This window comes from Herpetosiphon llansteffanensis, from assembly GCF_003205875.1.
GTDB classification, from domain to species: Bacteria; Chloroflexota; Chloroflexia; order Chloroflexales; family Herpetosiphonaceae; genus Herpetosiphon; species Herpetosiphon llansteffanensis.
Genome location: NZ_PUBZ01000095.1, coordinates 1 through 57671 on the forward strand (window position 1 = coordinate 1; position 57671 = coordinate 57671).

The following is a 57671-nucleotide window of genomic DNA, read 5'->3' on the forward strand; positions in this document are numbered from 1 at the left end:
CTTCCCAATCGGCTAAACTAGCATGGAACGGCATAGAATTCCTCGTAGACATGGGTGCTGACACGTCCAGTATACGCGAATTCTCTGCCGTTTGTCGTTTCCTCCCCGAACTACCTACCCTTGAAAGGTTGGGGCTGGGGGGTGAGGGAACGCTCTTCATCCCTCATTAAACCTTGACATCAGCATCGCCATAATAGGTATAGGCCAAGCCCAAGGGATTGCGCTCTTCTTCGATAAAGTAGCGTCGCAAGGCTGGCAGAATATCGCCCATCGCCTCGCCTTGGCCCAAGCGTTCGATTAATTTTTGGCCGAAGGCCGCCGCAAATGGAGCTAGCATTGGGCATTCGGTGCCCAAAATGCCACGTGCGCCAAGTTGGCTGAAAAAGGGAATAAAGCCGCTGCTCAGGGTTGGCAGCACTTGGGCCGATTCGCACATATTCAAAATCACCAACGGTTTGCGTTCCAGTTTTAAGCCCCATTGGCTCAGTAAGCGCAACGTCAACATGCTTTGGTTCCATTTCAGCCAGCTATCGCTAATATTTGGGTCGCTTGGCTGATATTCTTTTTGGCTCAAGCTCAGCAGATCGCTGTATTTGCTACGCACACCCTCATCCAAACGTGCCATCTGATCGCGAAACTTGGCCAGCCAATCCGAGGTATCGTCGGGAGTTTTGGCGGTGTGACCATGGCAATACATATAGACGATATCGCTTTGGCTGAATAACGGGCCAAGGCTGGTTTTATCGCCAGCCTCACGCAGATCCAACACAACATTGCCACGGCTATCGCTCCAAGCTTGCAAGGCTGCGCGATGCTGTTGGGTTATATCAACCACACTATCGGCCAGCGGCACGCGAAAGGTATAGGTTCCGCCGCCAATCTGCAATCGCGGCTGAGCACTTGGCGCTTGCTGAGCATTTTGGGCCAGCTGCGTGGTCATAATTTCCAAGCGATAGCGACAACCCCAAAATTTGTTCAAATCAACAGCGTTTGGGTCGTTGACTGGCTCAGGGTAGAGCAAGCCCCACGGCACGCCGCTGGGCATACCGTGATGAATAATCTGCAAGGCTGGCAAACTTTGCTCAGCGCTAATTGTTTCGAGCCATGTGCGCAAGGCTGCTAACGATGCTGCTTGTTCGGCAGTAGCGCCACTTGGGGCAAATAAAGCAGCATACAGCCGATTGCCGACGACCGCCAATTGATACAAGCTTTCGCGCCGTTCGGCCAACTTGCCGCGCGTGCCTTGGCGATACGATGGTTGCCACGTAATGTCGTAGAGCGTGTTGCGGGCTTGAAGAATTTCGTTACTCAGGCTGGCCGCATTAATTGGCAACAGCACATTCAAGCCACGCTGTTCGCCGCGACGGGTACTTGGGCCTTCATCAGGCCATGCCACGTTCATACGATAAAACTCACCATCGCCAGTTAATGTGCAGCTGATTTTCTTGGGCCGAATCGCCGCCAAATCTGCAAAGCCCGCCGTGCGCGAATAGCTAATCCGAGCCAATAATGGCGCTGGCAAATCGCTCTCAACGGGGGTGATTTTGAAATGCAATTCAAGCGTTTGCAGCAGAGTCCAATTGTAATAAATATTGATCCACAGCGGCACATCATCAATTGCCTGCTGCGTAGTGAGGCTAAATTGGATGGTTTGGCTATCGCCCGTTGGCGGCAAACTCAACTGCTGCATCGGTGCTTCAAACACCAAATACTGGCCTTTGCTCGACACACTGATAAATAAGGGCAAATCCTCGCTTGTTTCGGGCGTTGGCAAGGCTTCAGCAGTGGCTATGCGCGAATCGCTGCGGCGCTGGCCAATATTAATCCGCAAATGATAGCGGCTGTCGACCGCTAAAGTGGTAGTAGCAGCGACCAAATCCGGCGGATCATCTGCATAATACAGCGCTGCATTCACCACCCGCAGTTGGATTGGAGTTACAGTACCAGTCTCATCTGAGTTGCGATAATCATCGATATGTTTGGGGACAACTGGATCGCTCTGCCAATGAGCTGTGCGATCAGGAAAGATCCGGATGATCGTGACTGTAATGCCAGCCAATGCCCCAACGACCGAAACAGCGCTTTGTTTCAGCTCAGCCACAGCAATTAACGTGGCCTGATCGCCCTCTTTGGGGTTGGGCGTAGGCGTAATCACCAGCCAATCGACGTGGCGTTGATTGACGATCATCAAAGCGGTTGCCAAGGGCATCCCAGCAGGCAAAATTAACGCAAGCGCAGAAGGAGCCACCATCAAAGTACCCTCCTAGCAGTACCAAGTGCTGACTCCATTGTACGAAGCTGCTTCATGGCTTGTCAACAGGCTAAATCGCCAAAAACCCATAGACCATTTGATATACGGCTGGCGTAAGCAAAACCTCAACTAAACCCGCTAGCACAAGCCCGGGCACAATAACCAAGCAAAATACTTTCAAATACATGCCCCAAGCCCAGAGCAAATGTCGTCCAGCGCTATAGGTTGGTGGCACAAAGGCCAAGGATGCACCCAGCCGCAAAGCCAAGGCCGCAGCAAACATGCTCAGCGGAATTTCAATCAGGCCATGAGGTAGTTCATAGGCCATCAGATAATTCAGCCCAGCTCCAAGCCCGCCACTCGCTGCCAGCGTACTCGCACGAAACGAGATGCTCATCAGATTAATCGCTGGCACCATCAAGCCAAAAAAGCCCAAGCTAAGCGCTGAGAACATGCCCGTAAAAAAGATTGCAAACAGATTGCCACTCAAAATAGTGCCTAATTGAGGCGTAACCAATGCCCCGCGATTCGTATCCAAACGCGTCATGATATTGGCCAACGATTGCTCGCGCTGGCTCTCTGGCGTAAATTGGCTGCCAAAGATAATTGCCGCCAAACAACAAATCAGCACCATAAGCAAGGCTAAGCGCGTTTCGCGCCAAACCACCACCAATTCTTGGCGATAGAAGCGTTTGAGCCATGCGCCAAGATTGCGCTGTGCACCTTGGGCCGTTTGCACATGAAACATTGGCAGATGCTTATCGGGATTGGTGCCAGCAGGGCGAATTTCGCTAAAGAAGGCATTCAAGGCACGATTAATTTGGCCAACATTAAGCGCCAAATGCTCACGCGATAGAATCGATTCGCGTTTAAAACTGCCAATGCCGGTACGGGTAAGCACAATCGTCAAAATGAGCATCACCGCCATAATTGCATTCAGCACGTCGTAGCGTTCGCCAATAATCAGCACAGCCTCAAGCTGCACCATAATTGCAACTGGCACCAAAATGAAGCTGGCTAATAAATTGGCCAAGCGCACGGTGTTGGTATGTGATGAAATCACGACTGCTGCCGAAACCATTGCCAAAGCCTGGGCAATGCTCAGCAATACCATTTGACCAAAGATCGCAAGATCAACTCGGCCAAGCAAGGCAGTTGGTGCAAAGATACTGAGGCCAACTCCAAACAGCAGCATCGCAATCAGGCTGGCCCCAATTGGCGGAACAATCGCCGCCAACAACTTGCCACGATACAATTGACCATCGCTAATTGGCATTGAGAACAGCGATTCCAGCGAGCCACGTTCACGCTCGCCAACAAACACTTCCAGTGCCACAATCAACGAAAACGACGCAGGTAGAAAGCCCACCAGCAACACAATAAAGGGAATTAAATTAACCACGCCTTCTGGGGTATCAACATTGGAGTAGGCATAAATTACGCCAAACAAGGCCCCAATTGGTACCAAAAAGGTTAACAACCCAATCGGAATCAAAATCCGCCAATCGCTCAAGGTATCGGTTGCTTCGCGGCGCAAAATCGTCATCACTGGGCCATGGGTGGTCGTTGCTTGGCTCAAGCGCTGGGTTGAGGTGCGTTTGCTGATCGTTTCGTGCTCGCGCGAGAGCAATTCCTCGCGATTGAAACTATACATACCCCAGCCAACCATCGTCAGCCCAACCACCAGCAACAAGCCATTGATCACGATAATTGGCAAAGACATGCCATTAATGATGATCAAAGATTCAATCTGCACCAAAATCGCCATTGGAATCAGAATGAAACTAGCAAGTAAGTTGGCAGCCCGAATGCTGGTGGTATGCGAAGAAACATAAACCGCTGCCGCAACCATGGTGAAGACTTTAATCAGCAAAATCGCCGTAATTCCAAGAATCCAGCCAGTGGTCAGATACTCGCTCAGAAAAACCCGATTTGGCAGCGAGGCCATACGCACAGGCCGCCCTAGTTCAATCGCCAGGCTATAAATGACCATCGCCACTGCTGATGAACCAATTGGTGGCAACAGCGCCGCAAAAAATTTAGCCAAATACAAGCCGCGATCGCTCATCGGCATCGCCAAGAGCGATTCTAAGGTTGAGCGCTCACGTTCGCCAACAAACGATTCCAGCGGGCCAATCAAGGAAAGCGAGGCAGGCAAGAAGCCAGCAATCAACAAACCAAGCGGCACTAAGCTACGACTGATAAATTCATCGTCGAGAAAACTAACTGCTTGGGCCACGCCCGACCGCAAAATCAGCGGCAACAGCACCGAAAGAATACATAGCGGAATCAAGGTGCGCCAATCGCTCAGCGTATCGCGTAAATCGCGGCGCGTAATGGTTAGGGCCTGATTGCTCATACGGCTACCTCGGCTACCGCAGCAGCGTTTGGCTGTGCAGGCTGGTTGCGAACTCGTTCGTTGTGGGTTTGGCCAACAATCGTCAGATACACATCTTCCAACGAGCGCTGCACCTCGTTGATCGAGAGCAATGGCCAGCCCCAACCACTAATCCGTTGAATCAGACTTGGATTAAGCGTATGTGGCTCGGTCGTGCGATAGCGCAACCAACTATTGCCAACTGCTTCAATCGTCAACAAATCGGCTAGGCGAGTGGCTAGCTCTGGTTGGGGTTGGGCCAAGCGTAATTCCCAAATCGGGTCGCCCATCAATTGTTGGCTCAGCTCAGCAATCGAGCCCTGCACGGCAATGCCGCCATCGTGGACAACCGCGATGCGGTCGGCCAATTCTTCGGCCTCGTTCAAATTATGCGTACACAGAATGATTGAGCGTTGAGCCGAGCGCAAGCCGGCAATCGCATCGCGCACCGTTCGCGCCGAGTGCGGGTCCATGGCCGTGGTTGGCTCGTCGAGATACAAAATATTGGGATCGTGGATCATGGCGCGAATTAAGGCCAACTTTTGTTTCATGCCCTTCGAATAGCCATCAATGCGTTTTTCGCGAGCTTCCCACAGGCCAAATTGTTGCAGCAACTCAACAGCGCGCTTGCCACAATCACGATCATTCATGCCTTGCAGCCGCCCAAAAAACAATAAATACTCAAGCGATTTCATGCGATGGTAGAGGCCTGGAAATTCGGTCAGCAAGCCAACAGCGTGGCGCACTTCACGGGCATGGGTTTCAACATTAAAGCCGCCGACAATGGCCCGCCCGCTGGTTGGCTTGAGAATTGCCGCCAACATGCGGATGCTGGTGGTTTTGCCAGCGCCATTTGGGCCAAGCAAAGCTAAAACTTCACCAGGCTTAACTTCAAGCGAAACGCCCTTGACAGCGTGAAAATCTCCAAATTGCTTGCGTAACTCTTCAGCAACAATCATTGCAGAACTCCTATCCAAACCGCCACCATCATGAAAAAAGGGCGTACCAATACCAGACCGCAAAAACGCTCGCTTGTCAAGCCTACGATAGTCCAATTGTGCTGCTAGTGCCCAGGTTGTTTTAACCAACTCTGCATTCGCCAACCAACCAAGGCACTGGCTACAATAAAATTAAGCATGTGCAACTCGAGGAATTCAAGCCGAAAACCGAAATACTCTTGTCCAAACCAAGGGGGTATTAGCGACCAAAGATCCCAATATGGCACTAAAAACCCAAAACCCAATGCCATCATTGCCGCCCCAATCGCATAGTAGAGACAAAACCAACATGTTTTATCACGCTTAATGTGACGTTTGTACAACCCGATCGTGGTGAAAACACTCACCCAAAATCCCAACACCAGCGCAATCAAGCCACCAAGCACAACATAAAACAAAAAAGAGTCTATGAGCATGCCTATTCCAGAAGTAGTCCCCATCACCAAAACCCCATTGATGAGACCCGTGCCAAGAATGATCCCTCGCCAACTACGCCAAAACCATGCTTGCCAGCGCACTATTTGAACCAATTCACTACTAGGAACCTGATAGTCCATAATAACCCCGCTTTTACTTCAATCAATCCTTAGGCTTTAATGCAACTTCTGGCGTATCAAGCTGCTGAAACTTGAACCATTCCTGCATGTTCCAGCCAACCAAAGCGCTCGCCACAATAAAATTAATCATCGGCAACTCAACACTCAGCATACGAATCTGATTATTATCAAAGCTCCAGATCCGCCACGATGCGGTTAGGAAATAAAAAATCGCCACCACTATTGCTGCTCCAGCAGCATAATGCACACTAAACCAAAAGGCGGCGTGGCGCTCAATCTGGCGCTTATATAAAACCAGCGTCGTGAAAATGCAGACCCAAAAACCTAGTACAAGGCTAATCAACAAACCAAGCACCGCAAAAAGCAGGAAGGCTTCAACATATAACAGCTGGATTCCAGTAGTCGTGATAATTAACCACCCCCAGCTCCGCCAAAACCAGCGTTGCCACGATACGCCATGATCGGGCAAAACCGGTGGCAGCTCAGGCTTACGATAGTTAGGAAACACTGGATCATGAGGATAGTGCATTCAAACCTCGCTTTTGCGTGAATCAATCAACTAGCTTTACTATAGCCAAAGCGCGGCTTGGGTAGCAGCAGATGTGCAGCAAATTAACAGCAGTTCAGCCAAAAGTCGGGTAGTGCAAATCGCGCAGTTTATGCTAAAATCAGCATACTGTATCCATCGTTATTCATTCTGCTGGAACAGTGTTGCAATGGTGCAGCACTGAAGCATTGACATTAAACGGGAGAACCCCCTCATGACCATGGTTGAAGAACAGGTACCAACCCGCGAGGAAGTAAGCGCCGAAGACACTTGGGATATTAGTAGTCTGTATGCAGACCAAGCGGCTTGGGAGGCTGATGTTGAACGGATTAGCAACGATTTGCTGCCAGCCTTGACCAGTCTGCAAGGCAGCCTAGCCAATGGTCCTGAGGCCTTATTGGCAGTCTTTCAAGCGCAAGAAGCGCTTGGCATGGTGCTCGAACAAATCTATGTCTACGCCAGCCTGCGCGCCGACGAAGACACCGCCAACCAACATCACCAAGCGCTCGAAGAACGCGCCACCGCGCTTTCGATTAAGGCCAGCGCCGCCACTTCGTGGATCGAGCCTGAGTTATTGGCACTTTCCGACGAGCAAATTTTGGGCTACATTAGCGCCTTGCCAGCCCTCGAAGTGTATCGCCGCGCCTTAGAAGAGCAAATTCGGCTGCGCGAACATACCCGCTCTGGCGAAGTTGAGGAATTATTGGCCCAAAGCGGCGAGATTAGCCGTGGCGCACAAACCACCTTCAATATGTTTAGCGATGCCGACCTCAAATTCCCACCAATTGAAGATGATCAAGGCAAGCCAGTTGAAGTTACGATGGGTCGCTATTCGGTGTTGTTGGAAAACCCCGACCAACGGATTCGCCGCGACACCTTTATGAGCATCCACAGCACCTATCGCCAGTTTCGCAATATGTTGGCAGCAAACTATGCCACCAATGTGCGCAGCAATATTTTCTATGCCAAAGCGCGTGGCTACGATTCGGCCTTGGATGCCAGCCTAAAACCCAAAGAAATTCCCATGAGCGTTTATGATAATTTGATCAGCACCGTGCACGAGCACTTGCCCAAATTACATCGCTATGGGTCGGTTCGCAAGCGCATTTTGGGCATCGACAGCCTGCATGCCTACGATTGGTTTGTGCCCTTGAATGGCGCTGCACCAACCAAAATTGATTTCGAGCAAGGGGCTTCGTTAATTTTGAGCGCCTTGGAGCCACTTGGCGCTGAGTATAGCTCTAGCCTCGGCCATGGCCTTGAATCGCGCTGGGTTGATCGCTACGAAAACAAAAACAAACGCTCAGGGGCCTATTCATGGGGTTGCTACACCTCGCAACCATTCATTTTGATGAATTACAAAAATAACTTGAATAGCCTCTTTACCTTGGCCCACGAGCTTGGCCACTCGATGCACTCGTTGCTGACCCGCAAAAATCAACCCTATACTTATGGCAGCTATACGTTGTTTGTGGCTGAAGTCGCATCGACCTTAAATGAAGCCTTGCTGGCCGAATATATGCTCAAAACCAGCGACGACCCAGCCTTGCGCTTGCAATTGGTCACCCAGCAAATCGATGATATTCGCGGGACGTTGTTGCGCCAAACCTTGTTTGCCGAATTCGAGCGCGAAACCCATCGCATGGCCGAGCAAGGCGAAGCCCTGACCGCCGATACCCTCAGCGCCTTGTATCGCCGTTTGATCGAGCAATACTATGGCCCTGAATTGGTCTTCGATGAAGAATTAGATATTGAATGGGCGCGGATTCCCCACTTCTATCGCTCGTTCTATGTCTACCAATATTCGACTGGTATTTCAGCAGCGCTGGCCTTGGCCGATAAGATTTTGACCGAAGGCCCTGGCGCTGCCGAAAATTATGTCAATTTCTTGCGTGGTGGTAATTCTAAATCATCAATTGACCTGCTCAAGGGCGCTGGAGTCGATATGACAACGCCAGACCCCATTCATCGTGCCATGAATCGCTTCGGCGATTTGGTAACCAAACTCGATGAATTAACAGCTTAATCCTGGTTCGATGCTCGCCCTTCGTTGTGAAGGGCGAGTTGTTTTGTTGTGTAAGGAGTTGACATGGCCGATCCACGGGTTGTCAAAATGGCCCATACCTTGGTCAATTATTCAATGAAGATCAAAGAAGGCGAAATGGTGGTTTTGCAAAGCGAACCAGCAGCCGCACCTTTGATCAAAGAGATGTATCGCGAAATTTTGCTGGTCGGTGGCAATCCGGTTGTGCACACCGTTATGCCTGGCATCTCGCGAATTTTGCTCAATCATGGCAACGATCAGCAGTTACAATGGATCTCACCCTACGATCGCTTGGGGATTGAAACCGCCGATGTGCGAATTCGGATTGATGCGCAAAGCAACACTCGCGAACTTTCACAAGTCGACCCAGAGCGCCAATCGGTATTCCAAAAATCGCGTAGCGAATTGATGGGCAAATTGATGTCGCGCACCCATGCTGGCGATTTTCGCTGGTGTGTGACGCTGTTTCCAACCGAGGGCTTGGCCCAAGATGCCAACATGAGCTTGCCCGATTTTGAAGATTTTGTCTATGGTGTGTGTTTCTTGAACGAAGCCGACCCGATCGCCAAGTGGCAAGAACTTCACGACAAACAAGCGCATTTAATTAATTTCTTAGAAGGCAAGCGCGAAGTGCATATCTTGGGCGAAGGCACCGATATTCGCTTGGGCATTGCTGGACGCAGTTTTGTCAATTGTGCTGGCGATTCCAACTTCCCTGATGGCGAGTTCTTTACCGGCCCCGAAGAAAATAATGTTAATGGGATTGTACGCTTCTCCTTCCCAGCGATCTATAATGGACGCGAAGTCGAAGATGTGCAATTGACCTTTGAGGATGGCAAAGTTTTTAAGGCCACTGCCAAGAGCGGCCAAGATTTCCTTGAGCAAATGTTGAACGTTGATAATGGGGCACGGGTTTTGGGCGAATTTGCCTTTGGCACCAACCCCAACATCAAAAACTACACCCGCAACATTTTATTCGATGAGAAAATGGGTGGTACAATCCACATGGCACTCGGCGCTTCCTACCCTGAAACTGGCGGCTTAAACCAATCGGCAATCCACTGGGATATGGTTTGCGATTTGCGCCAAAATAGCGAAGTCTATGTCGATGGCCAACTGTTCGAGAAAAACGGCACATTCGTGGTCTAAACCTTCCCTGTTTTCTTCCAACTTAAGCATGTTCGAGGGTATGAACAACACTGTTCATACCCTTTAGGCTATGATGCAGGCAGTGACGCAGCTGGTGGTTTGGTTGGTTTCTGGCCCAACCCCGCTTGCTGCAGCTGTCTGATTATTGAACCATTTCTGCTGTAAGGAGAGTCCGATGGTCGTATCTCGCTCACGGGCAGTGCTCAAAAACGTTGCATGGCTGACATGCGGCGCGTTGGTTGCCCTGCTGATCGTCTATCTGCGGCGTGATCCGCAGGCCACCGCCGCCCCCAACACGGTTACTGGCAAGGTCGAAATCGCCGCCCAGACCAATCGCTCAGGCTATGATCCCTTATCGTTGGCCGAAATTGAGCAAGCCCAGAAGATTGCGCTCAACGAATGGCAAGCCAAACGCGGCAAAGTTGTCGAAAACAAGGCCGTGCCTGCTGATGCGCAGTTGGAATTCGTCAAAACCGAACGCCACGAAGAAATTCAAGCGGTCTACAACAAGGGCTCATGGCAACGCCGCGCCGATGTGCTGATTTTCGATTATGCCAAAAACAGCTTGGTCGCGGTGTTGGTCAACCTGAGCACTGGCAAAGTCGATGTGCTTGATCAAGCACGAGGCAGCCAACCACACCCGACCGATCGCGAAACCACACGCGCCTTGCAATTGGTCTTGGATCACCCTACCTTTGGGCCACAATTACGCGGCGAGTATCAAGCCTTAACTGGCAAGAGCCTGACCAAGGCCAGCCAATTCCGGACGGCAGGCTTCGTCTATATTGCCGAACCACAAGTTGATAACGCCGCTGTTTTGCGCAGTTGCCAACAAAATCGCTGTGTTCAATTGCTGCTCAGCGCCGATGATGAATGGGCGATTGAGAGCACCCCGATTGTTGATCTTTCGAATGGCCTTGTGGTTAGTTTGAAACGTTAGGAGCCTGGCGATGAAGCTTTCAGCACGTTGGGGCATGCTACTTGGCATGCTATTAATTGGGGCCAGTCTGCTTAGCACAAACTCGCAGCAAGTGGCCAATGCGCAAACCCGTGACCGTTGTTCGAGCGGCAGTTTTACGATTAACAAAACCTTGGAAAACGGAGCCAACTGGACATTATGTTGGGAAGAACGCAGCAGCGAAGGGATTGTACTGCGCGGCATTCGCTACACGCCACCAGGTGGCAGCTCAATTTCAATTATCAACCAAATTAATTTGGCCCAAATTCACGTCCCATACGACGATAATACCGCCCGTTTTCACGACCTCTCAGATTATGGCTTGGGTGGCGGCCACCTGAATAACATGACGGCAGCAGATTGCCCAGAAGGAACCTTGTTGCAAAATAATGGGCGTAATGTGCTGTGTGCCACAGTTGTGCCAACCGGCTATGCCTACAAATACTATGCCCAAGTGAAGCAAGGCTCGGCCTTGGTGGTGCGCTCAGTTTCACACATTGGTGCCTATAACTATGTCAGCCAATGGATTTTCCACGATGATGCCACAATTGAGCCAGGCATCGGCGCAACTGGTAAATTGCAAAAATGTACCAATGTGGCCAAATATGGTTGGAAGATCGATGCCAGCGGGTGTCAATATGGCACATCACACGTCCACAATTACTACTGGCGCATCGACTTTGCGCTTGGCGGCAACAGCAATAACGTCGTTGAGCAGATCGAATTCGATTCAAGTGGCACAGCCCAACGTGGCTTACAAGTGCGAGCCTATACCACTGAAACCGCCACTCAAGTTAACCCTGAAAATTTCCGTTCATGGCGGGTCAAAAATAGCAGTGTCCTGAATAGCGATGGGCACGAAATCTCATATGACATCGTTGGCAACTCCGATCATGTGTTCCGTGGCCCTGCATTTGAGCCATGGACGAAGAACGATGTCTATGTGACCGAAAACAACCCCTGCGAACGCTGGGCTTCGCACAATGAAGGCAGCAGCTGTGCCGATGATGTCAGCGGTTTTGTCAATAACCAAACCTTGGCCGACCCAATCGTTTGGTATGGAATGACCTTCCATCACCTGCCCCGCGACGAAGATGATCCATTAATGTCGGCCCACTGGAGCAGCTTCCAGATGGTTCCCCGCGACTTATACGCCAGCCAACAACGCTAAAAAACAAACGCCCGCTCAAAGCTTGAGCGGGCGTTTTTGTCGCCTATTTACCAGGCGTTGGCGTAATGGTTGGGGTTGGTGGTGGTGGTGGGGTTTGTTGTTCGTCTAAGAACTTCAATGCCCAGAATAATTGCGAATCAGCACAGGCAGTTGCGCCATCTGCTGGCGTACGGTTCAAAATACATTCAACTGGATATTGGCTTGCATCATCGGAGAATGGCACCACATAATCGGGTGTAACTCCCAATGTGTGGATTGCGCGCTTGTTGGGCGTTAACCAGTGCGCGATTGTAATCCGTGCTTCCGATTTATCACTGAGCGTATGCACGCTTTGGACTGAACCTTTGCCAAAGGTTTTTTCACCAATCAAGGTTGCGCGTTTGGTATCTTGCATTGCGCCAGAAACGATCTCCGAGGCGCTAGCTGAGCCACCATTGACCAACACAACCACCGGCAGATCGAATAACTCTTCAGCATCGCCTTGTTGCAGGGTCCGATATTCTTTTTGAGTGCCATCACTATTTTCTTGATAGTGGGTTACACCATCTTTGGTAAAACGGCCAAGAATATTTTGGGCCTGATTGACATAGCCACCAGGGTTATTGCGCAAATCAAAAATAATCGCTTTGGGATTATTGGGTTTGAGTTTGGCAATTGCTTGATCCATTTCGTCGTAGGATGTTTGCTTAAACTCGCTCAATTGAATATAGCCAATATCGCCAATCATGGTTGAGCGCACGCTAATCAACGGAATCGTATCGCGCACAATTGAAATATCGAGCTGTTTTTCATCGCTGGTGCGATAAACCGTGATTACGACTTGCGAGCCTTTGGGGCCGCGAATGAGCTTAATCGCCTCAGCCAAAGCTTGATCGCGTTCGAGATTGGCGATAACTTCGCTAATTTGTTTGCCATCGACTGCCACCACAATATCCCCAGCGCGCACATTGGCTTTTTCAGCAGGCGAGCCTTCGATTGGCGAGACAATCATAATCTGGCCGTCTTTATATTCGACGTAGGCTCCAATGCCCTCGAAGTTGCCGCGCATATCTTCGCGTGAGCGTTCAGCGGCTTCTGGCTCTTGAAAACCAGTAAAATCATCGCCGAGTGATTGCAGCATGCCGCGAATTGCGCCATACATCATTTTTTTCTCGTCGATTGGCTCAGTATGATAAAACTCTTTATTGACCAGATTCCAAACTTCCCAAAAAGTCTGAAAATTTTCGTCTGCATTGGCAGGGGGAGCAGCCATTTGCGTTGCTTGCAACGAATTCGAACCATCGCTCGTTCCTGCTTGATTAGCAGTGATCAGCGCCTGTTCTTTCGATGAGCTACCCCAATAAAAACCAGCGCCAAGGGCGATGCCAACAATCAGCAAGACACCAACAATCCCACCCAACACAACCCAAAGCTTTGATGTTTGGGTTGCGGAAGCGCCCGATCTGGGCTGGAACTCGCTCATAGAAAACCTCGTTTCAAGCAATTTAACCTAGGCTAATCCAGCCTGTATGCAGTGTACAACTTAAGCAACTGCTTGTAGGTTAGGTTGGCATTAGCAATCGAAATGGGTTAGTTTACGCGGTATTAGTTCTCAGACTATGGTTCATGCTAGCACGAATTTGGGCTAAACCATTGATCGAATTGAAACATGATCGCTGCCAAAGCGGCAATTGGTGCAGTTTCGGCGCGTAAAATCCGCGTGCCCAAACTCACGCTGAGCAAGCCTGCTTGGTTGGCAGCTTCAAGCTCCGCTTCAGTCCAGCCGCCCTCAGGGCCGCTCCAAATGCCAAGTTCGTGACGTGGCTCCAAGGCTAAGGCTGCCTTGAAGGCCATAGTTTGGCCAGTTTCGGCCAACAGCAAATGCCCACGAGCTTGAGGCAAGGCTTGGGCCACGGTTTGCGCTTCGTGCAAGATCGGCAAGCGCCCACGGCCAGCTTGCTCGGCGGCCTCGCGAATAATCCGCTGCCAACGTTCGCGTTTGGTTAGTGTAACATCAGCTTGCGAGCGCTCGCAGAGCAACGGTACAAACGCGGTTGCGCCCAATTCAGTGCATTTTTGCAAGGCGATTTCGAAGCGTTCGCCGCGCGTCAGGGCAAGATAAAGCGTGACGTTGATACTTGGCTCGCCATTGGCTGCATAGCGTTGCAATATTCGGCCTTGAGCTTCGCGCTTATTCAAGCTGACCAATTCGGCAATATAGCCCGTGCCAAGGCCATCGAGCAGCGCAATATGCTGACCAACGCGCAAACGCAGCACATTATTCCATTGGTGCAGCAACTCGCGCTCAGTCACATGCAAGGCTTCGCCCTGAATGGCCTCGGCTGGCACAAAAAAACGATAGGTATTTTTCATTAGGCTGGCTTGCGATGGGTAAAAGCAACCCAATCGCCTTGGGTGCGTCGTTCAACTTGCTCTAAACCTACCGCCTCAAATGCTGCCACCACATCGGCTTCGCGCTCGTTGATAATGCCTGAGGTAATCAGCACGCCGCCTGGTTTGAGCGCCGCAAGGTAATCATTACCCAAAACAACATGCACTTTGGCCAAAATATTGGCCAAAATCACATCGAACTCGTTATGATGGCGATAGCTTTGCGGCGTGCCAAGTTGTGCACCTTCCCAGCCAAGCCAATGTTCCAACGGCGCATCGCCCAAACTACCTTCCAAGGCCGTTACCAAGGTTTCAGCGTGATTGATGCGGGCATTTTCGGCAGTTGCTTCAACCGCAATTGGGTCGGTATCCAAGGCCAAAACTCGTTGCGAGCCAAGCTTGGCCGCGCCAACCGCCAAAATCCCCGAGCCACAGCCAAGATCAAGCACCGTGGTGTTGTTAAATTCGATCAATTCCATCAATTCAAGGCAGAGTTGGGTGGTAGGGTGCAAGCCAGTGCCAAAGGCCATGCCTGGGTCGAGATTGAGCACCACATCGTTTTCAGTAGCTTCGTGTTCTAGCCACGAAGGCACAATTACAAAACGCTGGCCGATGCGGCGGGTGCGATAGTGCTCTTTCCAAGCGTTGGCCCAATCTTCTTCGGCGATGGTTTTAACCTGCAAATCGCCAACCGGACGCATCATGCCAAGCACCCACAAGCTGCGTTCGATGTTGGTTTGGGCATCGGCTGCTTGCTCGTTGGCCAGTAAGTAGGTGCGCACAATCACTGGTTTATTGGTATCAATTTGATATTCTGGTGAGTCGAGCGATGGGATGATGGCCTCTTCGACGGCCACGCCACCGTTATAGCCATATTGGGCAAATAATTCCGACACACTTTCGACCGCTTCGGTATCGACGGTCACGCTCAGTTCGAGCCACTGCATAAAAACCCCTATTTGGAAGGATGAATTATGAGGGATAAAGGATGAACCTCATTTCTCATAATTCAGGCCTTTTTAGAAAGCAAAAATAATTTAAAGCCGTAAAATCCCTCATCCCTCATCCCTCATCCCTCATCCCTCATCCCTCATCCCTCATCCCTCATCCCTCATCCCTCATCCCTCATCCCTCATCCCTCATCCCTCATCCTTTCACTGTCCACGTTGTGCCAGTTGGGCCGTCTTCGAGCTGCACATCAAGCTCGCTCAGGCGGTTGCGCACCAAATCGGAGAGTGCCCATTGCTTGGCTTTGCGCAATTCGGCGCGTAGCTCAATCAACAATTCGATGAATGGCGCTGCATCGGTTTTGCCAGCACTGCTTGCTTCCAAGCGCAGGCCGAGCACCGCTGCCAATTCGCGCAAGCGGGCTTGAGCAGCCTCGAATGGCTCGCCACCAACGCCAGCATCACGCGCTGCGTTGATCGAACGCACCAAATCAAACAGCACCGCCAAAGCCGCTGCGCTGTTGAAATCGCTATCCATCGCGCTGCGGAAATCGGCTGGAGCTTTAGCAACGATAGTATTGAGCGTATCAACCACCGCGCCGCTGGTCGTTGTGCCGTGGGCTGGCTTCAAAGCAGACATGATGCGCTCGAGTTTGCGTTCGGTATCAGCCAAAACCTCTTCATTATAAACCAATGGCGCACGATACGAGCCAGAAAGCACCAGCAAGCGCATAATATCGGCGGAGTGTTCGCTTAAAAATTGATCAATCGTGATCAAATTGCCCAGCGATTTGCTCATTTTCTCGCCAGCCAATTGCAGCATGCCATTATGCATCCAGACTTGGGCAAAATTTTTGCCCGTCAATGATTCGGTTTGGGCAATTTCATTTTCGTGGTGGGGGAAAATGAGGTCGTTGCCGCCGCCGTGAATATCAATTTGCTCAGCTAATTCGTGCAAACTCATGGCCGAGCATTCGATATGCCAACCAGGTCGGCCTTGGCCCCATGGGCTTTCCCAGGCTGGCTCGCCGGGCTTGGCCGATTTCCACAAGGCAAAATCTAAAGGATCGTCTTTGGCTTCGTCGGGAGCGATCCGTGCGCCAGAACGCATATCGTCGACGGCGCGCCGCGAAAGCTTGCCATAATCTTCATCGCCACGCACCCGAAAATAGACATCGCCATTGCTGGCATGATAGGCAGCATCTTTGGCAATCAGGCCTTCAATAAACTGAATAATTTGCGGAATTGTGGTTGAAACCCGTGGGTAGGCGGTGGCAGGAAGCACATTCAACTGGCCCAATTGCTCAAGAAAGGCCAAGGTATAGCTTTCGGCCAATTCCATCGGGTCGCGACCTTGTTCGTTGGCGCGGCGAATAATTTTATCGTCAACATCGGTAAAATTCATCACATGGCGCACCGTATAGCCCGACCACTCCAAATAGCGCCGCACAACATCGAACACGACAGCTGACATGGCATGGCCAATATGGGCATCAGAATACACCGTCGGCCCACAGACATACATCGACACATGGTCAGCAACCAACGGTGTAAACGGCTCGGTCTGGCGGGTAAGGGTGTTGTAAATTGCTAATGCCATAAATCTGGCTCCTCAACACAATAATAAAGAGCTAAATACCGTCAGCGTATTGCATCTCGTAACTTTGCAAATCTTCAAGGCAATCGAAGGGATCGTCGCCAGGGGTACGTTGGGCGCTGAGTACGGCAATATGGTAGGCTTGGCTGCCCATGGCGCTTTCTAGCTCGATCACCCGTTGATTGAGCGTTTGGACCGATTCGTGGAGTGAGCGCAACATTGCGCCCTCAGGGTCGGGCAACATTTCAACGCGATTGGTTTGGCCAGTTTGGGGGTCGCGGGTTGCCACCACCCGCGCAGGTACGCCAATTGCGGTTGAATAGGCAGGCACTGGCTTGACCACAACCGCACCACCGCCGATGCGCGCGCCTTCGCCAATCGTAATTGCCCCAAGCACTTTGGCTCCAACCCCGATCACCACGTGGTTGCCGATAGTTGGGTGACGTTTGCCGATTTCCTTGCCAGTTCCGCCGAGCGTTACGCCTTGATACATCACCACATCATCGCCGATAATCGCCGTTTCGCCAACCACAATGCCCATCCCATGGTCGATAAACAAGCGCTGGCCAATCGTCGCGCCGGGGTGAATTTCAATGCCGGTAAAAAAGCGCGTGAGTTGCGAAAGCAAGCGCGGAATAAAAGGCAACTTTTGCTTCCAAAGCCAGTGAGTTAGGCGATGGATTTGGACAGCCTGAAACCCAGGGTAGAGCAGCACCTCAAAAATCGAGCGCGCAGCTGGGTCATTGTGTAAAATTGTCTGAATATCTTCGCGAACCGAACGCCACCAATGCCTCATATCGATCCATTCCTTTCGCAGACAAAAAGAAAGCCCAAGGCCATTAGCCTTAAGCCAAGTACCTTGGGTTCTTGAATGTCGCTTTAGGCCGCAGCCGAAGACTCTGATTTGCTGGTTTCGGCTTTGGGAGCTTCAGGCTTGCTTTCGCTGGTTGCAGCGGCAGGCGCAGCAGCACTACTGGCATCGCTATTTGTTGATGCAGGTGTGCTTGATTTGCTGCTACTGGTGCTGTTATTGCCTGAACGACTATCATTAATATACCATCCACTACCCTTGAATACCACCCCAACCGGCTGAAATACACGTTTGATCGTGCCTTGACAGCGCGGACAGATTGTCAGCGGCTCGTCAGAGAAGCGTTGAAATTGCTCGAATTGTGCGCCACATGCTTGGCACGCATACACATAGGTTGGCACGTTACCATACCTCCGACAGGATGAAAGTTTAACGCAACAAAGCCCCAAAAGGCACATTGCTTCATTCTACCGTAATTATGGTCGCTGATCAACCAAGCAAAGAACATAGAGCAAAGAACATAGAGCATAGATGGGAGTTCGTTTTGATCCACGAAGGACACGAAGAGCACGAAGCACGGAACCGCGAAGAGCGCGAAGGACGCGAAGTTAAGTTTTTTAGCCACAAATCACCCAGATTTTTTGATTATATTCCAATAGCCTATAGCCACACTGTCTCTGCGCCTCTGCGTTAAAAATCCGATCCCCAATCCCCAATCCCCACTAAACAATCATCTTTGACATAAGCAATTCTTGGTGCTACCATAGGCGCTGCGGGGAATTTTGGAAACGCATATCCCGACGTTGGAGGGTGCTCATGCAGCAGCAGCTAGAACAGTTTTTAGCCTATTTAACGGTTGAGCGCGGTTTAACCAGTAACACTATTGCCGCATATCGAACCGATCTCGACCAATTTGTTACCTTTATTGTCGAACGCAATGCAGGCAGCTGGAGCAGCGTCTCCCGCGATGACCTGTTGGCGTTCTTGCTCTTTCTCAAAGAAAAGCGCTACGCAACCTCCACGATCGCACGTCGTACTGCTGCAATTAAATCGTTTTTTGAATACCTGCAAGGCCAACATATTATTGCCACGAATCCAACCGAAAACTTGGATTCGCCCAAGGTTGATCGTTTCTTGCCCAAAGCGATTACGGTCGCGCAAGTTGACGAACTGCTTGAATTGCCCCTCACGACTAGCGGCCCCGAAGGCCTGCGCGATAAAGCCATGCTCGAAGTGTTGTATGCCACTGGCATGCGCGTCAGCGAGTTGGTTGCGCTTGATGTTCAAGATGTCGATCTGAATACCCATCAGATTCGCTGCTTGGGCAAGGCCAATAAGGAGCGTAGCTTGCCGATTGCTGGCAGCCCAAGCACCGCCTTGGAAGAATATCACGATATGGCACGTGGCCAGATTAGCCGTAACGGCGGCGACCCAGCCTTGTTTCTCAATCATCGGGGCAAGCGGCTCACCCGCCAAGGCTTTTGGTTGATCTTGAAGGGCTATGCTGAACGCTTAGGCCTGAGCGATTTAACCCCTCATACCTTGCGCCACTCGTTCGCAACCCATATGCTCAATCGGGGCCGGGATTTGCGCGAAGTGCAAGAGTTACTTGGCCATGCAAGTATTTCAACAACGCAAATTTATACCCAAGTAAGTAACGACCGCAACGTTAAATACGATCAAGCAGCGCAGCGCCCAAAAATCGCTGATGCCGCCGAAGTCGAATTTAGCGCCTAAGCAAATCAGTCGTTGGGCTGAATAGACTTGCTAGCAGCTATGCTAGAGTTAACCCCAACAACATGATGCCTATTGGCGACGAACCGTAGAAGTAGGCTGGAACGTAGCGTGCAGCGATGTGGGGATAGTGCAAGCCCACACGCCGAAACCAGCAGAATGGCGACGGGGAGCCAATTACAATAGATCTCAAAGGTGCCTTGGTGTTGAACTAAGGAACTGGGGTGGAACCGCGAAGCGTTTTTTCTTCGTCCCCAGGCAGTGCTAGCAATAGCGTTGCCTGGGGATGACCGTTTTTAGCAAGGATGAAGGATGAAGAATAAAGGATGAAATAGGCTGAACGTTTCCACAATTGTGATCAATCGATCAGTGATTTGGAATATTTTCATCCCTCATCCCTCATCCTTCATCCTTTTCATGGAGGTTTTTATGCCAGCAACAACGATGGATGAATTGGTTTCATTATGCAAGCGGCGGGGCTTTATTTTTCCTGGCTCGGATATTTATGGCGGTTTGCAGGGAACCTATGATTACGGCCCGTTGGGGGTTGAGCTCAAAAATAATCTCAAAGCCGCGTGGTGGCGAGCCATGGTCTATGAACGCGACGATGTGGAAGGCCTCGATGCTTCGATTTTGACCCATCGCTTGGTGCTGCGCCACTCTGGCCACGAAGCAACCTTTACCGATCCAATGGTCGATTGTCGCAATTGTAAAAGCCGTTGGCGTGCCGACCAACTCAAAGACAACAAATGTGAAAAATGTGGCTCAACCGATCTGACCGAGCCACGTCCATTCAATTTGATGTTCAAAACCGCCGTCGGGCCAGTTGCCGAAGAAGGCTCGTTTGCCTATTTGCGGCCTGAAACTGCCCAAGGCATCTTTACCAACTTCAAAAACGTGGTCGATTCAACCGCGCGCCGTTTGCCATTTGGGATTGCCCAAATTGGTAAGGCTTTTCGCAACGAAATTACGCCACGCAACTTTATCTTCCGCGTGCGTGAATTTGAGCAAATGGAGCTTGAATTCTTTGTGCAGCCTGGTACCGACGATCAATGGCATAGCCAATGGGTCGATGCCCGTTTGCAATGGTGGCGCGATCAAGGCTTGCTCAGCGAAAATCTGCAGGCCTATCATCAAGCAGGCGATGAACTAGCCCACTATGCCAAAGCCTGCGTCGATATTCTGTATAAATTCCCGCATGGTTTGGAAGAATTAGAGGGGATTGCCAATCGTACCGATTTCGACCTTGGCTCGCATACCCGCAGCCAAGCAGATTTTGGCTTATCGGCAAACGTCGATCCCAACGAAGATAGCACCGCCAAGCTGACGATTCCGCACCCAGAAACCCAAAAACCGCTGGTGCCATTCGTCATCGAGCCATCAGCAGGGGTTGATCGTGGGGTTTTGGCGGTTTTGACCGAAGCCTACACCAAGGAAACTTTGGAAAACGGCTCAGAACGCATTGTGTTGAAGCTCAAGCCACACTTAGCGCCAATCAAGGTTGCGGTGTTGCCATTGGCCCGCAACAAGCCAGAGATCGTCGAAAAAGCCAAAGCTGTTAAAAACTTGTTGATGGCAACCGGCATTGGCCGCATTTTCTACGAAGATACCGGCAACATCGGCAAGGGTTATCGCCGTCACGACGAAGTTGGTACGCCGTTCTGCATCACCGTCGACTTTGATACCTTGGGCCGTGGCGATGATCCCAGTTTGACCGACACCGTGACCGTGCGCGACCGCGACACCATGAGCCAAGTGCGGATTCCAATCAACGAATTGGCCGCCTATATTCGCGAACGCTTAGTCTAAACTGCTCACTCAAAGCCGCTATTCAGCCAAGCTCAGTTTATGGGCTTGGCTTTTTTTGATGGTAGCAAGCTGTAACCTAAAGTTGAACAAGCGGGTAAACGAAGGTGGTACAATAGCGCTAGAACTCATACCTACAATCCCACACCCTGAGGAGCCACCCGTGAAACGTTTTTTTCAGCAATGGCTTCATTCGCTTACGTATTCCGACCCCATTCAATTGCAACAGGCCCAAATTATGCAGGGCATTCTCTTAGGTTCGTTTTTGGCCAGCACTGGCGCTTTAGTTGTTCCGTTCATTGCTCCAGTCACCACAACTCAATCGATTGGCATTGCGATCGCAATTGGCGCAGCGATTATGATTTTTCTAGGAGCGTTGTTACTCCTGCGGCGCAATTATTTTAAGCTGGCGCTCTTTGGCAGTGTTTTTGGCTTATCGTTCTTTTTATTAATTATGTTGCTTGGTACGGGCTTGGCCGATAGCGGCGCGATTATTTTTGGCTTGGCTGTGCCCATGGCCTTGGCAAGCTTGCTGAGTGGCCGCAAATTGACCTTTGTGATGATCGGCGTTGGCATGTTTGGCTTGATTGCAACTGCCTTGGCCGAAGCATTTGTGCCCCAAATCACTGGTTTTGCCAAACCGATGGATAAAAACTATGGCGGGATTATTGGTGGCTACATGGCAGTTGCTTTGGTGCTAGGCATGGTTTTATCGAGCTATAGCAGCGCCTTATCAACCGCGCTAAGCAGCGCCCACACCCGCCAAACCGAGCTAGAACAGCTGCAAGCAAGCCTTGAAAAAACCGTGGCCGAGCGCACTGCAACCTTGCAAAATACCTTGGCTGAATTGAAGCAGCGTGCCACAGAACAAGCTCAATTGCTGGAAGCCAACCAGCAACAAGCGGCGGTTATTCGTGAGTTGGGTGTGCCAATTATTCCGCTGGGTGGGCGACGCTTGGTCGTGCCATTAGTTGGACAACTTGATAGCGATCGCTTGGCCACGATTCGCGAACGGGTGATTACGGCGGTGGTGCAGCAACGCGCCCGCCAAGTGCTGCTTGATGTGACTGGTGTGCCGTTGGTTGATGTCTATATGGCTGGCGAATTGGCGGCGGTGATTGCCGCTACCAGCTTGGTTGGAGCCGAAACCGCCTTAGTTGGCATCAATCCTGATGTTGCCCAAGGCTTGGTTGGTTCTGGCATTGATGTTAGTCGTTTGCCGGCGTTTGCCACGTTGGAACAAGCCCTGAATTCGTAGCCTGCAACGTTGTAATTGGGAGATTTTCGATGGCGCTTGAGCAACCCACCCGGGCGTTGGTGATTGGCGGTTGTGGCTTTGTTGGCAAGCATTTGGTGCAGCAACTTTTGGCCAGCGGGCGACCTGTACGGGTGTTTGATCTTCAGCCCTATCCCGACCAGCAAGTCGAATCGGTCGTTGGCGATTTGCGCCGTGCTGAGCAAGTTTTAGAAGCTTGCCGCGATGTTGGCACGGTCTTTTTGTGTGCTGCTGCGGTCGATTGGGGTTGGGGCAATGCCCAATTATTGCACGATGTGAATGTGCTCGGGCCGCAGCATGTGGTTGCTGCCTGCAAAGCCATGGGCGTTGCGCAACTAATTTACACCAGCAGCGTTGATGTGGTTTTCGAGGGCAAGCCAATTCGCGCTGGTGATGAGCGCTTGCCCTATCCCAAGCGCCATTTAGATATTTACGGCGCGACCAAAACCGCTGGCGAGCGCTTCGTCTTGGCGGCCAATGGTCAGGCTGGCTTGGCAACCTGTTCATTACGTTTGGGCGGGGTTTATGGCCCAGGCGATTCGCACCGTTTGCCATCGTTGGTCAATTTGGGCAGGCGCAGTGCGATTCCACGCTTGGGCGATGGCTCGGCACGCTTTTCGCATATCTACGTGGAGAATGCTGCGCATGGCCATATTCTCGCGGCCCAACATCTAACCGTTGCTGGTGTGATGGGCGGCCAAGCCTATTTCTTGGTTGATCCTGATCCTGATAACTTTTTTCTGTTTCTCAAGCCCATTATCGAAGCCTTGGGTTTGCGCATGGCGCAGCGCCATGTGCCATTTGGCCTCATGCATGCGCTAGCGTGGCCCAGCGAAACCTGGTATCGCACCACCCGCAGCAAACAACGCCCCAGCCTAACCCGCTACACGGTTACCTCAACCTGCGTTGATTTTTGGTTTACCGGAGCCAAAGCCACCCAAGATTTTGGCTACCAGCCGCTGGTGGGGCTGGCCGAGGCCCGCCAACGCACCATTGAGTGGGCCAAGCGCGAGTTTAATTTAGGAATGAAATAATATCAAAAATCAGAAATCAAAAAGCAAAAGGCAGAAAAGAGCGATTGATTGGGGGTCGGAGGTCGGGCACGGCTGACCTCTTTTTTTCGTCTACTGAAGGCGGGAGCGAGGTGGAGCACGCGTTTTTAGCGACGCATTGCGCAAGAACCACAGCATTAAAATTAAAGCCCCTCGCCCATCGGATGGGAGAGGGGTTGGGGTGAGGGGATCTTAACTACCCTTGTAAGCCCCTGATCTCTCGCTGCTGCCCCTCTGCTCTATGCTCTATGTTCTATGTTCTATGTTCTATGCCTTTGTTCTTTGTTCTCTCTTCTAAGCCTACAAACCTTCACCAAAGCAGAATGACAGCAAGCTACGAATGTGCTATAGTGGTGACGAACGGCGCAAAGCCGTGAAAGCATTCTTATTTTGGTGCGAAATATTAAGGAGTCACTTGTGGCACGAGTAGCAATCAACGGCTTCGGTCGCATCGGTCGCCAAAGCTTCAAAACCATCTTGGATCTCTATCGCGATGAGTTGGAAATTGTTGCAATCAACGACCTGACCGATAACCAAACGTTGGCCCACCTGCTCAAGTACGATTCAACCTATGGTTCATTCGATGGCGATGTCACCGCCACTGAAGATACAATCAGCGTTACCTTCGCCGATGAAGAAGAGCCAATGGTCATCAAGGCCTTGGCCGAGCGCGATCCGTCAAAGTTACCATGGGGTGAGCTCAACGTCGATATCGTGATTGAATCGACTGGGATTTTCACTGATGCTAGCAAAGCCAAACTGCACTTAGACGCAGGCGCAAAGAAAGTTATCATCAGCGCTCCCGCCAAAAACGAAGACATTACGGTCTGTATCGGCGTGAACGAAGAAAACTACGACCCTGAAAAACATACGATTGTTTCAAATGCATCATGTACCACCAACTGTTTGGCTCCTGTGGCCAAAGTCTTGAACGATAAGTTCGGGATTGTGCATGGCTTGATGACGACGATTCACTCGTACACAATGGACCAAAACCTGCAAGACGGCCCCCACAAAGATTTGCGTCGCGCTCGCGCCGCTGCTTTGAACATGGTTCCAACGACCACTGGTGCTGCTAAAGCTGTGGCCTTGGTTATCCCTGAGCTGAAGGGCAAGTTCGACGGTTTCTCAGTGCGCGTCCCAACCCCAACCGTTTCAATGATTGACTTTGTGGTCGAATTGACCAACGGCGCAACCGTTGAAACCATCAACAATGCCTTTATCGAAGCCTCACAAGGCGCAATGGAAGGCGTGTTGGGCGTAACCAACGAGCCATTGGTCTCATCAGACTTTATCGGGACTTCATACTCAAGCGTCGTCGACTTGAGCTTGACAATGGCGATTGGCGAAAAGATGGTCAAAGTTGTTGCTTGGTACGACAACGAATGGGGCTATGCAACCCGCATTGCCGACCTCACCGCTTACATCGCTGAAAAGCTCTAAGTTTTTCTTCGCAAACCAAACGCGCTGGTGGTTTTGAGCCACCAGCGCGTTTTTTAATTGGCTATAGGCTATAGGCTTATGTGAATCCAAACGATGTTCTGCTAGCCAAAAGCCAATAGCCTATAGCCCTCTATGCTCTGCGCCGCTGCGTTGAAAATGCGATTCACGGAGACTGCGAAGGTTTTATATTTTTAGCCACAGATTGCACAGATTAGCTTGATTGCTGTTCTGCTAGCCAAAAGCCAATAGCCCTCTATGCTCTGCTCCTCTGCGTTAAAATGCCCCCGAAGGTTTTATATTTTTAGCCACAGATTGCACAGATTAGCTTGATTATTGTTCCGATAGCCAAAAGCCAATAGCCTATAGCCCAATCTCCTATGTTCTATGCTCTATGTTCTATGTTCTTAATTTCATCCTTACTTCACTCTACGCCGCTGCTTTAAAATGAATCCCGTCTTTGCCCGATAGCCTGACCCCCGATCCCTAACCCCTGATCCCCAGCTTTTACAACGAACCGCCATCGGCCAACTTATAGCCAACGCCGCGCACCGTCAGAATCCGGCGGGGCTTCGATGGCAGTTCTTCGATTTTCTCGCGTAAGCGGCGTACACACACATCGACAAGGTTGGTTTGGCCAACGTATTCGTAGCCCCACACTTCACGAAATAATACTTCGCGATCAAACACTTGGCCTGCATTCGCCGCCAAGAAATAGAGCAACTCAAATTCCATCGGCGTGAGATTAACATCCTCGCCAGCGAGCAGCACTTTGTGGCGTGGCTCGTCAATTTCTAAATCGCCAATGCGCACAATCGGCGAGGCTTTGCGATGTTGATAGCCTTCGACGCGCCGAATAATCGCCTCGACTCGTGCTTGCAGTTCAGCAGTACGAAACGGCTTGGTAATATAATCATCAGCGCCTAGCTCAAAGCCATGCACCACATCATCGGTGCCATCGCGGGCGGTAATAATAATAATTGGCACATCGGAACGCGAACGAATGCGCTCGGTCACCGTGAAGCCATCAACATACGGCATCATCACATCTATCAGCAAAAGCTGATATTCGCCATCGCGATACATTTTGAGCGCTTCGAGGCCATTGGAAACTGTGACGAGTTGATAGCGCTGGCCGCTTAACGCCACCTCGACCAAGCGCAAAATCGCCGGATCATCATCGGCAACCAGAATTTTGCGCTGATGGGCATTTTCTTCATGGCGTTCGTTAGTTCGGTTGAGCAAACGCATACAAGCACTCCTTGCACAGTTAAGGAATCTCTGTATATGCTACCAAGAAAGTGCGCATTCGGCTAGGTCTATTGGGCATAACTCAAAGGATTTTGATGTGTCCCCTCACCCCAACCCCTCGCCCACGCGGCGGGCGAGGGGGAGCACCCGTTTTCATCACCAATCATGCAAAAACCACAAAACAAAAGCCCCTCGCCCGCGCCACGGGAGAGGGGTTGGGGTGAGGGAATCCTAGCCTTTGACTGTGCCCGCCGTCAGGCCACGAATCAGTTGGCGCGAGAAAATGAGGTAGAGCACTAGCACCGGCGCAATCGCCAAGGTCAACATCGCCAACAAGGCGCTCCAATCGGTTTGAAATTGACCAAGGAATTGTTGTGCGCCAAGCGTGAGGGTGCGCGAAGCCTCGCCAGGAGCTAAAACCAGCGGAAACCATAAATCGTTCCAAATTGGCAGCATCACGAAAATCGCCAAGGTTGCCAAGGCTGGGCGCATCAAGGGCAAAACCAACCAAAATACTTGGTACTCGCTGGCTCCATCAAGCCTCGCTGCATCCTTGAGGTCGCTTGGCACTTGGCGCATATATTGCGAAAGCACAAAAATCGCCATCGGCAAGCCTTGGGCGCTATACACCAAAATTAACGACCAAATTGTGTCTTGCAGATTCAGCGCAACCATTAGTTTTAGAATACTCACAGTTGCCAAACGAATCGGAATCATCAAGCCAATTAGCGCATAGAGAGTAAAAAAGCCCCGTCCCCGAAAGCGATATTCAGTCAAACCAAAGGCGGTCATGGCTCCAAGCAGCAAAATGAGGCCAATCGAGCCAAGCGTTACCAGCAAGCTATTGCCAAGATAATGCAAAATCGCAGTTTGTTTAAAAACCGTTGCATAACCAACTGGATCAAACAGCTCGCCAAGGGGCGGCGAATAGGGCTTTTGGAAAATTGCTTGCGAGCCTTTGAACGAGTTCATCACTACCAAAATTACCGGCGCAATCGCCAACAAGGTGTAGCTGCCCAAGATCGCATGCACCAGCAATGGCGTGAGCCAGCGGCTTGGCCGCATGGTGTTGGGAGCGGTTTTTGGTTGGGTCATGGGCGGTTTACTCACAAGCGAATTAGAGCTCATAGCTTACAACCTTGCGTTGCCAAACTAATAAATACAGCAAACTGCCAAACAAGATAATCAAAAAGATTACCATGGCAATTGTCGTACCCATCGCATAATCGCCAAGTTGCAGCTGGAAGCCGTAGAAGGTGCGATAGAAGAAGGTGCCGAGCAAATCGGTCGAGAAGTTTGGCCCTGCCAGCGCACCCTTGGCGGTATACACCAAGTCAAAGGCGTTGAAGTTGCCAATAAAGGTCAAAATGCTCACAATCCCAACTGTCGGCAGAATGAGCGGAAATTTGACCCGCCAAAATAATTGCCAAGCACTCGCGCCATCAACCCGCGCTGCTTCCAAAATATCTTGCGGCACAGCCAGCAGCGCTGTCATAAAAAAGAGCATTGGAATGCCAACAAATTGCCAAATTGAAATCAAGGCCACGGTTGGCAACGATGTGCTTTCTAAACCAAGCCATGGGCGATAGCGAATGCCTAAAAAATCGCTAATCGCTGGCGCAATGCCCCAGGTCGGGCTGAGAATCAGTTGCCAAATAAAGCCCACAATCACAAACGAAAGCATGGTTGGCGAAAAAAGCAGGGTGCGGTAGATGCTACGCCCACGTAGATTTTTGCTATCGAGCAGCGCTGCCAACAGCAAGCCCAAGGGATTTTGCAAAACCATATGCAAGATAAAAAAGAGCACAGTATTTTTCAGCGCCCGCCAAAAATAGGGCCACCACTGGCTATCAGTAAACAGCCGTTGATAATTGCTCACGCCCACAAAATTGGCTCCATCGGAGCTAAACAGGCTTAAGCGCAAGGTATCGAGCAAGGGAAAAACCATCACGATGCTGTAGAGCAAGAGGGCTGGCGCGAGAAATACCGCAATATGCCAGCGTGGGCGCGATTTGTTGGGGCGCAGCATAGGCAACTCTTTCATCAAACCATTGCCACCTCGCTAAAAAGCCCAGCGAGGTGGCAAGACCACAGGTTAGTTAGGGTTTTTTGTACCAATTATCCAAGCCCTTTTGAAGATCTTGGGCTGCTGCTTCTGGCGCGAACGTGCCGTTAATCACGCCAACGCTGGTACGCCATAATTCGTTTTCGAGGTTTGGCTCGCCGCGTGAGAGAATTTGGTAGGAGTTGCGGATGGTTGATTGACATTGTTTGCGCCAATCAACGAAGGTTTGGGCCAACGGATTCTTCAGGGTCACCGGATAATCCGACAAGCTGAAGAAGCCAGGCAAGGCATTGCTAAATTCGCCAGCAAATTCAGGCCCAGTCATCCATTCAAGGAAGGTGCGGGCTTCGGCCATATGCGTGGTTTTGGCGTTAATCCCAATTCCAATGTCGGTGTGATCGCTGATAAAACATTGATCGTTGGCATTGACAACGGGAGCTTTGAACGCGCCAAGCTCAAATTTGGCATTTTGGTTGAAGTAGGCAATATCCCACGAGCCAGCGGGGTAGATTGCGCCGCGACCTGAGGCAAACAAGATTTGGGCATCGGCATATTTGACAGCCTCGAAGCCTTCGGGCAGGTAATCGCGCCAGCGCTCAAGGTCTTTGAAGGTTGAAACATAGGCGGCATCGGTTAATTTGGTGCTACCGTCAATCAAGGCTTTGCGGCCATTTTCGCCAAGCCAATAATTTGGCCCGATGTTTTGGAAGCCCATGGTTGCTGCTTCCCATTGCTCTGCTGTGCCCATCACCAATGGCGTGTAGCGGCCATCTTGCTTGATTTTATCGAGCACTGCAAAGAATTCAGCGACCGTTTTGGGTTCGCTCAGGCCAAGTTCATTGAAGATTGTTTTGTTGTAGATAAAGCCATGGATGACCGAGGCCATTGGCAAGCAGAATAGGGTCTTGCCATCGTCGGTTTGCCAAGCGCTTTTGGCCACATCGCTAAAGTGCGCAACGCCTTGCAAATCGTTGAGCGGAGCCAGATGGCCTGCGGTGTACAAGCCCAATGAAACATCAAAAGGCCGACAGGTAATCAGATCGCCAGCAGTGCCAGCTTCGAGCTTGCTATTGAGCGCAGCATTGTATTCAGTGGGCGCGGTTGGCCGAAACTCCACATGAATATTGGGATTGCTCTTCTCAAACAACGGAATAATCTGTTCAGTCCAAACCTTTTGGTCGTCGCTGCGCCAGCTTTCAATCGTGATCGTCACCCGATTGGCATTCGTGGCAGGAGCTTCGGTGGCACTGCCGCCACCACACGCGGCTAAAACCGTCGTTAATAAGCTAGCGCAAGCCAGCTTCCAAGGCCATTTGCGAACCATAACACACTCCTGTCTAGGACGCTGCGGATTGTTGAAGCTTTTAAATTGAACGAGCTTTGATGTTGGCTACAATGTGGAGAGGAATAAACTTTATTAGTTCATTGGATTTAGTAAACAGACAGTACCATAAACGCTTAAGAATTGTCAAGTTTTGGCTGAAGGAGTGGGTTGATGAGGTTAAAACAAAGCACTCACTGCGTGGACAGTGAGTGCAAATGGTGACGCATACGGGATTCGAACCCGTGATCTTCACCTTGAAAGGGTGACGTCCTAGGCCGCTAGACGAATGCGCCGTTTGGTTTAGGGCTTGAGTATTCTACTCGTAACGGAGATTTTTGTCAAATTGGAGCTTGGCTGCAAAATCAGCCAGATTATTGAGGCTTAATTCGCTAAAATCTGCGACGATATTCGCCAGCGTTTTAGCTTGATTGCGCTGCTTTGGCTGCACAATTTGGATAGCGAGTGATCTATGCCTCAACCCCAAGCGGTGCTCTTAATTGGTTTGCAAGCAAGCGGCAAATCAACCTTCTATGTACAGCGATTTTTACACACCCATGTGCGCATCAATCGTGATATGCTGCGCACCAAGCATCGCGAACAGCGCTTAGTGGAATGTTGCTTGTTGATTAAACAAGCCTTTGTGATTGATAAAATGAACCTTGAGCGCACCCAACGCGCCGCCTACATTCAGGCCGCCAAGGCTGCGGGCTTCACGGTTGAAGGCTATTTTTTACAATCTGATTTGGCTGCGTGCCTAGAACGCAACCGCCAGCGCCCCAACGATCAGCACGTGCCTGAACTCGCTATCCGTGGCTCGATCAAGCGCTTGGAAATGCCCGATTTAGCTGAAGGTTTTGCCCGTTTGTGGCTAGTGCGACAACTGCCAGCCCAGCAATTTGCAGTTATTCCATGGGAGGAGCAATGAATTTCGAGCAGCTTGATCAATTAATGCGGGTCTATGAAACCTCCAGCGATCAAACTGTGCTACCAAATATTTGGATGGTGGCACGCATTGATGGCCGCTCGTTTACCCGCCTAACCAAAGATGTGATGAACTATCAACGCCCGTTTGATCAACGTTTTCGCGATGCAATGCTGAGCACGGTTAGCCATTTGTTGGATTGTGGCTTTCCTGTGCTCTATGGTTATACCCAAAGCGACGAGATTTCGCTGCTTTTCAGCTATCGCTGCGATGTATTTGGCCGCAAGTTGCGCAAATATTGCTCAATTTTGGCGGGCGAAGCTAGTGGCCATTTTAGCCTTGCGATTCAACAGCAAGCCAGCTTTGATTGCCGAATTTGCCAATTGCCCACCGATCAACTGGTGTATGATTATTTTCGCTGGCGTATGGAAGATGCCCATCGCAACGCGCTGAATGCCTATTGCTACTGGACATTGCGCGACCAAGCGCTCAATCCGCAAATGGCGCACGATCAGGTTGCTAAGTTTTCCGTCGCCCAGAAAAATGAGTTGCTGTTTCAACATGGCATCAATTTTAACGATCTGGTTGCCTGGCAAAAGCGTGGCATTGGCTTGTATTGGCGTAATGTTGATCACGCGGGCTTTAATCCCCAAACGCAAATGCCAACTATCACCCAACGCCGTAACATCCATGTTGAGCTTGAATTGCCGCAGCGCGAAAACTACACAGCGTTGCTGCACAATTTATTAGATCGTTGATTTTTATAACTAGGAGTTTTTATGGCGATAAATGTGGCTTTAGTTGGGTTTGGCATGGCTAGCCAAGTGTTTCACGCACCGCTGATTATGGCCGAGCCGCGCTTAAATTTACACACCGTGGTGCAGCGCCAGAGCCAAACTGCGCGCGAAAGCTACCCAACCGTGCAGGTTGTCGCCGATCTTGGCGAAGCCTTGGCGAACCCAGCAATTGAATTGATTGTGATCGCTACGCCGAATCAAACGCACGCTGATTTGGCAGCCCAAGCCTTGAGCGCTGGCAAGCATGTGGTCGTCGATAAGCCGTTTACGCTCAACAGTCTGCAAGCAGATCAACTGATTGCGCTGGCTGAGCACCAGCAACGGGTGCTGAGCGTGTTTCATAATCGGCGTTGGGATGGTGATTTTCTGACCACAAAGGCAGTGATTGATGCTGGTTGGTTGGGGCGATTGGTGAGCTACGAATGTCATTACGATCGCTATCGGCCCCAGCTGAAACAGGGAGCTTGGCGCGAACAAGCCAGCGCTGGCAGTGGCATTTTGTATGATCTTGGCTCACATTTGATCGATCAGGCTGTGGTGTTGTTTGGCTTGCCCCAAACGATCACGGCCCAACTTGCCAAGCAACGTGATGGCGCGCAAACCGTCGATTATTTTGATCTGCGGTTGGGCTATGCTGAGTTGCAGGTAACGCTCAAAGCAGGCATGTTGGTACGCGAACCAGGGCCGCGCTTCAGTGTGCATGGTACACATGGCTCGTGGCTCAAAGCGGGCATCGATCCGCAAGAAGCTGCTTTGAAAGCTGGGCAAACGCCAAATAGCCCAAATTGGGGCCAAGAGCCAGCCGCCGATTGGGGGCTGCTCAACACTGAAGCCAATGGCTTAGCGCTGCGCGGCACAATTGAAACGCTGGCGGGCGATTACCCAGCCTATTATCGCAATTTTGCCCAAGCGATCAGTGGCGAGGCTGCGTTGGCTGTAAGTGCCAAGCAAGCCCGCGCTGTGATTCGCTTGATCGAGTTGGCCGAACAAAGCGCCGCCGAACAACGCACGCTTGTGATGTGAATTGCCCTCACCCCCAACCTTTCAAGGGTCGGTTTTTAGGAATTGGTGGTGTAGAGCGTTCCCTCACCCCCCAGCCCCCTCTCCCACTGAAACGCGGGCGAGGGGGAGCCACCATTTTTACCACGAATTCCGCAAAAACCACCGTTTAAAGCCCCTCGCCCGCGCACGGGAGAGGGGTTGGGATGAGGGGATTTTAACACCACGACTTAGCGATAGTTGTTGAACTGCAAGGGCAGCGCAAAATCGTCGCCGCGTTCGCGCAACAGCGTCATCACCGATTGCAATTCATCTTTGCTTTTCGATGAAACGCGCAGCGAATCGCCTTGAATTCGAGCTTGAGCCTTAGGAACTTCGGCCTTAATCAATTTTACAATTTTCTTGGCAATATCTTCGGCAATGCCTTTGCGCAAGGTAATAACTTGGCGAATTTTCATGCCGCCAATTTCCTCAGGCTCGCCATAATCAAACAATTTGATCGAAAGATTGCGGCGCAAGGCTTTGGTTTCGAGAATATCACGAACAGCATTCAAGGCCAATTCGCTGCCGGTTACCAGCGTAATTTCCTTTTCGCCAAGCGTAATTTCGGTATTCGTATCTTTCAAATCATAGCGAGTACCAACATCGCGCTTGGTTTGATCAACAGCATTAATTAACTCTTGACGGTCAAAATCTGAAACGACATCAAAACTAAATTCAGCCACAAAAAGCCTCCCAATACGTTTGCTAGATAATGAATGCAGCTTTAACTATACCCCAAGAATGCTGCATGGCGTTCAGCTACGGTTAATTGGGCGTATAAATTGTGGTGACAACTTGGTTGGGCGCGCCCATGCGCACCGGCGCTTTGCCATTGTGAATCACTTCGACCACGGCGGCATTGCCAGCCTTGACCTGAACTGTTTGCTGGGCCGAGAAGGTCTGCGTCCAGCCGTTACTTTGAATACCTTCGATGGTATTTTGGCCATCGACTAAAACTTGCAGCCACGACGAACCACCATCAACCCGCAGCACCACTTGGACGGGAACATCTTGGGTTGGGGTTATGGTGACGGTTGGCGTTGCCAATGGGTTAATTGGCGAGGGTACTGAACCATCGGGATTGGTTGGTTGGGCGGTTGGCGTAGCTAATAAGGTTGGCGTAGGAATGACCGAGGTAGAGGTTGATGCCCCAGCCACTTGGGTACTATTGATTGTCGTAAGCCCAAGCGCATTTAGCGTCAGATAGCCGATCACCACCAAAGCTAATACCACCAAAATTACTGTCCAGAGACTGGGTAGAAAAATCGTATTCCGGCGCGGCGGCACTGCTGCGGGAACAACCTGAATCGGCGTTGAAGCACCACGCTCAATCCGATACAGATCAATTAACTCATCTGCGGGCAGATTCAAATACTGGGCATAATTTCGAATAAAACCACGGGCATACACATCGCCCGGCAGATGATGATATTCACCATGTTCGAGGGCCGCCAAATAGCGTTGGATAATTCGGGTTTCACTTGAAGCTTGAGCCAGCGAGATACCACGGGCTTCACGGGCTTCGCGAAATCGAAGGCCTAATCTGTTGTTTCCAGCGTTTGTCATGCTTTGCCTTGTGCCATGATGATGGTTGTCTGCATGCTGGTATTCGTCCATGGGGAACGGAGTGGATGAAGGTGCAGTTATGGCAACGCTGCCATCAAGCAATCTCATGTTCACTATAAATGGGCCCAATCGGACGAATGTCCGTAAGAAACAAGCCATGCTTGCCTCAGCCAAGCGCATTATACCACAGCCACTTTTATGCTCTGTGAAAAATGAGAAACTAGGATTAACAATCGTTAAGAATCCCTTGGCACTGGCTGTTTTTGGGCAGCAACCAGCGCCAAGGGATTCAGTGACGTTTATTTGAAGCTAAAAGCTTATGCGTCGCGGAAGAAGTCGATCACGTTGCCGCGTTCTTCTTCGCTGACCATCATTTCGATGAAGGTCACCCGATGCCATGGGTAAATCACCGATTGCACCCCGCCGCCAATATAGGGCACATCTTTGCCATCGCGGCGACGCATGTTGCTCACTCGAATAAAGGCATCGGTTGGCTGGGGATCGTCTTCCATCTCAGCCACAATTGGATCTTCGCCGCTCAAGTGCAAAATAACAATTCGAGCACCCATAAAAAACTCCTTCTACTAGCTAGAATGGTTTATTGACTGGTTAATTCAATCCGTAACAAAATATTGCCTAAGCGCACTTCATCGCCATGGCGCAAGGCTTTGGGGCTATTCGCAGCCAGTTTTTCACGATTGATAAAGGTACCATTCGAGCTACCCAAATCTTCGAGTGTACACACATTGCCGGTTTGAATGCGAATAATTGCATGACGACGCGAAACGCCAGCCTCTAGCCCTCCATCGGTCGAAAGATCAATATCGGGATAAAAACTGCCTTTGTTGTCTTGGCGGCCAATGACGATCGGCTGGTTGGTGTTGAAGCCAAGCTTGCGACCGCTATTCAGAATCACCACCCGCAGCACTGGAATCGCCGTATCGCGCGGTGGCGCAGGCGGCGGAATGACCAAATTGCCAGAGCCACCAGCCATTGAGGCCGCCCCAAGCGAAGCGGTGGTCTCACGAATGCGCGAAGGCAAAAACGACGAGCCACAGTCAATGCAGAAAAAGGTGCCTGGTAAATTTTCGGTTTCACACGCTGGACACTTAATCATAACAACTTCCTATTGCTCTCCGCCCCGTTCGCGAGCTACCAAGCCACGGGTGCCGTACTTAATCCGTTTGCGACCTTCATCGCTGGTTGTGCCGCTGCGTAACAGTCGGGTGGCCTCTTCTTGCACGGTTTGGGCCAGATCGGTTTGGCCCGATTCGAGCAGGCGCGTGCCAGCCATGCGCAGTTTTTTGGTAGCTTCTTCAATATTGCCTTGCTCAACATGTTGCCACGCCGAGGCTTGCAAGCGATAGGCCACAGTGCGTTCGAGCCAGTGCTTCACCACGCCATCAACATCTGGCCGAATTTGCTCTGCTGGCCGAATTGGCAATTGCACATCGACCTTGGTTTGCAAGGCTTGGCTGCTGATGCTCGGCACTTCGTAGAACATCTCGACCCGACAGATCGTTTGGTTGCCTGCTGGCATTGGCGGCACGACCATCTCCAACAAAAAGACCTGATCTTCGCGGCCAACCCACTCGCCGAGCGGCACGCGCCATAGAGTTTCGTTGTGGAGTTGCGGGGTGAGCGCAGCAATAAATGGGCGTACCCGAAACAGCGAACGAATCTCAGCTTGGGGGTGCAAGTGAAAGCGCAATTCAACCTTATGCGCCATCACATTTTGCAGCCGTTTGATCTCCTCGGAGAAGACGTTAACAATTTGCTGGGCGTTGGTGATGTATTCGGTGCGGCTATTTTCCGCCGAAGCGATGGTTTCGAGCAAATCTTCGTTCCACTCGTCGCCAATGCCAAGCGCTGTGATACCGATGCCCTTGGATTGCGCGCGGCGTGCGATTTCGACGCAGCGGCTTTCATCGCCATAGGTGCGGCCATCGGTCAACAAGACCATGCGGCTGATGCCGCGGCTCATCATGGGCCGCGAGATTTCTTGCAAGCCCATCATCATGCCAGTGGCCATTTCGGTGCCACCTTTGGCCTCGATCATACCAATTGCGCGTTTGATTTGGTCTTTATCGTTGGGGCGTTGGCAGGGCACAACCACTTCGGCGCGGTCGTTGAACGACACCACCGAGAAATAATCTTGGCGATTCAGTTGGTTGACGACGTTGTTACAGGCCTCTTTGACTTGGTAAAGCCGTTCGCCGCGCATTGAAGAGCTACGATCGACAATAAAACCAAGATTGACCGGAATTGCCAAATCGGCATCGGGAATGCCAGCAGGCGAGGCTTCGACCAACAAATAGACAATTTGCGGATCGTTGCTTTGGGCAACTGCTGGCCGCCCAGGGGTGATGCGCAGTTGAACCATTGCTTGGTTACTCATCGGAGCGCTCCTTGGGCTTGCAAGGGTGGCAATGAAACGACCACCGCGCTAATATTATCTTCGCCGCCTTCTAAGTTGGCGCGGGCAATCAAACGTTGGCAGGCATCTTGAGGCCAAGGCGTTTCATTGATGATCGCGGCCATCTCATCGTCGTCAACCATACTCCACAAGCCATCGCTACACAATAACAAATGGCTAATGCCCTCAAGGCTCTGATAGATTGAATCGACTTGCAGCTCAGGGTGTTGACCAACCGTCCGATAGAGTTGATTGCGCAGCGGATGATTGCGGGTTTCTTCTTCGGTCAATTGACCCATGGCAATCAAGCGCCCAACCGTCGAGTGATCGCTGGTGATGAGGCGCAACTTGCCATCGCTCATTGCATACAAGCGGCTATCGCCAACATGGGCAATGTAGAGGCCGTCGCCAACTAACAGCGCGGCGGTGCAGGTTGTGCCCATATCGGTGCCTTGGGCTTGAGCTTCGTTCCAAATCCGCGTGTTAGCATCTTGCACCGCCGTCATCATCAACAAGGGCAATGGATTGCCTGGATCTTCATCGGCCATGGCTGGTAGCGCTAATTGCTCCAATACGGCAATCATCACGGTTTCAATCGCCCGTCGCGAAGCGATTTCGCCGCCTTCGTGGCCGCCCATGCCGTCGGCAACCACAAACAGGCCAACACTCAAATCGTGCTCGCCATCGGGCAAACTCATCAACAGCGAGTAAACGCTATCTTGGTTGTTGCGCCGAATGCGCCCAATATCACGTGCAGCCCAGGTTGCCAAGCCACGGGTTGAAACCGCTTTGGCTACAATCGGCGCATTGCTAATATCGCGGGTTCCAAGATAGTTTGTGCCATCAGGATCGCGCTCCGGCAGTTGCTCCGGGTCGAGTGGGGCTGTGGTTTTTTGCGAGCGTTCGGTGGCCAAAGCACCAGCAGTTTGGGCTGCTGGCAATTCGGCTTCAGGTTCTGGGCTGGTTGGCGCTGGTTCGGTTACTACCTCGGCTGGTTCAACGCCAACAGCCTCAATGGCTGGTTCGACATGTGGCTCGTTGCTGGCAGGGTTCTCGATTGCAACCGCTGGTTGCTCGGTTGCAGCAGGAGCCGAATCAAGCGTGCTTGGTTCAGTTGAAGTACGCCCGAATAATTTACGAAAAAATCCCATGGCGGACTCTCCTAAGCACGTAAGGCATAGACATTGTGATCCATCGACCCGATATAGACAACCCCTTCGACGACCGCTGGCGTAGAAACAATTGGGCCTTCGCAGGTGTGTGTCCAAACGGGCGTGCCCGAACCAGCATCGAGACAATAGACCGTTCCATCAGCGGCCCCGATGTAGATGCGACCTGAATCGGCGACAGGCGACGAGACGATTTGCGCCCCGGTGTTGTATTGCCAAACCTGTTTGCCATTTTTCATATCAACTGCATAGACATTGCCGTCGATCCCGCCAACAAAGGCGCGGTTGCCGATGATAATCGGCGATGAATTAACGTAGTGGCTCGTGCGGAATTTCCAGATTGGCCAGCCGCCTTCAAGGTCGAGCGCATGCAGATTGTTATCCATACAGCCAACCAAGACCATTGTATCGTTGGCCGCAGCGCTCGAAACAATCCCGCCTTGGAGCTTTTGCTTCCAGCGAATGCCACCTTTGAACAGATCGACCGCAACGATACTGCCATCGCCTGCGCCAAAAATAACCATACTTGAGGTCAAACATGGCGATGAGCGAATCCATTGCCAGCCGCGATAGCGCCAAATTTGGCGGCCATTGGTGGCATCAACCGCATACATGTGGTAATCGTCAGAGCCAAAGTAGACCAAGCGGTCTTGAACGCGTGGCGATGAGCGCACTGGTTTTTCGGTGCGAAAGACCCAGCGTTGCGTGCCAGCACGGGTATCGAAGGCATAGACATTGCCATCATCTGAGCCGACGATTACCATATCGTCCCAGACGGTAGGCGTTGATGAGATGCCGCCCTCGGTTGGCTTCTTCCAGCGAAATTCACCACGTTTGGTATCGATTGCATAGAGGTTGGTGTCGTAGCAGCCGATGTAGAGCGTGCCATTGCGCACAAATGGCGATGAACGTACTTCATCTTCGCAGCGAAATTTCCAAAGTACCTCGGTATTTTTGCCGCCTCGGCGAATCGCTGCCCCAAAGGCTGGCGTTGCAGGTGCAGCTACGGCTACCCCAGCGGGCGCAAAGCCTGGCACACTCATCAAGACCGATTGAAATTCGGCAGCAGAACCCCAGCGATTGGCCATATCGTATTCGAGCGATTTCATGACAATCGCTTCAACTTCGGGCGAAACGCTTGGGTTCAATTGGCGAATCGGGCGATCGCCAAAGGTAAATGGGGTTTCTAGGCGTGGGTCAATATTGGTGAGCAAATGGTGTAAGGTTGCGCCCAAGGCGTACACATCGCCACGTGCTTCTGCAATCCCGCGATATTGTTCTGGTGGCGAATAGCCTTCCGTTCCAATCATCGTGCCTTTTTTGTCGGTGCGCGTAAAGACCCGCGCAATCCCGAAGTCGATCAGCACAATCCGATCGCTTGGTGTGACGATCATATTCGATGGTTTTAAGTCGCGGAAGATAATTGGCTCTGGCTCGTGGCCATGCAAATAGTTCAGCACATCGCAGATCTGAATTGCCCAGCGCCCAACTTGGTGCTCTTCCAAGGGGCCGTTGGCTTTTTCGAGCACGGTTTCAAGGTCGTGGCCTTCGATCAATTCCATCACCAGGTAGGCGCGGCCAGCTTCTTCGAAAAAGTCGTAGACTTTGGGAATTGCTGGGTGATTGAGGGTTGCCAACAGGCCAGCTTCGCGCTCGAAGTTCTTCAAGCTCAACAAGCGGGTTTGCGAATCGGGCGAGTTTTGAAACATCTCTTTGATCGCACAAAAGCGCGTGACATCTTTAAAACGGGTGTCGCGGCCTTTGTAGACCACGCTCATGCCGCCGATGCCCAACACCCCTTCGATCACATAGCGACCTTCAAGCACGGTGCCAGTTTTGAGCGTTGGCGAGCTTGCTTGGGGCGTGCTTGGCTCTGCTTGTTTGGCGTTTGGCTGTTGCAAGCGGGTTGCATCGGGGTTGGGCGCACGATTGCGAATATCTTCGGTGCCAAGCCGAGAAACCCCTTGATTGCGTAAGATCGAGCCGATGCGATTGCTGACGCTGCGAGTGGCATCGGGGTTTTCATTGATGCCACGAGTCGCATCAGGATTTGGATTGATGCCACGGGTTGCGTCTGGATTGACTGGTGGAGCAATGCTTCTGGTTGAATCATTGCCCGCTGCGACTAAGCCACGAGTCGAATCGGGATCGGCTGGAGCAATCGTACGGGTTGCGTCTAAGCCGCGAGTCGAGTCATCGCTGATTGGTTGTGGAGAGAAAGTACGTGTTGCATCATCGGGCTGCCCTGTTGATGAACCGCCATCCGGCCCATCGATTGGGGTTAAACGCGATGTCCCACCTCGTTTGATTAACGCCATACAGCCCCCTTGGCTTTAAGGAACGATCAATGCGCGGCTTGCCGAAGTAGGGGTGATGTTGTAGGACAGCAAATAAACAAGAGCATAACAATAATTGCTACCAACATCCAAACCCACCTACAACTACTGCATCTCGCAGGAGCTTCTTCAAAGCTGCTGGTTGAATAAATCCAGTCGGCTTTGTAGGAACAATGTTGATCAAGTCTTAAGAAAGAAAATGTTACGATGTATTATACGAAATCGCCCGAAGGCGGGCAAGGTAGCTGGTTAGGCAATTTTAAGTAAAATTCACGGCTGATGGGTGGTTTGTTCACCAACATTGCTCGTCAAATAGTCCTTAGTTGGGCTAGTACCTAGTTGAATGACCAGCGCCGACTCCGAATCGAGACACTGAGCACGATCCCAATCCCCATCAAAACGGTTAGGGTAAACGAGCCACCATAGCTCAAAAACGGCAACGGAATTCCAGTCATGGGCATCATAATCAAATTCATGCCAATATTTTCTAGGCAGTGTACCAAGAGCAAGCCGCCAATTCCGGCGACCATCAAGCGCCCAAATGGATCGCGTGCTCGTTCAACCACCCGCCAAATTTGCCAGATGATGATTAATTGCAGCACAATCACCACTGCCGCGCCAATAAAGCCCAGTTCTTCGGCGGTTACGGCAAAAATAAAGTCGCTTTCTTGCACGGGCAAGTAGTTTAATTGGCTTTGCACGCCGCGCAACAAGCCCATGCCGCCCAGCCCACCATTGCCAATTGCCAAGCGTGATTGGATAATTTGCCAACAGGCGCGCATGCGAAATTCAATATCGGTCTCGCAGCGTTCTGGGGTCAAGAACACGGTCAAGCGTTCGCGCTGATATTGGTCGAATTTGAGCCAAGCCAGCACCACAACTGGCGCGCCAAGCAGGCTTAATAGGCCATATTGCACCCAGCGCGTATTCGCCACCAACGACATAACCAGCCAAATGCCAATCATCACCATGCCTGAGCCAAAGTCGGGCTGAAGCATAACCAAGCCAAGCGGTACTGCCAAAATGACCAGCGAAACAAAGACCGATTTCCACGGGCTTGGCTCATCGCCATGCTTGCTCCAAAAGGCCGCCAGCGCGATAATCACCATCAGTTTGGCCGGCTCGGTTGGCTGAAACGACAGTTGGCTTGAGCCGATCCAGCTTTGAGCACCATATTTGACTTGGCCAAGCGCCACCACCATGCCCAACAAACCCAAGGCCGCAACATATAAAACAATTGCCAACGATCGCAGCAACTGATAATCGAGCAGCGCCAGCCCAAACATCAGGCTCACGCCCACGCTAATCCAGACAATATGTTTGGCAAACGATGAGCCAAGCCCAAACACCAAGGTGCCTGCTGAACCCACCGTCGTGGTATAGACCATTGGTAAGCTAATTGCTAGCAAAAGCAACACAGCAACAACCATTAATGGATTAAACTCGCGCCATGAGCGGGCGCGAATGCTAGTGGACATAATAACCCTCCTGACTCAAAATAATACCATATTGGCTTGGCGCATGTGCGCAATTAACCAATAATTTGGCATAGCTTGAGCATTTGTTGCTGCAATTATAGCAGTTGCGCTTGCTGCTTGATTGCTATGTGGGCTTTGGCGCTGCTTAACGCTGAATGAGCAATTCGCGCTTTGTCATCAAATTGTTGGGAATAAGGCTAGCCTATTCGCTATAATTCAGTGTATTATCACCAAATAGCAGCATCTGCTATCCCACTCACGTTTAACCTCTTGATTGCTGATGCTCGTCGTCGTGTATAATTGCGCATATCCTCTATTAAAGAGGATATGCTTAGGATTCCAGAAAGAGTGGATCGTATGCAAGCATCTGCGGAAGGCGCGCGCCGCCGCGGCGATACAGCCGCCAAAACCAATCTTGTTTTGGTTCATGCCCACACGATTTATCGCGAAGGGTTGCGCTATCATTTTGGTCAAGTGCCGCGCTATAAAATTATTGGCGAGGCCAGCAACGGCCAACAAGCGATTCGCTTGGTCGATTATAGCAACCCCGATATTATTGTGATGGACGTTGATTTACCTGGAGTCAACGGGATTGAAGTTGCCCGCACGGTCAAATTAAATCACCCCAATATCGGCGTGATTTTGCTCAGCGATATTAACGATCAAGAAGGTATCGTCAAATCTCTGCGTGCTGGCGTTGCTGCCTATCTTTCGCGCACGATCGATTGGGACGATTTGATCAATTCGGTCGATATGGTGCGCTCAGGCAATTATCCAATTAATGATTTGGTGCTGAATACGCCAGCGGTTGCTGCTGCTGTGATGGATTCATTTCGCCAACTCACCATGGATACGCATACCGAGCACGTTTATTCGCCGATGTCGCCACGCGAAATCGAAGTGCTCGAGTTGGTTGCTGCTGGCCAGACCAATAAAGAAATTGCTGCTCGGCTCGAAATTAGCAATCAAACGGTCAAAAATCATATTTCATCGATTTTGCGCAAACTAGCGGTCAACGATCGCACCCAAGCTGTGGTATTTGCATTACAGCGGGGCTGGATTAAAATTGTGCAAAACGATAATTCGTTTTCTGGGATGTAATTGCGGCGTTGCCCACCGCCGGTTTGGATTGTCCAAGGAGTGTCGTTTGAAGTTGTTGTTACGGCAACGTGTGAGTTTAGCCTTGGTTGTTGTGGCGCTCGCAGCATGTCAACAAGCCCCACAGCCCACTGCTCGCCCGTTACAAAATCAGCTAACTATTCTCGCCTTAACTCCGACAGGCACGGCTACTCCAACGGCTACGGTGACATTAACGCCTGCACCTGCGTCGCCAACCACCGCGCCTTCGGTTACGCCAACTCGCACAGCTGGGCCGTCGCCAACCAAAGGTGCTACGCCAGTTAACCCTTCAGCAGTTATTCCACAGGCAACACCGCAGGCAACGCCGCTGAGCACGCCAACTGCCAATCAGAGCAGTAGTTTTTGTACCCAGAATTTTGGGGCGGTAACCGATGAGCGGTTTAGCGCACGGCTCAATAATGCTGGGCTTGATCGCACGCCAAATGGCGATCGGCTCTTTTTAGAATTAACGTCAAGTAGCGGCCCAGTCAATGGCCAAGTGCGCTGTGTGCCGCCAGCCGCCGCCCAGTTGCTTGCTGGCGATAGCTCAATTGCGAGCGTTATCCAAATCGATTTGCCCCTATGGCGACACGATGAGCTGTGGAGTTCGTCTTCGGTCACACTGACCAAAGTCTTACGCCTCGATACCTTGCAACATGTGCGCTCGGTCGTCTCGCAATCGAGCAATAATTCAGCAGGCGTGCTAATCGAAATTGGCCTTGATCAAGCCTTGCCATTTACGGTGCAACTTGATGGCGGACGCTTAAATGTCGTCATTGCCGATACTGCCAGTAGCGTGCTGAGCGATGATGCCCTAGCCAAGAGCACTGGCAAACCAACCGCTCCCAAACAGCCAGTTGTGTTTATCAGTAAGGGCGATTTGTATCGCTACGAAAGCTCGCGGGTCGTGCCGATTACCACAACGTTGGCCATCGAAAGTGCTGTTGCGCTCAGCCCAGATCGCACCCAAATTGCCTTCTGTCGCGCCAACCCCGATGGCTTGCAAACCCAAGGCGCACTTTGGACAAGCACCATCGATGGCGATAACGAAACCTTGGTTGCCGATGTTGGTGGCTGTGCCGAACCAGCGTGGGCGCTTGATGGCGGCGTAATTTGGTTTACTGCGCCGTGGAGTGATGCAGCTCCCGATAGTTATCGCTTGTGGCAAGTTACCGCCAATGGTGGCGATGCCAGCGCGGTCTCGCCGCTCGATGAGTGGAGCCGCCGCATGCCGCATGCTTTGCCCGATGGCTCAGTTTTGACGGTTGGGCATACCGATGGCGGCCAAGGCGCGTTGTTGATCAGCAATCCGTTGAGCGGCACCGATAGTTTGCTCGGCCAAGCAAGCCTTGGCAATTATGTCAGCGTTGGCCAAGCAAGCGTTTCTGCTGATGGCACACGGATTGCCGTCGAAGCCATCCGTGCTGATGGTGGCGCAGATTTGGTTGTGCTCGACCAAAGCGGCAAACAACTTGATCTGATCAGCGGCCAATGGTGGGTGCGCCCCTTGGCGTGGAGCAACGACAACACGCTGTATTACTTAAATGTGATTTGTCGCAGCGGCCAAGTGTTGAACTATAGCCTCCACAGCCGCCAAGGCAGCAAAGATAGTCAAATTGTCAAAGGCTCGACCCTCGGCGATTTAGGCTCAGTTGCGGTCGTTGATGATACGATCTTGTATGTCCGTTCTTTACAATCGCCTGATAATGAGCGCGGCGCGCAGCCAGTGATTAGCGGGGCCAGCGAATTATGGCTGTATGATCTTTCAAATTCAGCCCGCACGCGCCTAATCGCTGCCGACGATGGCATTACCAGCGTCAAGTAAGCTCAAGCAAATTAGCGTTTGGGGCAAGTCACACGACTTGCCCTTTTTGTTAGCAAAAGATGGTGTCTATGTTTCAAGCACTTTATAGCTTGCCCGACCAACCGTTGCGCAAACTCAGCAGCGTTGATGAAATTCGCGAAGTGCGTGCCAGCGGCGAAGGGCTGGTGTGGGTTAATTTGTATTCGTGTCAGTCAAGCGAATACGATATATTTTTGCGCGACATGTTTCATTTTCACCCACTCGCCATCGAAGATACGCTGAGCACTGGCTATCAACCACCCAAGGTTGATGATTTTGGCGATTATCTGTTTATTATTGTGCATGCGCTGGCGGTGGGCGAAGATGTATCGCGCTTGAGCACCGATGAATTAAATTGCTTCTTAGGCCGCAATTTTGTGGTTACAGCCTCGCATGTGCGCTTAGCGGCATTGGATTCAATTTGGGAACGAGCTGGCCGCGATGGGCGAATTCTTGAGCGCGGCGCTGATTTTTTGGCTCATGCAGTGCTCGATGCAATTGTTGATGAATTTTTGCCCTACCTTGATCGGATTGATGAAGAAGTTGATTTTCTGGAAGATAGCATTATTCAAGACCCCAAGCCCAGTGCTTTGCGCCGCATTTTGGAGCTGAAGCACAGCATTTTAGCCTTGCGCCGGGTCGTATCACCCCAACGCGAAGTGATGCAGCGGCTTTCACGCGGCGAGTTCGATTTGATTTCGCGCAGCTGCGAAATTTATTTTCGCGATATTTACGACCATCTCGTGCGCATCACCGACCTCAGCGAAGGCGTGCGCGATGTGGTTGGCAGCACCTTGGATACCTATCTCTCGGTTTCCTCGAACAAAATGAACGAAATTATGAAGGCGCTCACAATCGTCAGCACCATTTTCTTGCCTTTAACCCTCGTTACCTCGCTGTATGGCATGAACTTTGATCTGATGCCCGAATTGCATTGGCGCTATGGCTATCTCATGGTTTGGGCAATTATGCTGCTGATTATCGTGGGCATGCTCTGGTTTTTTCGCCGCCGCCGCTGGCTGTAAGCGAGGGTTCAGAAATTGATCCACGAAGCGCACGAAGGACACGAAGGGGCGAGGGGTCAGGGAGCCGGAAACCGCGAAGAACGCGAAGAACACGAAGATTAATTTTTTAGCCACAGATTGTTGGGATTATGTTCTCTGCTCTCTGCTCTATGTTCTATGCTCTTCATCCCTCATCCCTCATCCTTCGGTTCTCTGAGCCTCGGCGTTAAAACATTGCTCCACGAATTGCACGAAGCTTCACTAAAGCTGGTTGCATGGCTCTCTGATAATTTGGAGAAATCTCAGGCAATCACCTTACCCAACATTCGTGTTCTTCGTGTCCTTCGTGGTTAAAAACATCGCTCATAACCATGAAGAGCAGGCTAGTTGATCCACATTAGCTACGAGCTAGCCACGTAGCTAGCTGATTGAGTTTTTCGCCGCGAACCCTTGCACTCGCCTGCGAAGCGATCAACAATTAATAAAGCCTCATCATTTTTTCACAATGGTGACATTGTATGACACAGGGGCATGCGATAGTATCTAGGTGGAAGGTATTGTCGTCTACAGGTTAAAAGTTAGCGTTGGAATGACGATGTTGTTAGCAGAAAGCCAGCAATGCACCCGCGATCTCGTCTGATACTAAATCGCTGCTTTGAGGGAATCCTCGCGACCTATGCTCCAATTCCTAGGTTTGAGGGAACCAAACTTTCTGCATGGCGGTTATTAAAATATCAGGCTTCAGACCGACCAACAATCGGTTTATTTGCCCTGATCAATACAGCAACGCTCGGCTATACTTTGGTCATCCTGCTGGCAAGCCAAGCGCTGGGTGTGCTTGTGCGTTGTTCGCAGTGTCAGCGTTTATAGGGGGGAACCATGAGCAACTGGGAAAAAACGTTTGGTAAGCGCGAATTGCCAACACCTCCAGCATGGGTCAATTTTTTTAGTCCACAGCAATGGCAAGATTTTCGCCAAATCGTGCAGCGTTATCTGAAAAACCTCGGTTTGCCGGTTCGCCCCGAAAACCAAGGCTTTGTTGTGCTAGCCGATTATGCTGGTTGGACCAAAGACACCCGCATTGGGCTTAGCTCTTTGGCGCAAAAATGCTATGCCCATCCCCAATCGCAATGGCTGGCAGTTATTACTGATCATTTTGAGGCAATGCACAAGGGTTTTGAAAACGAAGTGCTGTTGCAAGATGAAATAGACGATTTTGAAAGTGTTCGCGATTTGTTGGCAATTCGCTTGTGGGCCTTGGAGCCTGAATTGCGCGAAAAGCTGATTTATCGCGAGGATTTGCAGGATGTTTGCTCGGTGTTGGTCTTTGATTTACCAACCACCATTCGCAGCGTCAGCAGCGATGAGGCCGCTGCTTGGGGCAAGAGCAACGAAGAATTGTTTGCAATTGCCTTGGAAAACTTGCGTGGTCGCGAGCTGCGCCTGACCGAACACGAGTTGGATGATGGGATCAATGTGCTGGCAATTACCGGCGACGATTTCTTGATTGGCTCGCAAAGCTTGTTGCTTGAGCACTACCCACAATGTTTGGGTCGCTTTGGCACGTTGGTTGCAGTGCCCAACCGCCATGTGGTGTTGTGCTACCCAATTAACGAACCGATTGCCTTGGAAGCTTGGACGAGCATGCTACCTGTGGTCGAAGGCATGTACTTGAACGGCCCTGGCTCGATCTCGAATCAGGTTTTTTGGTACGATAACGGCACCTTTACCCATTTGCCGCATTCGCAAGAGCAGCAATCGGTGCGCTTATCGCCGCCAAGCACCTTTTTAACCACCTTCCAAGAGTAAAACGCACGCTATTACAATTCAAGAGCCTGCTGTTGCCAGAGAAAGCCAACAGCAGGTTTTTTTATTCATCAAGGAGCAATCGAATGGAGCTACACATCCGACGGTATCAAGCAAGCGATGCAGCAATAGTCTGGGAACTGCACAATTTAGGTTTGCAGTTGATGGGTGCGCATCTGGGCAATGGGCAGCGTGATGCTGATGTTTTAGCGGTTGAAGAGTATTATCTGGCGAAAGGCGGCGAATTTTTGGTTGGCGAATTGGCTGGGCAGGTGGTTGTGATGGGCGGTTTGTTGCCAACTGGCGAGCGCGAGGCCGAGGTCAAGCGCATGCGGGTGCATCCCGATTTTTGGCGACGTGGCTTGGGCGAGCAAATGTTGGTTGCGCTTGAAGTACGCGCACGCGAATTGGGCCTAACTAGGCTACATTTGGATACCTCAGTGCCGCAAGCGCCAGCCCAAAAGCTCTATCTGAAACATGGCTATCGTGAAATTGCCCGTGGCCAGATCGATCAGCTTGCGATTATTTATTATGAAAAATGGCTCTGATCTGCTGGTTATTGGCTAGGTTGCGCACATTTGGAAATGTGACATTTGTGAAAAAGGTTATTAATCATTTACTCATCTTATTCGCTAGACAACTATTAATAATTAAAAGTATACTAACAATTAATTCACCGATTATTAAAGGAGTAGCCATGAAGAAACTGACGATTCGCAAGACCGAAACCATGAAAACGACCGCTGCCTTCTATGCTGGTGGTTGTGGTGGCCCAGTCATCATCATCCTGCCATAAAAACGTCGGTACACTCAAAACCTCATCGAAGCAACACCACTTCTCCTTCCTGCCCTTGCTTCAAAACCCAACTTAATGCTCTAAAGTAAATACGATCATTTTCATTCCAATGAAGGATTTTCATGAAAAAGATCACCATTCGTAAAGCTGAAACCTTGAAAACCACTGCGGCATTTTATGCTGGCGGGTGTGATTTAGTCGGTGGCGGAATTATTGTGATTCCCTAAACCTCGCAGCTACGACAATTTTGAAGCAACTCCTCTCACATCTTGCTCCACTGCTTCAAAATAATTGAGGATGATCGTCGCACATTTAACTATCATCTCACAAGGAGCAACCCCATGAAGAAAATCATCATTCGCAAAGCTGAAACCGTCAAAACAACCGCTGCCTTCTATGCTGGTGGCTGTGGTGCATCGCCAATTGGCCCAGGCCGAATCCTGATCCCATAAGCAAATAACTCCCAACCTCACGCTATTTGCCTACCACCACCCTTCCCCCCGCAAATAGTGCTTCAGATTTTTATTGTGCAGCAGTAACATCCCATCATTGCAATGGGCTTATTAGGAGTGTGTCATGAAAAAGATTACGATTCGCAAGGCCGAAACCGTCAAAACAACCGCTGCGTTCTATGCTGGTGGCTGTGGTGGCCCAATTGTTCCAGGCCGTGGTGGCGTGTTAATCCCATAGGTTTTGCTTGTTGCTATTTGCACTGTTCTCGCTCTTTTCTGCCGCTGCAAATAGTCCCACAGATTCCTGCTTGAATTGATCCAAAGCATCCCATTAACGCAATGGGTTTATTAGGAGTGTGTCATGAAAAAGCTTGCAATTCGCAAAGTTGAAACCCTGAAAACCACCGCTGCCTTCTATGCTGGTGGCTGCGGCGGCCCACCACGCCAAATCCCATAGGTTTGGCCGTTTGAATTGTGTGTTTGCTTAAGGAGTGTGTCATGAAAAAGCTTGCAATTCGCAAAGTTGAAACTCTGAAAACCACTGCTGCCTTCTATGCTGGTGGTTGTGGCGGCCCAGGCGGCCCACCACGCCAAATCCCATAGGTTTGGCCGTTTGAATTGTGTGTTTGCTTAAGGAGTGTGTCATGAAAAAGCTTGCAATTCGCAAAGTTGAAACCCTGAAAACCACCGCTGCTTTCTATGCTGGTGGTTGTGGCGGCCCTCGCCCGCTTCCATAAGCTTCTCAGCTCAATGAACTTAGCAGTTTTAGGAGTGTGTTATGAAAAAGATCACGATTCGTAAAACCGAAACCCTGAAAACCACTGCTGCTTTCTATGCTGGCGGCTGTGGCAGCGTTCGCTTGCCATAAACAATAGCGTCAATTATTGAAACTCATTAATTGTTATAAAGGAGTATTCCAATGAAAAAGATTACGATTCGCAAAACCGAAACCCTGAAAACGACCGCTGCCTTCTATGCTGGCAGCTGTGGCCCAATCTTCGCCCAACCATAGTCAATTCGCCCAAATCTATAGTATTGCTAAGGGGGATTTCCAATGAAAAAGATCACAATTCGCAAGGCTGAAACGCTCAAAACGACCGCTGCGTTCTATGCTGGTGGCTGTGGTGGCCCAATCATCATCAGCCCATTCCCAGTGCTCGAACCATAGGTTTTTTTGAATCGACGGTGTGTAAGGAGTATCCATGAAAAAGATTACGATTCGCAAAGTCGAAACCCTCAAAACAACGGCGGCCTTTTACGCAGGCTCCTGCGACCCAATTGGCCCCGGTGGTCCCATCCTCGTTGGTGCATAAACTGAACCTGTGAGTGAGTGAGCAGGAGAAGGTTTTTAGTTAATCCCAACACTAGAAGGGTGGGCCTGGCGCTATGACAAGTATGGTTGCTGCCTCGACGAATCCTTTGTATACAGCATCAGCCTATGTTGATGTGTATCCATTTGTTCGGCAAGAGGAGAGCGAAGAAGAGTTATTAATTGGGCGCGTCGATACCAATAACTTCATCATGCTGCCCAAAGAAGCGGTTGAAATCCTCGATGATTTGGCGCATGGCAAAACCATTGGCGAGGCGCAAGCCCTCTACGCCGAACGCTATGGCGAAATCCCCGATTTGGTTGATCTCCTCGAACAATTAGAATCCGAAGGCTTTGTGCAGCCACTCCAATCGGATACGGTGCGCTTTGGCCAACAAGCGCCAACCAATGCAGCGCAAGCTGTGGCAACCAACCCCAATCAACCGCGCACTGTGCGCTTTCACTTCACGTTTTTTCCGGTGCGGCTAGCCCAACTGTTGTTCAGCCCAATCGCTTTGGCCTTGTATGCGATTGTAATTGGTGGCGCGGCAGCGATTGTGCTGACCCAGCCATCGATTGTGGCAGGCTGGCGGGCGATGGTCGTCGATGAACAAATGGCGCTCTTTACCTTAATCATCATGCTGCATGGCTTTGTGATTACCTTTTTTCACGAGCTTGGCCATGCGGTGGCCGCCCGATCGCGCGGCGTTGATGTGCGCTTTGGCATTGGGCGACGCTTATGGGTGATTGTGGCCGAAACCGATATGTCGGGAATTTGGTCGATTAAGCGCAATCTGCGCTTTTTGCCAATTCTGGCGGGCATGGTGGTCGATTTGCTCAGCGCCGCGATTATGATTTATCTGGCATTTATGCACCAGCGCCAAATCATTAATCTTTCGGATTTTGGCTATGTTTTGGTGCGGGCATTTATGTGGAGCTACCTGCTGAATTTGCTGTTTCAGCTGTATTTCTTTGTGCGCACCGATATTTATTATTTCCTCTCAACCTGGTTGCGTTGCTCAAACCTCATGGGCGATACCGCCAATTACATGATTAATCAGTTCAATCGTGTATTAGGCCGCGCAGAACCACACAACCAAGCGGCAATTCCCGAACGTGAGCGCACAATTATCAAGCGCTACGCCTTTTTCTGGCTGATCGGGCGGGTGCTTGCTTTCTATTCGTTGTTCTTCTTAACTCTGCCAATTTTATGGAGCTACGCCAGCATTTTGTTTGAACGTATGTTTGGTAGTTCAAGCAACAACCTGCAAGTGCTCGATTCGATTTTGGCCGCCATTTTGATCTTTATCAGCCAAGCCGTTGGAATCTTCCTTTGGCTTTGGAGCTTGATCCGCAGAAAGGTTAGCGTCGATGACATCTAAGAGCAAGCAATTAATCGTCTGGGTGGGCAATGCTGGCGTGCAACGAACCGAAGCTGCCCAAGCATGGCTCGCTCAACAATCTGCGGCGCGAACATGGCTTCTGAGCATGAATCGGGCGAATTTGGGCCATTGGGCTGGGCTAAATAGCTTTGTTAGCTCGCTCTTGCCCGAAATAAAAACCCAAGCTCCCGAACTATTGGTCAAATACGATTATGAATTGGCGTTGGTGCTGCCCCAATTACAACGCGAACTCGCCGTGCGCAACCCAAGCCTGACCGATATTAGCAACCCTCAAGAGCGCACCCGCAATTATGCAGCCGATCGCGCCTTTCGGATTGTGCAAGGCTTGATCGATATGCTGCATGAGTTTCGCCAACACGCGCCCGACCAAGCTTGGGTAATTGTCTGCGATCAGTTTGATCAGGCTGGCTCATTAGTTACGATGTTTTTTAAAGAATTATTGCGCCGCGCCGACCAACGCTTTGGCTTGACGATTGGATTTTTGGTTGAGCCAAACGCTGAGTTACTGGCCGACTATCAAAGCTGGGCCGAGCATGTTGAGGTTATTAATGGCGATTGGCAAGCTGATCAACCAGTGGCTGACTTAGATCCAGTTGAAGCCAAGCAACAGCTCGATGCATTAGAGCGCGACCACACCTTTGATCCTATTGAAATTGAATTGCATTTGCCACAATTGATTCAGCTGGCAACCGCTGCCAACGAGCCACGCAAGCGACTGGGCTTTATGCACGAAGGGCTTTCGATCTGCTCGACGCGCGGCTTGTATGCAGATGCGCTGTATTATGGCGAGCCGCTGCAAGTTGCGATGGAGCGCGATTTTCCTAACAGCGTTGATTTTCGACTCAGCGCCTATTTGAAGCTCTATAATTGTTATATTGGCCTAAAACAGGCCGAGCCAGCTTTGGCAATTGCCGAAACTGCGGTGAGCATCACCGATAATCCAGCGCGTTTATTTAGCTGGTATTACCTGATTGCGATGATTCATGGGCGTTTTGCCGTGCCCCGCGATTACGATCAGGCAGAGCATTACCTTAATTTGGGCATTGAAGCGATTAAGCAAGCAGATATTCCAGCCCAAGAAAAACTCTTCCAATCATCATTTAATCGCAATGGCTTGGCATTAATTCGCCACTTCCAAAAACGGCCCTTGGAAGCGATTGAAATTTGCCAAGAATGTTACAAACAGCTAGAAACTGGCTTGGATACCGAGGAACATAAATTACATCGCTCGGTGTTGCTCTATAACATTGCCCAAGTCTATGATTCGCTCAAAGATTATCCCAATGCGCTGCACTATTACACCTTAACGATTGAAATGGACCCCAACTACGCCGAATACTACAACGAGCGAGCCAATATTTATCTGCAAATTGGCGATTATGCAGCTGCTGAGCGCGATTATCGCCAATCGATTGAGCTTAGCCCACCCTACACCGAAGTTTGGACGAACCTTGCCCAATGCTATCAATTGCAAGACGAGTTTGAGCAAGCGGTTGGCGCGTTTAGCCGCGCACTGGATATTGATCCTAACAATGTGGTTGCGCTCAACCATCGCGCCGAATGCTACGAAGCCTTGGGCCAAACCCAAGCCGCAATCGACGACTATAGCGCTAGCCTAAAACTCAAAGCAAACGACTCAGGCATTGTTGCCAACCGCGCCATTCTGTATTATGAGCTTGGCGATTTGGCGGCATCGTTGGCCGATTTGAACACAGCAATTGAGTTGCAGCCCGATTTGGCTGAGCTGTACGAAAATCGTGCGGTAGCTTTGGAAGCGCTCGAACGTTATGCGGAAGCTGAGCACGATCGCCAGCAAGCCATTTTGTTGGCCAACGCCCACGAAGTCAATGCCTAAAGCCCCTCACCCCCCAGCCCCCTCTCCCACGAAAACGCAGGCGAGGGGGAGCCGACTCTTTTTACGAACGAATTGGGGGAGAACCACGGCGTTAAAGCCCCTCGCCCGCGTCACGGGAGAGGGGTTGGGGTGAGGGGATCATACTTTATTCCCATTCCCTTATTTGTTGGCGAAATCATTGCTATACTGAGCCTCAAGGAACAATCCCTTGAGGCTCATTTGCTTGAGGAGCTGCTGATGCCAACCATATTTAGTCATGTTGCGCCAGCCTTGGTGCTTGGTTTGGCGCTTGGTCGCGAGCGAATCAGCCGCCCGTTGTTGGTTTGCGCCTCGATTGCAGCGATTAGCCCCGATTTTGATGGGATTAGCTTTTGGCTGGACATGCCGCGTGGCACGTTGTTGAGCCATCGCGGTTTTACCCATTCAATTGGCTTTGCAACAATTATTGCAGGTTTGGGGGCGATCTTCGCGCCGCGCTTGGGCTGCAAACGCTGGGTTGCGGCGCTGGTCTTGTTTCTGGCAACCTTTAGCCATCCACTTTACGATATGCTGACTAATGGAGGCAGTGGGGTTGCGCTGTGGTGGCCGTTCAGCAGCCAGCGGGTCTTTTTCGAGTGGCGGCCAATTGCGGTGGCTCCAATTAGTGCGGCGCGGCTATTTTCCGAGCGCGGCTGGAATGTGTTGCTCTCGGAATTACGCTGGATTTGGCTACCATGGCTGGGGCTTGGTTTGATTGTGGCTTGGCTGCGGCAGCGCTATGATACGTCCAAAGCGCAGATTCTTGCGTAGGCATAAGCAATCTCGATAGTGTGGAGCGATGATGAACATGGCCCAATTTGATGCGATTGTTGTTGGCGGTGGGCATAATGGCTTGACCTGTGCCTGTTATTTGCAAAAAGCTGGAATCAAAACCCTTGTGATCGAACGGCGACCAATTGTTGGCGGCGCGGTTTGCACCGAAACCATGTTTGGCGGCTATAAGATGGATGTTGGCTCATCGGCCCACATTATGATTCACCTCACGCCAGTGGTGCGCGAGCTTGAGCTACACAAATTTGGCCTCGAATATATTGATATGGACCCATTTGCTTGGTATCCATTGCCCGATGGTTCAGGCGCAATTGAATTTTGGCGCGATTTAGACAAAACCTGTGCTTCGATTGAAAAAATCTCGCCCAAAGATGCCCATGCCTATCGCCAATTTGTGGCGCTGTGGGGGCCGCTCAACGAAGGCGTATTTGATGTATTTCTCAAATCGCCATCGCCTGCCAACCTTGGTCGCCAGATGTTAACTGGCCAATTCAAGGGCGAGAAAGGCACGCATCCGCTGGATATTCTGCGGCGTTTGTTTACCTCGTATGGCTATTTGATCAATGAAACCTTTGAAAGCGAAGCCATGCGCGCTGCAATGGGCTGGTTAGCGGCGCAATCTGGCCCGCCGCCGCACGAAATTGGCACTGGCGATTTTGCTGGCTGGCATTCGATGCTGCACGAAAGCGGCGCGAAACATCCGCGTGGTGGCTCTGGGATGTTGACCCAAGCCATGGCTGCACGCTTCAAGAGTGATGGTGGCACGTTGCTGCTCGATGCTCCAGTTGAGCGAATTATTGTGCAGCATGGGGTGGTGCAAGGGGTTGAATTAACCTCGGGCGAAATCTACAGCGCGCCAATGGTTATTTCGAATGCCCATGTGCAAACCACCTTGCTCAAGTTGGTTGAGCGCGAGCAACTGCCAAATGGCCTAGCCGAGCGGGTTGGACGGATTCGGGTTGGCAATGGCTTTGGTATGGCTGTGCGCTGTGCTGCTGATGAATTACCCGATTATTTGGCCGCGCCTTCTGGTGGCCGCCCGCATCCATCGCATCATGGTTTGCAACTGCTCTGCCCATCGATCGATTATCTCAATCGCGCGGTCAGCGATTATGATCGTGGCGTGCCAGCGACCGATCCAGCGGTGATTGCCATGACATTCAGCGCAATCGATCCCGATGTTGCGCCCAAGGGCAAGCATACGTTGTTTTTGTGGGGCCAATATCACCCCTATGAATTAAGTAATGGCGAAGATTGGGATAGCATTGCCGATCGCGAGGCCGACAAACTTTTAGAAGTAGTCTATCGCTATGCGCCAAATATGCGTGGCAAAATTAGCAATCGTTATGTGCAAACTCCATTAACCTTGGAGCGAACCTTTGGCATGTTGCGCGGCAATGTGATGCATGTTGAAATGTCGTTTGATCAGATGTTTGCCTTCCGCCCGCTGCCTGAGCTTTCCGAGTATCGCGTGGCTGGGATCAAGGGCTTGTATCTGACTGGCGCGAGCACCCATCCTGGCGGCGGCGTATTTGCTGCTTCTGGCTACAACACTGCCCAAACTGTGCTCAAAGATCGCCAGCCATCACGCCAATGGGTTGGTTGGACGCTTGGCGCGGCAGCAGCCTTAGGTGCAATTGCTTGGGCCAAAAAGAAATAAATGTTGGTGACAGCTGCTCAGTCGAATTAATAACTGAGCAGCTGTTGCTTGTTTAGGGCTGAACTGTTGCTTCAAAAACACTAATTGATAAGGTGCGTGGGTCTGCACCTGGCTGTTGCAGGCTTGGGTTAATGCCTGCTTCGTGAGGCTTGAAACGCAGTTTATAGCTTTTTTGGGCTAAATCAATGGGCAGCGTGAAGCTTTCAACTGCTGTGCCAACCGTTAATGTAGCCAACAATTGATCATCAAGCAAAACATCGACCGCCTGCGGATGATCAAATGCCACCAATTTGAGCTGAAGCTGAGCCTGCATTGGGCGAGTGGGATACAGGCCCAAGGTTGCGCCAGCCCCAGCATCTTTAATCCAGCGGTGTAAATCGTTCTCGCTGCCCTCAAGATCATACCAACCAGTGCCTAGTTCCATCAAGGTATGCAATGACTCGCTGCTTGGTTGCCAATCCAGCCGATAGGCCACCAGCGTTTGGTCGTTGGCAATTTCGCTGGCCTTGGCTCCGGTGAGCGCTTCTACTTGCTCTACCGTTGGCACTTGCTGATTCGGCATATCCGATTTGCGGTAATACACGAGGTAGCGCAAATTAAAGTAGCTGGTTGCGGCCAGCGGTTGCTGCACCGGAAAAATATCGTGGCTTGGCAAATTAAGCTCTGGTTCTTCCAAGCCACGAACGAGCCGAATATCAAAAATTGGAATCCGTGGCACAGGCCGCGCCAACACGCCATCAATAATTGGGCGCTGATGGATTGTTTGGTAATACATGGCAAACCACGCGCTGTTAGTGCGGCGAATCGGCATGTCGAGCACGCTGCCAGGCGTGGAATCAGCGGCAATTTGCTCATAAACCGGATGATGGGTTGGTTGCAGTAATGGCCGCTGGCTTGGCCAACTATCAACGCCAATTAAGAGCAGCAAACTGGCGCTTACCAGCACATGCCAACGTGGTTGCCAACGCTTCAGCAGCCCATCCACGCCCATGGCCGCCAACACAGCACTACTTATTAACGTTAAAACGATAAAGCGATCGGGGTAGCGCCCAAATTGGGCAATTGGCAAGAGATTATAGATTTGATACAAGCCATAGCGTGGGCCGAGCGCCAGCCAAAAAGCCCCAAGTCCAAGCACAATCCAGCGCAAGCCTTGTTTTTTGGTCAATACCACGCCAACAACGTCCAGCATCAGCCCAACAAGGCCTAAATACGATAAGCTTGCGCGTTGGAAAATTGCCAAGGGTGAGATTGACCGCTTGCTCACTTCCTCAACGCTGCGAATTAAAACCGGATTGTTGGATGCCTGTCGCAACATTGGAATCAACATCAACGGCAGAATTACCACTAAAGTTACGCCGCCGATGATCAGTGGCGCACGTAGACGTTGCCACGTCTGCTTGAGGCTGCGTGGTTGCTGCACCAGATCAAATCCAAGCCAAACCAATGTCCAGAGCAACGCATACATCGCCATATACAAGCTCGAAAACAACACCGCTAGCAAGGCCAGAATTGCCCATGCAATCCGCCCGAATGATGGTTGTTGGCGCACCCGTTCGTAGGCCACGAAATAGAGCGGCAACCACTGCATATTCCACAATTCAAGGTGATTGAGGGTTAGGTGGCCAAAATGAAATGCAGAAAAACTGTAGATCATGCCAGCCAGAAAGGCGCTACGCGACGAACATTGCCATTGGCGACAGAGCAAATAGACTGCATAGCCGCTGAGCACAAACGAGCCAAGCGCCAAAAAATTATAGGCTGGAATCACGCCCCAAATAGCGATAATCGGCAGCGCAATAATCGCGTTGGTGATGCTCAAGGGGTGAAAATAGAGTGCAGCGCCATTGGGCGTATACAGTTGGTCGGTAAAAAATGGCGATTGGCCCGCCAACAGGCTGCGATACACATGGTCAAGATTCCAGAGTTTTTCCCATAAATCTTGAGCTGCATCGCCAGCGCCCGAAGGCACATGGGTTGCAACATGGCCAATCAACGGATAGGTAGCGATGATTGCGAGAATCAGATAGCCCAAAAGCACAAGCGTATGAATTAAGCGTTGCGACACACTGAATCCTTTTTAACTAATCAAACAGCGCTAGCATACCATAGGCGAGCGAAGAGAGACGAAACCACGAAGAGCACGAAGAGCACGAAGGCTGGT

The 57671-nt window shown here is 51.0% G+C and carries 45 protein-coding genes and 1 tRNA gene; 21 read left to right on the top strand and 25 right to left on the bottom strand.

The genetic code is table 11. From position 1 onward, the window contains the following. Positions 1-166: 166 nt before the first annotated feature. The 5 genes from C5S61_RS12975 to C5S61_RS12995 all read right to left on the bottom strand — a co-directional run bounded on the left by C5S61_RS12975 (position 167) and on the right by C5S61_RS12995 (position 6712). A complete protein-coding gene (locus C5S61_RS12975) occupies positions 167-2251 on the bottom strand; it encodes a CHAT domain-containing protein (RefSeq protein WP_110515474.1) in 2085 nt (694 codons plus the stop codon). 70 nt (positions 2252-2321) lie between these two features. Then, positions 2322-4610, bottom strand: coding sequence for a stage II sporulation protein M (locus C5S61_RS12980; RefSeq protein ID WP_110515475.1), 2289 nt, complete (start codon positions 4608-4610; stop codon positions 2322-2324). Continuing rightward, a complete protein-coding gene (locus C5S61_RS12985; protein ID WP_110515476.1) occupies positions 4607-5587 on the bottom strand; it encodes an ABC transporter ATP-binding protein in 981 nt (326 codons plus the stop codon). The genes C5S61_RS12980 and C5S61_RS12985 overlap by 4 nt, the downstream gene beginning before the upstream one ends. 104 nt (positions 5588-5691) lie before the next feature. Next, entirely contained in the window at positions 5692-6183 is a 492-nt protein-coding gene (locus tag C5S61_RS12990) for a hypothetical protein (RefSeq protein WP_110515477.1), read from the bottom strand. 22 nt (positions 6184-6205) lie between these two features. Further along, complete coding sequence (locus C5S61_RS12995; protein ID WP_110515478.1) at positions 6206-6712, bottom strand: hypothetical protein; 507 nt, start codon at positions 6710-6712, stop codon at positions 6206-6208. A 232-nt stretch (positions 6713-6944) separates the two neighbouring features. Here C5S61_RS12995 and pepF point away from each other — a divergent pair, with 232 nt between their 5' ends. The 4 genes from pepF to C5S61_RS13015 all read left to right on the top strand — a co-directional run bounded on the left by pepF (position 6945) and on the right by C5S61_RS13015 (position 12052). Then, on the top strand, positions 6945-8756 hold the full coding sequence (pepF, locus tag C5S61_RS13000) for an oligoendopeptidase F (RefSeq protein WP_110515479.1): 1812 nt from the start codon (positions 6945-6947) through the stop codon (positions 8754-8756). Positions 8757-8819: 63 nt separating this feature from the next. Next, positions 8820-9923, top strand: a complete 1104-nt coding sequence (locus C5S61_RS13005; RefSeq protein ID WP_110515480.1) for an aminopeptidase — start codon at positions 8820-8822, stop codon at positions 9921-9923. Positions 9924-10098: 175 nt separating this feature from the next. After that, positions 10099-10863 carry a hypothetical protein gene (locus tag C5S61_RS13010; RefSeq protein ID WP_110515481.1) on the top strand — a complete coding sequence of 255 codons (765 nt, stop codon included), beginning with the start codon at positions 10099-10101 and terminating at the stop codon, positions 10861-10863. A gap of 10 nt (positions 10864-10873) precedes the next feature. Continuing rightward, positions 10874-12052: a copper amine oxidase gene (locus tag C5S61_RS13015; RefSeq protein ID WP_110515482.1), complete on the top strand. Its 1179-nt coding sequence runs from the start codon at positions 10874-10876 to the stop codon at positions 12050-12052. A 43-nt stretch (positions 12053-12095) separates the two neighbouring features. Here C5S61_RS13015 and C5S61_RS13020 read toward each other — a convergent pair whose 3' ends face one another. From C5S61_RS13020 to C5S61_RS13045, 6 genes are all read right to left on the bottom strand, one after another. Next, on the bottom strand, positions 12096-13514 hold the full coding sequence (locus C5S61_RS13020) for a S41 family peptidase (protein WP_110515483.1): 1419 nt from the start codon (positions 13512-13514) through the stop codon (positions 12096-12098). A 146-nt stretch (positions 13515-13660) separates the two neighbouring features. Beyond that, a complete protein-coding gene (locus C5S61_RS13025; protein WP_110515484.1) occupies positions 13661-14404 on the bottom strand; it encodes a 16S rRNA (uracil(1498)-N(3))-methyltransferase in 744 nt (247 codons plus the stop codon). Beyond that, positions 14404-15369: a 50S ribosomal protein L11 methyltransferase gene (locus tag C5S61_RS13030; RefSeq protein WP_110515485.1), complete on the bottom strand. Its 966-nt coding sequence runs from the start codon at positions 15367-15369 to the stop codon at positions 14404-14406. Before C5S61_RS13030 ends, C5S61_RS13025 begins: the two co-directional genes overlap by 1 nt. Before the next feature lie 199 nt (positions 15370-15568). Further along, positions 15569-16969: a cysteine--tRNA ligase gene (gene cysS, locus C5S61_RS13035; protein ID WP_110515486.1), complete on the bottom strand. Its 1401-nt coding sequence runs from the start codon at positions 16967-16969 to the stop codon at positions 15569-15571. Positions 16970-17000: 31 nt separating this feature from the next. Next, positions 17001-17762, bottom strand: a complete 762-nt coding sequence (cysE, locus tag C5S61_RS13040) for a serine O-acetyltransferase (RefSeq protein WP_110515487.1) — start codon at positions 17760-17762, stop codon at positions 17001-17003. 83 nt (positions 17763-17845) lie between these two features. Then, positions 17846-18178 carry an FmdB family zinc ribbon protein gene (locus C5S61_RS13045; RefSeq protein ID WP_110515488.1) on the bottom strand — a complete coding sequence of 111 codons (333 nt, stop codon included), beginning with the start codon at positions 18176-18178 and terminating at the stop codon, positions 17846-17848. Between the two features lie 415 nt (positions 18179-18593). On the opposite strand from C5S61_RS13045, the gene xerA reads away from it, so the two are divergent. From xerA to gap, 5 genes are all read left to right on the top strand, one after another. Continuing rightward, positions 18594-19514: a site-specific tyrosine recombinase/integron integrase gene (gene xerA, locus C5S61_RS13050; RefSeq protein ID WP_110515489.1), complete on the top strand. Its 921-nt coding sequence runs from the start codon at positions 18594-18596 to the stop codon at positions 19512-19514. Between the two features lie 426 nt (positions 19515-19940). After that, positions 19941-21320 carry a glycine--tRNA ligase gene (locus C5S61_RS13055; protein WP_110515490.1) on the top strand — a complete coding sequence of 460 codons (1380 nt, stop codon included), beginning with the start codon at positions 19941-19943 and terminating at the stop codon, positions 21318-21320. A 160-nt stretch (positions 21321-21480) separates the two neighbouring features. After that, positions 21481-22575, top strand: coding sequence for an STAS domain-containing protein (locus C5S61_RS13060; protein WP_164689434.1), 1095 nt, complete (start codon positions 21481-21483; stop codon positions 22573-22575). 29 nt (positions 22576-22604) lie between these two features. Beyond that, the gene (locus C5S61_RS13065; RefSeq protein WP_110515492.1) at positions 22605-23627 is read left to right on the top strand and encodes an NAD-dependent epimerase/dehydratase family protein; all 1023 of its coding nucleotides are present in this window, start codon (positions 22605-22607) and stop codon (positions 23625-23627) included. Positions 23628-24062: 435 nt separating this feature from the next. Further along, positions 24063-25088 (top strand): type I glyceraldehyde-3-phosphate dehydrogenase, encoded by a 1026-nt coding sequence (gene gap, locus C5S61_RS13070; protein WP_110515493.1) that lies wholly within the window; start codon positions 24063-24065, stop codon positions 25086-25088. Between the two features lie 504 nt (positions 25089-25592). Here gap and C5S61_RS13075 read toward each other — a convergent pair. The 5 genes from C5S61_RS13075 to C5S61_RS13095 all read right to left on the bottom strand — a co-directional run bounded on the left by C5S61_RS13075 (position 25593) and on the right by C5S61_RS13095 (position 30018). Beyond that, positions 25593-26336, bottom strand: coding sequence for a response regulator (locus C5S61_RS13075; protein ID WP_054534624.1), 744 nt, complete (start codon positions 26334-26336; stop codon positions 25593-25595). Between the two features lie 231 nt (positions 26337-26567). Beyond that, on the bottom strand, positions 26568-27401 hold the full coding sequence (locus C5S61_RS13080) for a carbohydrate ABC transporter permease (protein WP_164689440.1): 834 nt from the start codon (positions 27399-27401) through the stop codon (positions 26568-26570). A 52-nt stretch (positions 27402-27453) separates the two neighbouring features. Next, the gene (locus C5S61_RS13085) at positions 27454-28380 is read right to left on the bottom strand and encodes a carbohydrate ABC transporter permease (RefSeq protein ID WP_240614516.1); all 927 of its coding nucleotides are present in this window, start codon (positions 28378-28380) and stop codon (positions 27454-27456) included. Positions 28381-28435: 55 nt separating this feature from the next. Then, positions 28436-29725: an ABC transporter substrate-binding protein gene (locus tag C5S61_RS13090; protein WP_110515496.1), complete on the bottom strand. Its 1290-nt coding sequence runs from the start codon at positions 29723-29725 to the stop codon at positions 28436-28438. 216 nt (positions 29726-29941) lie between these two features. Further along, positions 29942-30018: transfer RNA gene (locus C5S61_RS13095), tRNA-Glu, on the bottom strand. 176 nt (positions 30019-30194) lie between these two features. Here C5S61_RS13095 and C5S61_RS13100 point away from each other — a divergent pair. Genes C5S61_RS13100 through C5S61_RS13110 form a run of 3 tightly spaced genes read left to right on the top strand, consistent with a single transcriptional unit; the run spans position 30195 to position 32467 of the window. Next, positions 30195-30650, top strand: a complete 456-nt coding sequence (locus tag C5S61_RS13100; RefSeq protein WP_110515497.1) for an AAA family ATPase — start codon at positions 30195-30197, stop codon at positions 30648-30650. Then, positions 30647-31405: a tRNA(His) guanylyltransferase Thg1 family protein gene (locus C5S61_RS13105; RefSeq protein ID WP_110515498.1), complete on the top strand. Its 759-nt coding sequence runs from the start codon at positions 30647-30649 to the stop codon at positions 31403-31405. Before C5S61_RS13100 ends, C5S61_RS13105 begins: the two co-directional genes overlap by 4 nt. A 21-nt stretch (positions 31406-31426) precedes the next feature. Then, complete coding sequence (locus tag C5S61_RS13110; protein ID WP_110515499.1) at positions 31427-32467, top strand: oxidoreductase; 1041 nt, start codon at positions 31427-31429, stop codon at positions 32465-32467. A gap of 206 nt (positions 32468-32673) precedes the next feature. Here the strand turns inward: C5S61_RS13110 and C5S61_RS13115 are convergent, their stop codons facing one another. The 8 genes from C5S61_RS13115 to C5S61_RS13150 form a co-directional block, all read right to left on the bottom strand. Then, positions 32674-33168, bottom strand: a complete 495-nt coding sequence (locus tag C5S61_RS13115) for a YajQ family cyclic di-GMP-binding protein (RefSeq protein WP_110515500.1) — start codon at positions 33166-33168, stop codon at positions 32674-32676. Between the two features lie 82 nt (positions 33169-33250). Further along, positions 33251-34051, bottom strand: a complete 801-nt coding sequence (locus C5S61_RS13120) for a helix-turn-helix domain-containing protein (protein ID WP_164689435.1) — start codon at positions 34049-34051, stop codon at positions 33251-33253. Positions 34052-34368: 317 nt separating this feature from the next. Continuing rightward, positions 34369-34620, bottom strand: coding sequence for a hypothetical protein (locus C5S61_RS13125; RefSeq protein ID WP_110515502.1), 252 nt, complete (start codon positions 34618-34620; stop codon positions 34369-34371). Positions 34621-34649: 29 nt separating this feature from the next. Then, on the bottom strand, positions 34650-35168 hold the full coding sequence (locus tag C5S61_RS13130) for an FHA domain-containing protein (RefSeq protein WP_110515503.1): 519 nt from the start codon (positions 35166-35168) through the stop codon (positions 34650-34652). A 9-nt stretch (positions 35169-35177) separates the two neighbouring features. After that, positions 35178-36449, bottom strand: coding sequence for a vWA domain-containing protein (locus C5S61_RS13135; RefSeq protein WP_110515504.1), 1272 nt, complete (start codon positions 36447-36449; stop codon positions 35178-35180). Next, entirely contained in the window at positions 36446-37618 is a 1173-nt protein-coding gene (locus C5S61_RS13140; RefSeq protein WP_110515505.1) for a PP2C family protein-serine/threonine phosphatase, read from the bottom strand. The genes C5S61_RS13135 and C5S61_RS13140 overlap by 4 nt, the downstream gene beginning before the upstream one ends. An 11-nt stretch (positions 37619-37629) precedes the next feature. After that, positions 37630-39954 carry a serine/threonine-protein kinase gene (locus C5S61_RS13145; protein ID WP_110515506.1) on the bottom strand — a complete coding sequence of 775 codons (2325 nt, stop codon included), beginning with the start codon at positions 39952-39954 and terminating at the stop codon, positions 37630-37632. Positions 39955-40307: 353 nt separating this feature from the next. Then, positions 40308-41450, bottom strand: a complete 1143-nt coding sequence (locus C5S61_RS13150; protein ID WP_110515507.1) for an FtsW/RodA/SpoVE family cell cycle protein — start codon at positions 41448-41450, stop codon at positions 40308-40310. 357 nt (positions 41451-41807) lie between these two features. Between C5S61_RS13150 and C5S61_RS13155 the strand changes: the two genes are divergently transcribed. The 9 genes from C5S61_RS13155 to C5S61_RS13195 all read left to right on the top strand — a co-directional run bounded on the left by C5S61_RS13155 (position 41808) and on the right by C5S61_RS13195 (position 55507). Further along, the gene (locus C5S61_RS13155) at positions 41808-42551 is read left to right on the top strand and encodes a response regulator transcription factor (protein ID WP_164689437.1); all 744 of its coding nucleotides are present in this window, start codon (positions 41808-41810) and stop codon (positions 42549-42551) included. Positions 42552-42597: 46 nt separating this feature from the next. Beyond that, positions 42598-44394: a TolB family protein gene (locus tag C5S61_RS13160; RefSeq protein ID WP_110515509.1), complete on the top strand. Its 1797-nt coding sequence runs from the start codon at positions 42598-42600 to the stop codon at positions 44392-44394. Between the two features lie 68 nt (positions 44395-44462). Next, a complete protein-coding gene (corA, locus tag C5S61_RS13165) occupies positions 44463-45437 on the top strand; it encodes a magnesium/cobalt transporter CorA (protein WP_240614517.1) in 975 nt (324 codons plus the stop codon). Positions 45438-46295: 858 nt separating this feature from the next. After that, a complete protein-coding gene (locus C5S61_RS13170; protein ID WP_110515511.1) occupies positions 46296-47225 on the top strand; it encodes a DUF1444 domain-containing protein in 930 nt (309 codons plus the stop codon). 83 nt (positions 47226-47308) lie between these two features. Then, on the top strand, positions 47309-47770 hold the full coding sequence (locus C5S61_RS13175; protein WP_110515512.1) for a GNAT family N-acetyltransferase: 462 nt from the start codon (positions 47309-47311) through the stop codon (positions 47768-47770). 2086 nt (positions 47771-49856) lie between these two features. Beyond that, positions 49857-51161 carry a site-2 protease family protein gene (locus tag C5S61_RS13180; protein WP_124033427.1) on the top strand — a complete coding sequence of 435 codons (1305 nt, stop codon included), beginning with the start codon at positions 49857-49859 and terminating at the stop codon, positions 51159-51161. Continuing rightward, on the top strand, positions 51151-53037 hold the full coding sequence (locus C5S61_RS13185; protein WP_110515514.1) for a tetratricopeptide repeat protein: 1887 nt from the start codon (positions 51151-51153) through the stop codon (positions 53035-53037). Before C5S61_RS13180 ends, C5S61_RS13185 begins: the two co-directional genes overlap by 11 nt. A 237-nt stretch (positions 53038-53274) precedes the next feature. Continuing rightward, a complete protein-coding gene (locus tag C5S61_RS13190; RefSeq protein ID WP_110515515.1) occupies positions 53275-53826 on the top strand; it encodes a metal-dependent hydrolase in 552 nt (183 codons plus the stop codon). Between the two features lie 37 nt (positions 53827-53863). After that, the gene (locus C5S61_RS13195) at positions 53864-55507 is read left to right on the top strand and encodes a phytoene desaturase family protein (protein ID WP_110515518.1); all 1644 of its coding nucleotides are present in this window, start codon (positions 53864-53866) and stop codon (positions 55505-55507) included. A gap of 52 nt (positions 55508-55559) precedes the next feature. On the opposite strand, the gene C5S61_RS13200 is transcribed toward C5S61_RS13195, so the two are convergent. Further along, positions 55560-57575 carry a putative glycosyltransferase family protein gene (locus C5S61_RS13200; RefSeq protein ID WP_110515516.1) on the bottom strand — a complete coding sequence of 672 codons (2016 nt, stop codon included), beginning with the start codon at positions 57573-57575 and terminating at the stop codon, positions 55560-55562. Positions 57576-57671: the final 96 nt, after the last annotated feature.

Bases quoted from the DNA above. Each gene is read 5' to 3' on its own strand.
- C5S61_RS13185 (WP_110515514.1), top strand. From the start codon at position 51,151: ATGACATCTAAGAGCAAGCAATTAATCGTCTGGGTGGGCAATGCTGGC.
- C5S61_RS13145 (WP_110515506.1), bottom strand. From the start codon at position 39,954: ATGGCGTTAATCAAACGAGGTGGGACATCGCGTTTAACCCCAATCGAT.
- C5S61_RS12980 (WP_110515475.1), bottom strand. From the start codon at position 4,610: ATGAGCAATCAGGCCCTAACCATTACGCGCCGCGATTTACGCGATACG.
- C5S61_RS13015 (WP_110515482.1), top strand. From the start codon at position 10,874: ATGAAGCTTTCAGCACGTTGGGGCATGCTACTTGGCATGCTATTAATT.
- C5S61_RS13105 (WP_110515498.1), top strand. From the start codon at position 30,647: ATGAATTTCGAGCAGCTTGATCAATTAATGCGGGTCTATGAAACCTCC.
- C5S61_RS13010 (WP_110515481.1), top strand. From the start codon at position 10,099: ATGGTCGTATCTCGCTCACGGGCAGTGCTCAAAAACGTTGCATGGCTG.
- C5S61_RS13025 (WP_110515484.1), bottom strand. From the start codon at position 14,404: ATGAAAAATACCTATCGTTTTTTTGTGCCAGCCGAGGCCATTCAGGGC.
- C5S61_RS13130 (WP_110515503.1), bottom strand. From the start codon at position 35,168: ATGATTAAGTGTCCAGCGTGTGAAACCGAAAATTTACCAGGCACCTTT.
- C5S61_RS13175 (WP_110515512.1), top strand. From the start codon at position 47,309: ATGGAGCTACACATCCGACGGTATCAAGCAAGCGATGCAGCAATAGTC.
- C5S61_RS13140 (WP_110515505.1), bottom strand. From the start codon at position 37,618: ATGGGATTTTTTCGTAAATTATTCGGGCGTACTTCAACTGAACCAAGC.
- C5S61_RS13170 (WP_110515511.1), top strand. From the start codon at position 46,296: ATGAGCAACTGGGAAAAAACGTTTGGTAAGCGCGAATTGCCAACACCT.
- cysS (WP_110515486.1), bottom strand. From the start codon at position 16,969: ATGGCATTAGCAATTTACAACACCCTTACCCGCCAGACCGAGCCGTTT.
- C5S61_RS13065 (WP_110515492.1), top strand. From the start codon at position 22,605: ATGGCGCTTGAGCAACCCACCCGGGCGTTGGTGATTGGCGGTTGTGGC.
- C5S61_RS13085 (WP_240614516.1), bottom strand. From the start codon at position 28,380: ATGAAAGAGTTGCCTATGCTGCGCCCCAACAAATCGCGCCCACGCTGG.
- cysE (WP_110515487.1), bottom strand. From the start codon at position 17,762: ATGAGGCATTGGTGGCGTTCGGTTCGCGAAGATATTCAGACAATTTTA.
- C5S61_RS13020 (WP_110515483.1), bottom strand. From the start codon at position 13,514: ATGAGCGAGTTCCAGCCCAGATCGGGCGCTTCCGCAACCCAAACATCA.
- C5S61_RS12995 (WP_110515478.1), bottom strand. From the start codon at position 6,712: ATGCACTATCCTCATGATCCAGTGTTTCCTAACTATCGTAAGCCTGAG.
- pepF (WP_110515479.1), top strand. From the start codon at position 6,945: ATGACCATGGTTGAAGAACAGGTACCAACCCGCGAGGAAGTAAGCGCC.
- C5S61_RS13005 (WP_110515480.1), top strand. From the start codon at position 8,820: ATGGCCGATCCACGGGTTGTCAAAATGGCCCATACCTTGGTCAATTAT.
- C5S61_RS13190 (WP_110515515.1), top strand. From the start codon at position 53,275: ATGCCAACCATATTTAGTCATGTTGCGCCAGCCTTGGTGCTTGGTTTG.
- C5S61_RS13155 (WP_164689437.1), top strand. From the start codon at position 41,808: ATGCAAGCATCTGCGGAAGGCGCGCGCCGCCGCGGCGATACAGCCGCC.
- C5S61_RS13125 (WP_110515502.1), bottom strand. From the start codon at position 34,620: ATGGGTGCTCGAATTGTTATTTTGCACTTGAGCGGCGAAGATCCAATT.
- corA (WP_240614517.1), top strand. From the start codon at position 44,463: ATGTTTCAAGCACTTTATAGCTTGCCCGACCAACCGTTGCGCAAACTC.
- C5S61_RS13100 (WP_110515497.1), top strand. From the start codon at position 30,195: ATGCCTCAACCCCAAGCGGTGCTCTTAATTGGTTTGCAAGCAAGCGGC.
- xerA (WP_110515489.1), top strand. From the start codon at position 18,594: ATGCAGCAGCAGCTAGAACAGTTTTTAGCCTATTTAACGGTTGAGCGC.
- C5S61_RS12985 (WP_110515476.1), bottom strand. From the start codon at position 5,587: ATGATTGTTGCTGAAGAGTTACGCAAGCAATTTGGAGATTTTCACGCT.
- C5S61_RS13180 (WP_124033427.1), top strand. From the start codon at position 49,857: ATGACAAGTATGGTTGCTGCCTCGACGAATCCTTTGTATACAGCATCA.
- C5S61_RS12975 (WP_110515474.1), bottom strand. From the start codon at position 2,251: ATGGTGGCTCCTTCTGCGCTTGCGTTAATTTTGCCTGCTGGGATGCCC.
- C5S61_RS13030 (WP_110515485.1), bottom strand. From the start codon at position 15,369: ATGCAGTGGCTCGAACTGAGCGTGACCGTCGATACCGAAGCGGTCGAA.
- C5S61_RS13090 (WP_110515496.1), bottom strand. From the start codon at position 29,725: ATGGTTCGCAAATGGCCTTGGAAGCTGGCTTGCGCTAGCTTATTAACG.
- C5S61_RS13080 (WP_164689440.1), bottom strand. From the start codon at position 27,401: ATGCGGCCAAGCCGCTGGCTCACGCCATTGCTGGTGCATGCGATCTTG.
- C5S61_RS13135 (WP_110515504.1), bottom strand. From the start codon at position 36,449: ATGAGTAACCAAGCAATGGTTCAACTGCGCATCACCCCTGGGCGGCCA.
- C5S61_RS13195 (WP_110515518.1), top strand. From the start codon at position 53,864: ATGGCCCAATTTGATGCGATTGTTGTTGGCGGTGGGCATAATGGCTTG.
- C5S61_RS13055 (WP_110515490.1), top strand. From the start codon at position 19,941: ATGCCAGCAACAACGATGGATGAATTGGTTTCATTATGCAAGCGGCGG.
- C5S61_RS12990 (WP_110515477.1), bottom strand. From the start codon at position 6,183: ATGGACTATCAGGTTCCTAGTAGTGAATTGGTTCAAATAGTGCGCTGG.
- C5S61_RS13110 (WP_110515499.1), top strand. From the start codon at position 31,427: ATGGCGATAAATGTGGCTTTAGTTGGGTTTGGCATGGCTAGCCAAGTG.
- C5S61_RS13120 (WP_164689435.1), bottom strand. From the start codon at position 34,051: ATGACAAACGCTGGAAACAACAGATTAGGCCTTCGATTTCGCGAAGCC.
- C5S61_RS13150 (WP_110515507.1), bottom strand. From the start codon at position 41,450: ATGTCCACTAGCATTCGCGCCCGCTCATGGCGCGAGTTTAATCCATTA.
- C5S61_RS13075 (WP_054534624.1), bottom strand. From the start codon at position 26,336: ATGCGTTTGCTCAACCGAACTAACGAACGCCATGAAGAAAATGCCCAT.